The organism is Pseudomonas sp. NUPR-002 (assembly GCF_056322725.1).
Genome location: NZ_CM150476.1, coordinates 2,434,641 through 2,491,521 on the forward strand (window position 1 = coordinate 2,434,641; position 56,881 = coordinate 2,491,521).

At 62.0% G+C, this 56,881-nt stretch carries 50 protein-coding genes (2 of these 50 only partly in view); 36 read left to right on the top strand and 14 right to left on the bottom strand.

The window, feature by feature from the left end:
* Positions 1-334 carry the 5' portion of a cytochrome b gene (locus ACVWSC_RS11180; protein ID WP_442113687.1) on the bottom strand. Its footprint begins 194 nt before the window's first position, so the window shows 334 of its 528 coding nt (coding positions 1-334); its start codon is at positions 332-334; its stop codon lies off the left edge, out of view.
* Positions 331-1,377 (bottom strand): catalase family peroxidase, encoded by a 1,047-nt coding sequence (locus ACVWSC_RS11185; RefSeq protein ID WP_442113688.1) that lies wholly within the window; start codon positions 1,375-1,377, stop codon positions 331-333. Before ACVWSC_RS11185 ends, ACVWSC_RS11180 begins: the two co-directional genes overlap by 4 nt.
* A 131-nt stretch (positions 1,378-1,508) precedes the next feature.
* On the opposite strand from ACVWSC_RS11185, the gene ACVWSC_RS11190 reads away from it, so the two are divergent.
* The 5 genes from ACVWSC_RS11190 (at position 1,509) to ACVWSC_RS11210 (ending at position 4,765) form a co-directional block, all read left to right on the top strand.
* Positions 1,509-2,018, top strand: coding sequence for a sigma-70 family RNA polymerase sigma factor (locus ACVWSC_RS11190; RefSeq protein ID WP_442113689.1), 510 nt, complete (start codon positions 1,509-1,511; stop codon positions 2,016-2,018).
* On the top strand, positions 2,015-2,767 hold the full coding sequence (locus ACVWSC_RS11195) for an anti-sigma factor family protein (protein ID WP_442113690.1): 753 nt from the start codon (positions 2,015-2,017) through the stop codon (positions 2,765-2,767). The genes ACVWSC_RS11190 and ACVWSC_RS11195 overlap by 4 nt, the downstream gene beginning before the upstream one ends.
* A gap of 77 nt (positions 2,768-2,844) precedes the next feature.
* Positions 2,845-3,180 carry a DUF2790 domain-containing protein gene (locus ACVWSC_RS11200; protein WP_442113691.1) on the top strand — a complete coding sequence of 112 codons (336 nt, stop codon included), beginning with the start codon at positions 2,845-2,847 and terminating at the stop codon, positions 3,178-3,180.
* 143 nt (positions 3,181-3,323) lie between these two features.
* Positions 3,324-3,833: a sigma-70 family RNA polymerase sigma factor gene (locus ACVWSC_RS11205; protein WP_442113692.1), complete on the top strand. Its 510-nt coding sequence runs from the start codon at positions 3,324-3,326 to the stop codon at positions 3,831-3,833.
* Positions 3,830-4,765 carry a DUF4880 domain-containing protein gene (locus ACVWSC_RS11210; RefSeq protein WP_442113693.1) on the top strand — a complete coding sequence of 312 codons (936 nt, stop codon included), beginning with the start codon at positions 3,830-3,832 and terminating at the stop codon, positions 4,763-4,765. Before ACVWSC_RS11205 ends, ACVWSC_RS11210 begins: the two co-directional genes overlap by 4 nt.
* 83 nt (positions 4,766-4,848) lie before the next feature.
* Here ACVWSC_RS11210 and ACVWSC_RS11215 read toward each other — a convergent pair whose 3' ends face one another.
* The 3 genes from ACVWSC_RS11215 to ACVWSC_RS11225 form a co-directional block, all read right to left on the bottom strand.
* The gene (locus ACVWSC_RS11215) at positions 4,849-6,087 is read right to left on the bottom strand and encodes a DUF1835 domain-containing protein (protein ID WP_442113694.1); all 1,239 of its coding nucleotides are present in this window, start codon (positions 6,085-6,087) and stop codon (positions 4,849-4,851) included.
* Between the two features lie 232 nt (positions 6,088-6,319).
* Positions 6,320-6,652, bottom strand: coding sequence for a YegP family protein (locus ACVWSC_RS11220; protein ID WP_442113695.1), 333 nt, complete (start codon positions 6,650-6,652; stop codon positions 6,320-6,322).
* Between the two features lie 113 nt (positions 6,653-6,765).
* The gene (locus tag ACVWSC_RS11225; protein ID WP_442113696.1) at positions 6,766-7,095 is read right to left on the bottom strand and encodes a hypothetical protein; all 330 of its coding nucleotides are present in this window, start codon (positions 7,093-7,095) and stop codon (positions 6,766-6,768) included.
* 182 nt (positions 7,096-7,277) lie between these two features.
* On the opposite strand from ACVWSC_RS11225, the gene ACVWSC_RS11230 reads away from it, so the two are divergent.
* The 12 genes from ACVWSC_RS11230 (at position 7,278) to ACVWSC_RS11285 (ending at position 23,100) form a co-directional block, all read left to right on the top strand.
* Entirely contained in the window at positions 7,278-7,796 is a 519-nt protein-coding gene (locus ACVWSC_RS11230; RefSeq protein WP_442113697.1) for a sigma-70 family RNA polymerase sigma factor, read from the top strand.
* A gap of 4 nt (positions 7,797-7,800) precedes the next feature.
* Entirely contained in the window at positions 7,801-8,766 is a 966-nt protein-coding gene (locus tag ACVWSC_RS11235) for a FecR family protein (RefSeq protein ID WP_442113698.1), read from the top strand.
* A 79-nt stretch (positions 8,767-8,845) separates the two neighbouring features.
* Complete coding sequence (locus tag ACVWSC_RS11240; RefSeq protein ID WP_442113699.1) at positions 8,846-11,359, top strand: TonB-dependent siderophore receptor; 2,514 nt, start codon at positions 8,846-8,848, stop codon at positions 11,357-11,359.
* Positions 11,360-11,490: 131 nt separating this feature from the next.
* The gene (locus ACVWSC_RS11245; RefSeq protein WP_442113700.1) at positions 11,491-12,867 is read left to right on the top strand and encodes a pyridoxal-phosphate dependent enzyme; all 1,377 of its coding nucleotides are present in this window, start codon (positions 11,491-11,493) and stop codon (positions 12,865-12,867) included.
* Positions 12,864-14,027 (top strand): trans-sulfuration enzyme family protein, encoded by a 1,164-nt coding sequence (locus ACVWSC_RS11250; RefSeq protein ID WP_442113701.1) that lies wholly within the window; start codon positions 12,864-12,866, stop codon positions 14,025-14,027. Before ACVWSC_RS11245 ends, ACVWSC_RS11250 begins: the two co-directional genes overlap by 4 nt.
* Positions 14,028-14,223: 196 nt before the next feature.
* Positions 14,224-14,733, top strand: a complete 510-nt coding sequence (locus tag ACVWSC_RS11255; protein WP_442113702.1) for a GNAT family N-acetyltransferase — start codon at positions 14,224-14,226, stop codon at positions 14,731-14,733.
* A gap of 66 nt (positions 14,734-14,799) precedes the next feature.
* Positions 14,800-15,276 (top strand): YbaK/EbsC family protein, encoded by a 477-nt coding sequence (locus ACVWSC_RS11260; protein ID WP_442113703.1) that lies wholly within the window; start codon positions 14,800-14,802, stop codon positions 15,274-15,276.
* 221 nt (positions 15,277-15,497) lie between these two features.
* On the top strand, positions 15,498-15,938 hold the full coding sequence (locus ACVWSC_RS11265) for an Ohr family peroxiredoxin (RefSeq protein ID WP_442113704.1): 441 nt from the start codon (positions 15,498-15,500) through the stop codon (positions 15,936-15,938).
* 136 nt (positions 15,939-16,074) lie between these two features.
* Positions 16,075-16,536, top strand: coding sequence for a MarR family winged helix-turn-helix transcriptional regulator (locus tag ACVWSC_RS11270; protein WP_442113705.1), 462 nt, complete (start codon positions 16,075-16,077; stop codon positions 16,534-16,536).
* Between the two features lie 96 nt (positions 16,537-16,632).
* Positions 16,633-19,053: a TonB-dependent siderophore receptor gene (locus ACVWSC_RS11275; protein WP_442113706.1), complete on the top strand. Its 2,421-nt coding sequence runs from the start codon at positions 16,633-16,635 to the stop codon at positions 19,051-19,053.
* 824 nt (positions 19,054-19,877) lie between these two features.
* Positions 19,878-21,437 (top strand): DUF2272 domain-containing protein, encoded by a 1,560-nt coding sequence (locus tag ACVWSC_RS11280; RefSeq protein ID WP_442113707.1) that lies wholly within the window; start codon positions 19,878-19,880, stop codon positions 21,435-21,437.
* A gap of 100 nt (positions 21,438-21,537) precedes the next feature.
* Positions 21,538-23,100 (top strand): diguanylate cyclase, encoded by a 1,563-nt coding sequence (locus ACVWSC_RS11285; protein WP_442113708.1) that lies wholly within the window; start codon positions 21,538-21,540, stop codon positions 23,098-23,100.
* Positions 23,101-23,103: 3 nt separating this feature from the next.
* On the opposite strand, the gene ACVWSC_RS11290 is transcribed toward ACVWSC_RS11285, so the two are convergent.
* Positions 23,104-23,727 (bottom strand): hypothetical protein, encoded by a 624-nt coding sequence (locus tag ACVWSC_RS11290; RefSeq protein ID WP_442113709.1) that lies wholly within the window; start codon positions 23,725-23,727, stop codon positions 23,104-23,106.
* 200 nt (positions 23,728-23,927) lie between these two features.
* Positions 23,928-24,833 (bottom strand): LysR family transcriptional regulator, encoded by a 906-nt coding sequence (locus ACVWSC_RS11295; protein WP_442113710.1) that lies wholly within the window; start codon positions 24,831-24,833, stop codon positions 23,928-23,930.
* 297 nt (positions 24,834-25,130) lie between these two features.
* On the opposite strand from ACVWSC_RS11295, the gene speB reads away from it, so the two are divergent.
* The 15 genes from speB to ACVWSC_RS11370 all read left to right on the top strand — a co-directional run bounded on the left by speB (position 25,131) and on the right by ACVWSC_RS11370 (position 45,253).
* The gene (gene speB / locus ACVWSC_RS11300; RefSeq protein WP_442113711.1) at positions 25,131-26,102 is read left to right on the top strand and encodes an agmatinase; all 972 of its coding nucleotides are present in this window, start codon (positions 25,131-25,133) and stop codon (positions 26,100-26,102) included.
* Between the two features lie 15 nt (positions 26,103-26,117).
* Positions 26,118-27,626, top strand: coding sequence for an aldehyde dehydrogenase family protein (locus ACVWSC_RS11305; RefSeq protein ID WP_442113712.1), 1,509 nt, complete (start codon positions 26,118-26,120; stop codon positions 27,624-27,626).
* A gap of 96 nt (positions 27,627-27,722) precedes the next feature.
* On the top strand, positions 27,723-27,902 hold the full coding sequence (locus ACVWSC_RS11310; protein ID WP_442113713.1) for a hypothetical protein: 180 nt from the start codon (positions 27,723-27,725) through the stop codon (positions 27,900-27,902).
* Positions 27,899-29,368: a purine-cytosine permease family protein gene (locus ACVWSC_RS11315; protein WP_442113714.1), complete on the top strand. Its 1,470-nt coding sequence runs from the start codon at positions 27,899-27,901 to the stop codon at positions 29,366-29,368. Before ACVWSC_RS11310 ends, ACVWSC_RS11315 begins: the two co-directional genes overlap by 4 nt.
* Before the next feature lie 4 nt (positions 29,369-29,372).
* A complete protein-coding gene (gene betA, locus ACVWSC_RS11320) occupies positions 29,373-31,049 on the top strand; it encodes a choline dehydrogenase (protein WP_442113715.1) in 1,677 nt (558 codons plus the stop codon).
* 370 nt (positions 31,050-31,419) lie between these two features.
* A complete protein-coding gene (cycA, locus tag ACVWSC_RS11325; protein ID WP_442113716.1) occupies positions 31,420-32,844 on the top strand; it encodes a D-serine/D-alanine/glycine transporter in 1,425 nt (474 codons plus the stop codon).
* 81 nt (positions 32,845-32,925) lie between these two features.
* The gene (locus ACVWSC_RS11330) at positions 32,926-34,458 is read left to right on the top strand and encodes a sigma 54-interacting transcriptional regulator (RefSeq protein ID WP_442113717.1); all 1,533 of its coding nucleotides are present in this window, start codon (positions 32,926-32,928) and stop codon (positions 34,456-34,458) included.
* 257 nt (positions 34,459-34,715) lie between these two features.
* Positions 34,716-35,093, top strand: a complete 378-nt coding sequence (gene gcvH / locus ACVWSC_RS11335; protein ID WP_442113718.1) for a glycine cleavage system protein GcvH — start codon at positions 34,716-34,718, stop codon at positions 35,091-35,093.
* Between the two features lie 14 nt (positions 35,094-35,107).
* Positions 35,108-37,978 (top strand): aminomethyl-transferring glycine dehydrogenase, encoded by a 2,871-nt coding sequence (gcvP, locus tag ACVWSC_RS11340; protein WP_442113719.1) that lies wholly within the window; start codon positions 35,108-35,110, stop codon positions 37,976-37,978.
* A 112-nt stretch (positions 37,979-38,090) separates the two neighbouring features.
* Entirely contained in the window at positions 38,091-39,344 is a 1,254-nt protein-coding gene (gene glyA / locus ACVWSC_RS11345; protein ID WP_442113720.1) for a serine hydroxymethyltransferase, read from the top strand.
* Positions 39,345-39,371: 27 nt separating this feature from the next.
* Entirely contained in the window at positions 39,372-40,748 is a 1,377-nt protein-coding gene (locus tag ACVWSC_RS11350; protein WP_442113721.1) for an L-serine ammonia-lyase, read from the top strand.
* Between the two features lie 9 nt (positions 40,749-40,757).
* Positions 40,758-41,882 (top strand): glycine cleavage system aminomethyltransferase GcvT, encoded by a 1,125-nt coding sequence (gcvT, locus tag ACVWSC_RS11355; protein WP_442113722.1) that lies wholly within the window; start codon positions 40,758-40,760, stop codon positions 41,880-41,882.
* A 17-nt stretch (positions 41,883-41,899) separates the two neighbouring features.
* Positions 41,900-42,874, top strand: coding sequence for a lipoyl synthase (gene lipA, locus ACVWSC_RS11360; RefSeq protein WP_442113723.1), 975 nt, complete (start codon positions 41,900-41,902; stop codon positions 42,872-42,874).
* A 648-nt stretch (positions 42,875-43,522) separates the two neighbouring features.
* Positions 43,523-44,335, top strand: coding sequence for a class I SAM-dependent methyltransferase (locus ACVWSC_RS11365; protein WP_442113724.1), 813 nt, complete (start codon positions 43,523-43,525; stop codon positions 44,333-44,335).
* 123 nt (positions 44,336-44,458) lie between these two features.
* Positions 44,459-45,253 carry an alpha/beta fold hydrolase gene (locus tag ACVWSC_RS11370; protein WP_442113725.1) on the top strand — a complete coding sequence of 265 codons (795 nt, stop codon included), beginning with the start codon at positions 44,459-44,461 and terminating at the stop codon, positions 45,251-45,253.
* On the opposite strand, the gene ACVWSC_RS11375 is transcribed toward ACVWSC_RS11370, so the two are convergent.
* Entirely contained in the window at positions 45,225-45,875 is a 651-nt protein-coding gene (locus ACVWSC_RS11375) for a hypothetical protein (RefSeq protein WP_442113726.1), read from the bottom strand. The genes ACVWSC_RS11370 and ACVWSC_RS11375 overlap by 29 nt on opposite strands.
* A 46-nt stretch (positions 45,876-45,921) precedes the next feature.
* A complete protein-coding gene (locus ACVWSC_RS11380) occupies positions 45,922-46,593 on the bottom strand; it encodes a DUF3313 domain-containing protein (protein ID WP_442113727.1) in 672 nt (223 codons plus the stop codon).
* 197 nt (positions 46,594-46,790) lie between these two features.
* Between ACVWSC_RS11380 and ACVWSC_RS11385 the strand changes: the two genes are divergently transcribed.
* From ACVWSC_RS11385 to ACVWSC_RS11395, 3 genes are all read left to right on the top strand, one after another.
* Positions 46,791-47,321: a sigma-70 family RNA polymerase sigma factor gene (locus tag ACVWSC_RS11385; RefSeq protein WP_442113728.1), complete on the top strand. Its 531-nt coding sequence runs from the start codon at positions 46,791-46,793 to the stop codon at positions 47,319-47,321.
* Positions 47,322-47,323: 2 nt separating this feature from the next.
* The gene (locus ACVWSC_RS11390; protein WP_442113729.1) at positions 47,324-48,283 is read left to right on the top strand and encodes a FecR domain-containing protein; all 960 of its coding nucleotides are present in this window, start codon (positions 47,324-47,326) and stop codon (positions 48,281-48,283) included.
* Positions 48,284-48,392: 109 nt separating this feature from the next.
* Positions 48,393-50,870 (top strand): TonB-dependent siderophore receptor, encoded by a 2,478-nt coding sequence (locus tag ACVWSC_RS11395; RefSeq protein WP_442113730.1) that lies wholly within the window; start codon positions 48,393-48,395, stop codon positions 50,868-50,870.
* A gap of 13 nt (positions 50,871-50,883) precedes the next feature.
* Here the strand turns inward: ACVWSC_RS11395 and ACVWSC_RS11400 are convergent, their stop codons facing one another.
* Positions 50,884-52,062, bottom strand: a complete 1,179-nt coding sequence (locus ACVWSC_RS11400; RefSeq protein ID WP_476461729.1) for a GGDEF domain-containing protein — start codon at positions 52,060-52,062, stop codon at positions 50,884-50,886.
* Between the two features lie 71 nt (positions 52,063-52,133).
* Positions 52,134-52,796: a class I SAM-dependent methyltransferase gene (locus tag ACVWSC_RS11405; protein ID WP_442113732.1), complete on the bottom strand. Its 663-nt coding sequence runs from the start codon at positions 52,794-52,796 to the stop codon at positions 52,134-52,136.
* A 140-nt stretch (positions 52,797-52,936) separates the two neighbouring features.
* Between ACVWSC_RS11405 and ACVWSC_RS11410 the strand changes: the two genes are divergently transcribed.
* The gene (locus ACVWSC_RS11410) at positions 52,937-55,129 is read left to right on the top strand and encodes an OsmC domain/YcaO domain-containing protein (protein WP_442113733.1); all 2,193 of its coding nucleotides are present in this window, start codon (positions 52,937-52,939) and stop codon (positions 55,127-55,129) included.
* Positions 55,130-55,215: 86 nt separating this feature from the next.
* On the opposite strand, the gene ACVWSC_RS11415 is transcribed toward ACVWSC_RS11410, so the two are convergent.
* The 3 genes from ACVWSC_RS11415 to ACVWSC_RS11425 all read right to left on the bottom strand — a co-directional run.
* Positions 55,216-55,512, bottom strand: a complete 297-nt coding sequence (locus ACVWSC_RS11415; RefSeq protein WP_442113734.1) for a hypothetical protein — start codon at positions 55,510-55,512, stop codon at positions 55,216-55,218.
* Positions 55,513-55,544: 32 nt separating this feature from the next.
* A complete protein-coding gene (locus ACVWSC_RS11420; protein ID WP_442113735.1) occupies positions 55,545-56,375 on the bottom strand; it encodes an alpha/beta fold hydrolase in 831 nt (276 codons plus the stop codon).
* Between the two features lie 193 nt (positions 56,376-56,568).
* Positions 56,569-56,881, bottom strand: the 3' end of a protein-coding gene (locus tag ACVWSC_RS11425) for a LysR substrate-binding domain-containing protein (protein WP_442113736.1). Its footprint extends 614 nt past the window's final position; only the last 313 of its 927 coding nucleotides appear in the window; the start codon falls outside the window, past its right edge — the gene reads right to left on this strand; it ends in the stop codon at positions 56,569-56,571.

Consider the following 56,881-nt stretch of genomic DNA (forward strand, 5'->3'; position numbering starts at 1 on the left):
CACCGGCCGAGAGCATGGCCCAGCCAATCACCGGCATGGCCAGCATCAGGGCATACAACAGCAGGTGCGAGGCGCCAGCGGCCAGGCGTTGCACGGCCGGAAGATCGGCAGGCAGCGGTGGATGTGGCACCGTCAGGCGCACGCCGATGCGCACCAGCACCAATACCAGCAAGGCCAGGCCAATCGCCTTGTGCAGGCTGAGCAGCCAGGTGTGGCGGGGGGACAGGTCGGCGATCATGCTGACGCCAACGAACAGCATCGCCACGATCAGCACCGCCATCAACCAATGCAGCAGGCGCGCCAACGGATGGAAAGCAACAGGTACGGTGCTCATGGTCGTGCTCCCAACGAGGCCGCTTCGCGGCTGCGGCGATTGAAGGATTCCGAGTAGGCTGCCGAGCGGGCGGCAAGGATCGGATCGGCAGAAGGTTGGATGCCGGTAGGCAAGATCAGCGGGTCGAAGTTGAGGTCACGGCAGGCGCCTTGTTCGGGGCCGTCGACTGCGTCGATGACCAGCGTGCCGGCATCGACCGTACTCCGCGCCGCGGGCCACGGCTGGCTCGGGTCATCGACTGGATCGCCGGGCTCTGCGAGGGTCAGGCGCAAGGTCCAGCGCAAGGGCCCTTGTTGCAGGCGATGGTGCAGATCGTGCTGCAGGTAGTCACGGTCGTCGACCTGGCCCGGCAAGGCGGCGAACGGCGTTTGTGGCACCAGGCTCCAGCGTACATAGCGGGTATCGCCATTCTGATTGACTAGGGCAAAGGCATTGATGCTGTTGTAGCTGGAGTTGGCAAAGCTGTCGGGGGCTTTGTAGTCCTTGGCCCATTGGCGAAAGGCCGCGCTTTCCGGGTGCGCGGCGAAGAACGCCTGGACCCGCGCAGGGTCCGGCTTGCCGGTGGCTGGATCTGGGGTCATGGCCAGTACTTGCTGGTAGAACGCCTCGGGTGTTGCCACCGCCAGTACGGGCGGGGTGTTCATGCCGGTTCGCCAGACCTGGCCATCGTCGCTGCTCAACTGCAGCGCCAGGCTGCGGGTCGGCACACTGGTGTCGGCCGTGTAGGGGTTGCTGCCACCAATGGCGAAACGACCGATCACCGGAACGTTCTGTTGGCTGAACACCCGGGCGCTGGACAGACTGCGGGCTTCACCGCTGCTGAGAAAGTGGCCGCTCACGCACAAACCCTTGGCGTGGTTCTTACGGTAGCCGGGGTAATGCCCAGCCTGGGCTTCGAACGTATCGATGATGGTTTTCGGGGTCAGGCGCTGGGTGCCGATCCAGCCGGCGGCATAGGCAAAGCTGGCGGCCAGGGCGCCCAGGCCGAGGCCAATGGCAGCCAGGCGCAGGGTACGCGAACGACCGTGTAACGGAGTGCTCATGGCGGCGATCCGGGTCAGTGAATGAGCCGGTACGACGCTTGGCGAAAACTTTTATTCCGGCGTCATGGAATAAATTTTTCTCTGCAGCGTCTGCCTCGTACACTGATCGCTTACAGGCCAAGGCCCTGGCAATGAATGAACTTGATGATGAGCAATTGCGTGAGATGCTCGAACGCCTGCGCCGTTTCGCCCTGTGGCTGACCCGCGAGGCGAGCAGCGCTGATGACCTGGTTCAGGCCACGCTCGAACGCGCGCTCAGCCGCCGAGGCCAGCAACGTGAGCACGACAGCCTGCGGGCCTGGCTGTTCTCCATACTTTATCGTCTGTTTATCGATGCCAAACGCCGCGAGCGTCGGCATGCGCGCTGGCTGGCCTGGTTCGGGCGCGGCGAGGAGGCGGGCAATGCCACTGAAGATATCGTCGTGGCGCAGTCTGGTCTGGCGCAGTTTGCCCGTTTGCCTACCGAACAACGCGCGTTGCTATTGCTGGTCAGTGTCGAGGGCCTGAGCTACAAGGAGGCGGCCCAGGCCTTGGGGGTGCCGATAGGTACGGTGATGTCGCGCTTGTCGCGGGCTCGCGCGGCGTTGCGCGAACTGGCCGAGGGCAGCAGCACGGCCCCGGTGTTGCGGAGGTTGAAATGAGTCAGTTGATTCCGTCCGAAGACGAACTGCATGCCTATGTCGATGAGCGCCTGGCGCCCGAACGTCGCCGTGCAGTAGCGCTGTACCTGGCGGCCAACCCCGAGCAGGCCCAGCGGGTCGAAGGCTGGCGCCAGGATGCCCGGCAATTGCGTGCGGCCCTGTCGGGCTTTGCCGCGCAGGCGCCCAACCCACAGTTGGACCCGGCCCATGTGCGTCGGCAATTGCGTCAGCGCAGGCAACGGCGCTGGGCCAATGCCGCCGTGCTGTTGCTGACCCTGGGAATCGGCGGGCTCGGTGGCTGGCAAGTGCGTGAAGCCAGCCTGCTGGCCAATAACCTGCCGATGGCCGATGCCGTGCAAGCCCACCGGCTGTTTGCCGACGCCAACGCCCTGGACCTCAGCGCACGTGACCCGGCACGGCTGCAGGCCTGGCTGGGCGCGCATTTTCGTCATGTCGGCACGCTGCCAGACCTGTCCGCCTACGGATTTACACCGCTGGGCGCGCGCTTGCTGAGCAACGAGCAAGGCCCGGCGGCCTTGTTGGTGTTTGAAGACGCCCAAGGTCAGCGGGTCAGCCTGTTTTTGCGCTCGCCGGGTGAGCATTTTGCGCGCATGCCCAGTGGCGAACGCACGGATGGGCAGTTGCAGGCACGTTACTGGTCCCGTGGCGACTACAACTACGCCTTGATCAGCGCCGCTTCTGATCAGCGCAGCGCACAGTTGCGCAATGCCCTGGGCATTGCCTTGTAGCCGCTCGCCCGTGGCAGGCGTAAGCTCGAAACTGTTTGACCCGGCAGTTCGTTCCATCACCTGTGAGGTAAGGCGAAATGAAGCGCAAGCAAGGTTTGGTAGTGGCAGCGCTGGTGCTGCTGGCCGGCCAAAGCGCGCTGGCCTCGGCACCGGAAGTGAAGGATGCGCGTCTGGTTGCCCATGAGCAGGCAGTGCAGGCCTATGCGGCAAGAACTGGCAAGACCGTCCCGGCTGTTCAGGAGTATCGCTATGGCACATCGCTGGATGTTGCCCGGCTGATCGAACAGACCCCGTTGGCCCGCAGCTGCGACGCGGCGCCAATGCTAATGACCTATGAGGATTCGTCCGGGCAACTGGTAACCCTGCGTTATCAGCTCGAAGGGCAATGTCCGCGCTTTCAGGCCACGCGTTGATGTACCGACGGCAGCGGCGAGGGGGCGCCGCTGCACCCTCGTGACGATTAAACAGGGCAGATTTGCGCATACTGCTTGGCTTGCACAGGGGTATTAAATAGAATCAATCGCATTTGATTCTTTTCCCGTGCAGGTGCGTTGAGATGAATGAAGCGGTGGCCCTTTCCGAGCAGAGGCTTCACGGTCTTTACCGTGACCACCGCAGTTGGCTGGAAAACTGGCTGCACCGGCGCCTGGGCAATCGCTGGGATGCTGCCGACCTGAGCCAGGACACCTTTGTGCGGGTGCTGGCCAGCCCCCAGGTGCTTGACGAGCTGCGCGAGCCGCGGGCATATCTGCTCACCGTGGGCAAACGCTTGCTGGTCAATTTCTACAAACGACGCAGCCTTGAGCAGGCCTACCTTGAGGCGCTGGCCAACTTGCCCGAGGCTTTGGTGCCGTCCCCGGAGCAGCGCTGGCTGTTGCTGGAAACCCTGCAAGCACTGGATGAATTGCTCGATGGCCTGGCGCCGCAGGTGCGGCGGGCATTCCTCTGGTCACAACTTGAAGGCCTCGGCTACGCGCAGATTGGCGAGCGTTTGCAGGTCAGTGAACGCACGGTCAAACGCTACATGGCCCAGGCCTACGAGCACTGCTTGCTGGCCGAGCTATGAACCGCAGCGGACATCCCGAAGCGCGCCAGCTGGCCCGCGCTGCCGCCGCCTGGCTGGCCCTGCTTGACTCGGGCCGGGCCAGTGCCGCCGACCTGCAACGGCTTGAACAATGGCGCGCGGCCGATCCTCGCCACGAGCAGCTCTGGCAACGTGCCCAAGGCTTGCGCCAGCGCTTTGCCGAGGTGCCGCAGGCCGTGGCGTTGGCCAGCCTCGACCGACCGCACGGCAATCGCCGCACCTTGCTCAAGCGTGGGCTGGCCTTGGCGTTGCTGTTGCCTGGCAGCTGGATGCTCAGCCAACAGTTGCCGTTGGCGGTGTGGCGCGCCGATTTGCGCACCGTTGTGGGTGAGCGGCGAGGAGTACGCCTGGCTGACGGCAGCCTGCTGCAGTTGAACACGGCGACGGCAGTGGACCTGGATATGACTGTCCATCGCCTGAGCCTGATCGAGGGTGAAATAGCCCTTAGCGTTAACCGCGCCCAGGGCATCGATGTCGACTTTGGTCTGGGTCGGGTGAGCACCGGCCAGGCACACATTTGTGTACGTCGCGAGGCCGACAGCTGCCGGATATCGGTGCTGTATGGCACGGTGCAGGTGCAGCCTGCGCAAGGGATGGCGCTGATGCTGCACTATGGTGACCAATTGACGTTGTACGCCGATGGCAGTGGTGCCATGGGGCGTTTCGATCCGCACCTGCCTGATTGGCGTGACGGCGTGTTGACTGCCAATAACCAGCCGTTGGCGGAATTTCTGCGCGAAGTTGACCGCTATCGGCCGGGGATTCTGCGGTGGGAGCCAGCGTTGGAATCGCTCAAGGTTACCGGCACCTTCCAGCTGAACGACACCGATCGCATCCTCGACTTGTTGGCTGCGAGCCTGCCGATCAAAGTGCAGTCGCGCAGTCGGTACTGGGTCACTTTGCTGCCTGCTTGATTGGCGGTGGGAGCGGGCTTGCCCCGCGATAGCGATTTGTCTGTCATATCGCATCGCGGGGCAAGCCCGCTCCTACATTAGGGTTATGCGCGCCAGACGGGGTGCAGGGCTTGGTCCAGTGCCCAATGACCTTGTCCAGCCTGCAGGCGCACGCCACCCACCCAGCGCTCAGGGGCTTGCTGATCCAGCCAGTTGGCCTGACCTGCCAGCACCCGCTCACCCAGGGCGGTCAAGGTTAAGGGCCGTCGCGCCCATTCCAGTTCCGGCTGCGCTTCGCTGATCAACGGTGTCGGCGAGTCAATCAGCGGTCGCAGTACCGCGTGGAACATCAAGTCGCCGAGAAAGGGCAGCGGTTCACGTTTGCCCATCAATTCAGCAAATACCCGACCTAGGGGTACCTCACCGAACTCAGCGATGATCTGCAACGACAGCCGCTCAGTTAATGACAAGCCATCGTCCAGCCCCGGCAGCTCCTGCAGTTGACGCAACAACGCCGGCGCCAGCAGCGGCAGGCACAGATCCTGGCGGTGCGCCAAGCGTGCCCAGGCTTCAGGCGAGGGCGCACAGTAGGCTGCCCAGGCCTGCCGCGCCAGTTGCACCATCGCTTCAGTCACTGGCTGACGTTGCGGCCACAGCCAGGCAAGCAGATCCGGTGCCAGTTGGCCGATGCCAATAAAACGCTGCACGCCGGGCACCTGAGCGGTCTGGATCAACTCCAGCTGTTGCGGCCCGCGATCCAGACTCGACAACAGACGTATCAGAAACAGTTGGTCATAAGCGTCCGCTTCGCACCAGAGCACCGCCCGTGGGCAGTCTTCCAGCAAGGGCAGTTGGTTGTATTCGTCTGCCATCTTGCGCTGCACATCGGCGCGCTTGAGGCCGTAAGCCTGGCTGATGTAATCGACGCGCATGGCCTGGTATTGCGCAGGCGGTAAATCGCGCACCGGGCCCATGCACAACGGATCGGTGAACATGTGGAATGCACCGGTAAAGCCTGCCAGTTGCAGGCTGTGCTGGATGTCGCTGCCGCAACGCCAATGCTGGGTGCGTGCTTCGTCGTCGGCGATGAACTGCGGATGGCGGGCAGCAAAGTCGACCGCATCGATATGCGCCTTGAGCTTGGGCCAGCTTTTAAAGCCCAGGTCGCGAGCGATCAGCCGTTGCGCATCGGCCAGGCGTGGTTCAGTCGAGGTTGGTAGCAGTGCTTGTTGCTCAGGCGCGCTGCCTGAGCGCAGGCGCTGGAGTAATTCCTTGGCACGCTTGCGCTGTTGTTCAAGGTTGATGCGCCCATCATGGGAAGGGGAGGACAGTCGAGCAGGCATACGAACTCCTTGTGCGAGCCTTGTCCGCTGTCAGGCCGGGAGTCGTAGAGAGAAATCCTGGGAGTCGTGTCCTGGGCGCAGCCCTTTCCGCGGACGGGAGGCGTGGATAGCGCCGGCTGCGACTATAGCCTGCAGCGTGCGCACAAGGCAATCGGCCTGCTGCCGAGTCTTGAGTCAAGGCAGGCTCCCCCTCAGCGCACGCGGCGATGATTCGCAGGGAGCCTGGTATTGATCAGGTGTTGTCCTTGATCGTCTTGCTCGAACCGTTGGTTTTCACCGAGGCGATGCCCGCATCACGCGATTGCGCGGTAGCGTACATCTGGCTGCTGCCGATGACCTGGTGATTGGCAGCCTTGAGGTTGAAATGGAACTTGCCGTTGCTGGCTTCTTTTTTCTCATAGCGCTCATCCGCAGCGCTATTGGTCTGGACCGAAGCAATGCCGTTTTCGGCAGAGGCTTTGGTCTTGTACAACTCGCTGGTAAGAATGATCTCGCCATTGCCCGCTTTGAGGGTAAAGCGGTACTGACCGTCACTGCTGTTGCTCAACTCAAACCATCCTGCCATGGGAACTCCTGTCTTCGCAGATAAGCCTGGGTGCGCTGCTTGCGTGCTCGCTTGCAGTGACGAATCAGTATGGTGGGCTTTAGGCGCTTGTCCAATGCCCGATTGTCACACCCTCAGCGCTGTGCCAACGCATGCTGGACGCACTGCTCATAGTAGGTTTGCTTGATGGCGGCAGGCTTGAGACGTGAGCGGCTGTTGTAGGTTTGCTCGGTAATGCCCATGGCCGTCATGCGCATCCAGGGCTTGGGGAATTTGCGCACCTGCAGTTTTTTACGCGCCGAATACAAGGTCACACCATTGAGCTTGGATTGTTGTGCGCCGGCAGCGATATCCGATCCCCAACTGCACACATAGCGGTCATTCTTGGCCAAGGTCTTGGCCTGGGTACCCAGGGAGAAAACGGCGAAAAAAAACGCTGCAAGGGTCAGTCCATAAGCCCGCATAGTGTCAACCTAAGCTGTTGAAAGGAAAGCGAGTTTGCCAACATGCGGAAGGCTCGGGGGCCAGCAATTTGCCTTTTTTGCGCTGCGCTGTTCACCGCGCAGCAATAGCAGAGGTTGCGTAGGGAGGTAACGACTGGATACTATTCGGAACAATTCTCACTTACACCTTTTTGGCGGCGTTCATGTCTGCGGTCGAGCCAACTTTTCAGCGCGCCATTCACCAACTGTACAGCGAACACCACGGCTGGTTGTTCAGCTGGTTACGCCGCAAACTGCGCTGCCCGCAAAATGCCGCCGACACTGCCCACGACACCTTCCTGCGGATTCTCGGTTCGCGTGACTCAGTGGCGGCGATCCGTGAGCCGCGGGCGTTTCTCAGTACCACCGCACGCCGCTTGATCATCGATAAAGCACGGCGCCAGCATATTGAAGATGCGTACCTGCGCGAGTTGGCGCTGACGGTCGATGCGCTGGAGGGGTACCAGTCGCCTGAACAGATACTTGCCACCCTCGAAGCCCTGGAGCAGATCGCCTTTGTGCTTGAGGGGCTGCCTCCCAAGGTGCGCCAGGCCTTTGTCGACTATTACCTGGATGAACTGACCCAGGTGCAGATCGCACAGCGCCTTGAGGTCTCCGAACGCATGGTGCGCAAGTACCTGCTGCAGGCCCTGATGCACTGCAATCAGGCCCTGGACGTGTGAAGCGATGAACAGCGAGGACAGCGTCGAAGCCCAGGCTGCCGAATGGGTGCTGCGCATGAGTGAGGGCCCGTTGACGGCGCAGGAGCGTCAGGCCTTCGAGCACTGGCGTCAGCGCGACAGCCGTCATCAGGCCACCTTCGAACGAATCAGCAGTGTGGTCGCACAGTTGCACAGTTTGCGTACGCAACGGGCGCCGGCCCGGGCTGCGCTGCAGATGCCGGGCAAACGGCGGATCAGAAGCCGTCATCTGTTAGGTATCGGCGTGTTGCTGGCCAGTCTCGGCGTAGTGCAGAGCCTCAGCGGTTTTCGTGCCGACGACCTGTTTGCTGACCTGCATACCTCGCCGGGCGAGTGGCAGTCGCAGACGCTGGAAGATGGTTCGCGCATTACCCTGTTCGGCAACAGTGCGATCGACCTGCAGTTCGAGGGTGGTCAACGGCGTATTCAACTGCGCCGCGGCCAAGTGTTGGTGGATGTCGCGCACGACACCTCGCGGCCGTTTGTGGTCAGCACCGCCGAAGGCAGTTTCACCGCCTTGGGGACGCGTTTTGTCGTGAGCCGCGGGGAAGGGCAGAGTGAACTGAGCATGTTGCAGTCCACCGTCGCGGTGCGCAGTGCCGACCGCAGCCAGGCGTTGGAGGTACACGGCGGCGGGCGCGCCTGGGTGCGCGAAGATGCCGTGGGGCGCCTGCCCGACATCGATCCGGCCAGCCTCGAGCAGGCCTGGCAGCGCCATCAGCTGGTGGTCGAGGGCATGCCACTGCCGCAAGTGCTGCAGGCACTGGGGCGTCAACGCCAGGGTCATCTGCAGTTCGACGCCAGCCAGTTGGCTGATCTTAACGTCTCTGCGGTATTGCCGCTGGATGATACCGACCGGGCCTTGCAGCTATTGGCGCAGGCTTTGCCGATCCGTGTGCAGCAGTACACCGGCTGGTGGACACGCATCGAACGCACAACTACTGAAAAATAATCATTCCTATTGGTTCCGCATTGTCAGGCTGGCCCGTCAAGCAAAGGGCCAACATGATTAAAACAGGAGCCGTTTCCCCATGCGTCGATTTGCTGACCCGCAGGCCTTGAGCCCCATTGCCCTGTGCATCCACCTGGCCTGTGCCGGTGTTGCCATGGCCATGCCGCAACTGGCCACGGCCCAGTCCCAGCAGCACTACGATATTGCCCCAGGCTCACTGAGCAGCACCCTCAACCGCTTTGCACAGCAAGCCGGGGTGGCGCTGGTGTTCCAGGCCGAAGATCTGGTCGGACGCAGCAGCCAAGGCCTGACCGGTAGCTACACGGTGGACGAAGGCTTTGCCGCCTTGCTCGACGGCAGTGGTTATCGCATCAGCCACAGTGCCAGTGGCTATGTGTTGCAGCCGGTGGTTGATACCCAGGCCGGGCAAACCCTTGAGCTGGGCGTCACCACGGTGGCTGGCCAAGGCATGGGGGAGAGCACCGAGAACACCGGCAGCTATGCGCCCGGTTTGATCAGCGTCGGTTCGAAGTCGCCCACCAGCCTGCGCGAGACCCCTCAATCAGTGTCGGTGGTGACCCGCCAACTGATCGAAGACCAGCAACTGACCGACATCAACGAAGCAATGAGGGTCACGCCTGGGGTGATCACCCAGAGCACCACCTTCCGCATTCAGGATTTCATCTCTCGCGGTTTCTCGATCCAGAACCTGCAAATCGATGGCGCGGCCCCGCAGGCGCTGGGCACGGCGATGGGCTCGTTCTATTCCTCGAACATTTTCGACCTCGCCGAGTTCGACCACGTTGAAGTGTTGCGTGGCTCGGCAGCGTTGTTCGGCGGTTCGGGTGACCCGGGCGGCATCATCAACCTGGTGCGCAAACGGCCGATGGCCTACAACCAGCTCAAGCTGAGTCTCAGCGCTGGCAGTTGGGACAACTACCGTCAGGAGCTGGACATCACCGGCCCCATGGGCTGGGACGGGCGCCTGCGCGGACGGCTGGTGGTGGCCAACACCGACCGGCAGTACTTCGTCGACAAGCGCAGCACCGAAAAGCCCCTGGTGTACGGGGTGATGGAAGCCGACGTCAGCGACGATGACATGTTCACCTTCGGTGTGCGCTACAACAAATCCCATGAGAACGGCACGCAAAGCTCGGTACCGCGCTACAGCAACGGTGCCGACCTGGGACTGCCGCGCCACACCGGTCTGACCCAGAACTGGGCCTACGCCGACACCACGGCGCGCGAGTACTTTGCCAAGTACGACCACCGTTTCAACGACGACTGGAAGCTCAACCTGTCGTACACCAACATCTGGGACGTGTCGTGGTTCAAAACCGCCAGCACCCTTAATGCGGTAGACCCCAACACCAACACCGGGGTGGTCTGGTACGGCACCCAAAGCCGCCAGGAAAACGAACAGCACCTGTACGACGTCAACCTGGCGGGTAACTTCCAGGCCTTTGGCCTGGACCATCAACTGGTGCTCGGCGCCGACTACCAACGCATCGACAGCCGCTGGCTGGGCACCGCGCCGCACGACGGCGCCCGTGGTCCGGTGGATGTCTTCGATCCAGATTCCACGCCGTGGCAAGAGCCGGCCGACCACACCGACTACAGCCGCGACTACGACCCCAACGCCCAGCGCCAGTACGGTCTGTATTCCAGCTTGCGCCTGCAGTTGGCCGAGCCGTTGCACCTGATCCTCGGTGCGCGCGCGCAGCGCTATCACTTCACCCAGACCTACCAGACCCGCAACGGTACGCAATGGAGCACGGTCTCCGACGTCGATCAGCGCATCGGCACCAAAGTCACGCCGTTCGGCGGCATGGTCTATGACTTGAACGATCAGTGGTCGGCCTACGCCAGCTACTCGGAAATCTACAAGCCACAGTCCAACAAACTCTCTGGCCCGCAACCGGGCAGCCCGCTTGAGCCGATGACCGGCAAAACCTATGAAACCGGTCTCAAAGGCGAGCTGCTGGACGGCGCCCTGAACACCAACTTCGCGTTGTACTACACCACCCGTGAAGACGAAGCGGTACGCGACCCGGCTTACATCGACAGCAGCAACCTGTTCGCCGGCAGTTGCTGTTACCTGAGCAGTGGCAAGGTGGTCAGCAAGGGCATCGACATAGAGGCATCGGGCGAACTGCTGCCGGACTGGACGCTGATCGGTGGCTATACCTTCAACCTCAATCGCAACCGCAGTGCCGACGCGCCACTGAGCACGGTGATGCCCAAGCACCTGTTCAAGCTCTATACTACCTACCGTTTGCCGGGCGTGTTGCAAGACTTCAAGGTCGGTGGTGGCGTGCAGGTGCAGAGCGCGACGTATGTGTCGGGTACCACCACCCGCTTCAACGCCGATGGCAGTGTCGCGCAGCGTGATGTGCCGTTCGACTTCAGCCAGGGCGGTTACGCCACCTGGAGTGCGTTGGTCGACTACAAACTCGACGAACACTGGGACCTGACCCTCAACGGCAACAACCTGTTCGACAAGAAGTACTACCAGACGGTCGGCACTTCGACCTATGGCAACTACTACGGCGATCCGCGCAACTTCATGCTGACCCTGCGCGGTACTTACTGACCGGGGAGGGCGGTGACCGGTCAGCTGTGAGCGGTTGCGGTGTGGGCCAAGCGGGCCTAAGGTCCAAGCGAGGCGTTGTCTGGAGCGGATGCACTGGCGCTCCAGCACCCACCGCGGTTGCGAGGTGTCCCATGCCCAGTAATTCCCGCCCGGCTGTGCTCGAACTGATCGGCAACACCCCCCTGGTGCGTGTCAGTCGTTTCGATACCGGCCCTTGTACCTTGTTCCTCAAGCTCGAATCGCAGAACCCCGGCGGTTCGATCAAAGACCGCATCGGCCTGGCCATGATTGATGCCGCCGAACGCGATGGCCGCTTGCGTCCCGGCGGCACCATCGTCGAAGCCACTGCTGGCAACACTGGCCTGGGCCTGGCCCTGGTCGGTCGGGCCAAGGGTTATCGGGTGGTGCTGGTGGTGCCCGACAAAATGTCCACCGAGAAGGTCCTGCACCTCAAGGCCATGGGCGCCGAAGTGCATATCACCCGCTCGGATGTCGGCAAAGGTCACCCGGAGTATTACCAGGACGTGGCAGCACGCCTGACCACCGAAATTCCCCAGGCGTTCTTCGCCGATCAGTTCAACAACCCGGCCAACCCGCTGGCCCACGAGTGCAGCACTGCGCCGGAAATCTGGGCGCAGATGCAGCACGACGTCGACGCGATCGTGGTTGGCGTCGGCTCGGCCGGCACGCTGACCGGTTTGACCCGTTTCTTTCGCCGGGTACAACCGGACCTGGCCATGGTGCTGGCCGACCCGGTTGGCTCAGTAGTGGCCGAGTACAGCCGCAGTGGCGCCCTGGGCACGCCCGGGAGCTGGGCGGTGGAGGGCATCGGCGAAGACTTCATCCCGTCGATCGCCGACTTGTCCAGCGTACGCCAGGCCTATTCGGTCAGTGACGAAGACAGCTTCGAGCATGCCCGCCAGTTGCTGCGCGCCGAAGGTATCCTCGGCGGCTCCTCGACTGGCACGTTGTTGGCTGCCGCCCTGCGGTACTGCCGCGAGCAAACCGAGCCCAAACGCGTGGTCAGCTTTGTTTGCGACACCGGCACCCGCTATTTGTCGAAGGTCTACAACGATCAATGGATGACCGATCAGGGCCTATTGCAGTTCAAGCACTACGGCGACTTGCGTGACCTGATCGCCCGGCGCTTTGAAGATGGCCGAGTGATCAGCGTCGGCCCCGGCGATACGTTGCTCACCGCCTTCCAGCGCATGCGCCTGGCGGATGTCTCGCAATTGCCGGTGCTCGAAGACGGGCAACGGCTGGTCGGGGTGATCGATGAGTCGGACATCCTCGTCGGCATGCACGCCGACCCTACGCACTTCAGCCTGCCGGTGGCCAGCGCCATGACCGACAAGCTGCAAACCCTGCCACCCAGTGCCAGCCTGTCTACACTGCAAGCGGAACTCGACCGTGGACTGGTGGCGATCATTGCTGATGCCCAGGGCTTCTATGGCCTGATTACCCGTGTCGACATGCTCAACCACCTGCGCAGGTCTTTGCCATGAGCCAATCCGACGAACGCAGTTTCGCCACGCGCGTGATCCATGCCGGGCAAACCCCCGACCCTTCCACTGGGGCGTTGATGCCGCCGATCTATGCCAACTCCACCTATGCCCAGCAAAGCCCCGGGGTGCACAAAGGCCTGGATTATGGCCGCTCGCACAACCCCACGCGCTGGGCGCTGGAGCGGTGTGTTGCCGACCTTGAAGGCGGCACCCAGGCATTTGCCTTCGCTTCCGGGCTTGCCACCATCGCCAACGTCCTGGAACTGCTGGATGCCGGGGCGCACATCGTTTCTGGCAATGACCTGTACGGCGGCACCTTCCGCCTGTTCGAGCGGGTACGGCGGCGCAGCGCCGGGCATCGCTTCAGCTTTGTCGACCTGAGTGACCTGGAGGTGTTCGAAGCGGCATTGCAAGACGACACGCAAATGGTCTGGGTCGAAACCCCGAGCAATCCGTTGCTCAGCCTCACCGACCTGAGCGCGGTGGCCGAGATCTGCCGTCAGCGCGGCATTCTCTGTGTGGCCGACAACACCTTTGCCAGCCCTTGGGTACAGCGCCCGCTGGAGCTGGGCTTCGACATCGTCGTGCACTCGACCACCAAGTACCTCAATGGTCACTCCGATGTCATCGGCGGGATCGCCGTGGTGGGTAACCCCGAACTGGCCGAGCGCCTGGGCTTTTTGCAGAATGCGGTGGGTGCGATTGCCGGGCCGTTCGACGCCTTCCTGACCTTGCGCGGGGTGAAAACCCTGGCCTTGCGCATGGAGCGTCACTGCAGCAATGCGCTGGAACTGGCCCATTGGTTGGAGCGTCAGCCGCAAGTGGCGCGGGTGTATTACCCAGGGCTGGTCTCACATCCCCAGCACGGCCTGGCACGGCGGCAGATGCACGGCTTTGGCGGAATGATCTCGCTGGACCTCAACACTGACCTGGCCGGTGCCCGGCGTTTTCTGGAAAGCGTCGGTATATTCGCCCTGGCCGAAAGCCTTGGCGGGGTGGAAAGCCTGATCGAGCACCCGGCGATCATGACCCATGCCAGCATTCCTGCCGAAACCCGCGCGCAATTGGGGATTGGCGATGCGCTGGTGCGGTTGTCGGTTGGGGTGGAAGACGTCGAAGACCTGCGCGCCGACCTGGCCCAGGCCCTGGCCAGAATCTAATTCACCTGGTGGGAGATACTGTCTTGCACCACCTGTAGGAGCGGGCTTGCCCCGCGATGCGGTGAGTCAGGCAAACCGCAATCGCGGGGCAAGTCGGATCGCCGCCCCGCCGCCCCTACAGCTGGAATTGATCACCGGATTTGTAAACAATAGCGCCCGCGAAAAAAGCGCTACCCGTTTACTGATCGAGACTGCCATGCCTGCCACGCCCTTCACTGTCGAAGTGTTGCAAACCAGCCCGGAACAAGCCGAGTTGATCCGCAACCTGTACCAGTTCTATGCCTATGAATCTTCAGACTGGGAGCAAGAAGATGTCGAAGTGGATGGCCGCTTCTATATCCACGAGGAGCATCTGCTGCGTTACTGGCAGGAGCCAGAGTGGAGCGCCAACCTGATTCTGGTCGACGGCTTCATTGCCGGCTTCCTGCTGATCGAGGGAAGCGAGTTTGCCGATCTCAACGCTCTGGAACTGGCCGACCTGTTCATTCTCAAGCGCTACCGGCGCAAAGGCATTGGCCGCGCCGTGGCCAGTCAGGTGTTGCTCAGCGGCGAGCGCGACTGGCTGGTGCGCTTCTATGACCAGGACGAAACCGCCCAGGCTTTCTGGCGCGCGGTGTTGGACAACTTGCCCCGGCCGGTGCGCAACCTTGAACTGGATGATGAGCCCGAACTGGTCAGCTACCTGGTGACCCGCGCGCTGCATTGATTCTTGCCAAGCCTGACAGGCTCATGTTCCATTGGGGCGCCATTCGCTATCAGGAGCCAGTCGAGCATGAGCTTATCGTCAGTCCGGGCCTTCTTTGCCCAGCACGCCCCGCAGATTCCCGTGATGGAGTTGCAAACCAGCACCGCCACCGTGGCGTTGGCCGCTGAAGTGCTTGGTGTTGAGCCGGGGCAGATTGCCAAAACCCTGTCGCTACGGGTCGGTGACGAGGTGATCTTGCTGGTTGCCCGCGGCGATGCTCGGCTGGATAACCGCAAGTACAAGCAACACTTCGGCGTCAAAGCCCGCATGCTGGATGCCTCGCAGGTCGAAGAGCAGACCGGACACCCGGTCGGCGGCGTCTGTCCGTTTGGTCTGGCGCGGCCACTGCAGGTGTATTGCGATGTTTCGCTCAAGGATTTTCCGCTGGTGTTTCCGGCAGGCGGGGCGGCCAATGCTGCCGTGCGTATCGAGCCTGAACAGCTGGCTGCGTTGGTGAATGCGCAGTGGGTCGACGTGGTTGTCGGCGAGCAAACCTTGGCTTGATATCTCGGTAGGAGCGGGCTTGCCCCGCGATTGCGGTTTGCCTGTTTCACTGCTATCGCGGGGCAAGCCCGCTCCCACAGCAAGCCCGCTCCTACAGATGCGCCATTCGTCGCAACAGCCGGGGAGGGCTGTTGACGGCAATGGCCGCTTGTTTGATTATCAACCAATCGCATGCGATTTAATCGTTAGCGATAATAATCAACACTTCGAAGGAATACCCCATGAGCAAGATCGACAAAGTCCTGGTAACCGGCAAAACCCACACCACCCTCAGCGTTGCTGGCAGCACCGCACGTGGCCTGGATATCCAGCTGTCGTCGCCAGGCGCCAGCAAGCCAGCCCATGTCTTCAACGCTATCCAGCCACACCCGACTGCAGAGCAGTTGTTCTCAGGAGCCTGGTCGGCGTGCTACATCGCCGCGCTGGAGCTGGTTGCCAAGGAAATGAACGTGGCGCTGCCCGCCGGCCTTGCGGTTGAGATCGAAGTCGATCTTGGCCAGACCGGCAAAGACTACCTGCTGCAGGCGCGCTTGACCGCCCATCTGCCAGGTCTGGACCCGGAAGTCGCCGATGCCCTGGTGCATGCCGCCGACCAGGTATGCCCGTACTCCAAAGCCACACGCGGCAACATTGCCGTAACCTTGAAGGCCGTCACTGCGTGACTTGACTTCGCGGTACAGGGACGAGACGATCAGCTAGGTCGCACGCGATTTAATCGCGCAAACCTTAAAGCACCAACGGCCAGGTCAGCGCACCTGGCCGTTGCGCGTTGCGCTCCAACCAACCGAGGAATCGCCCATGAAGCCTACCGACCCGGCACGGCCTGCAGAGCTGAAGCTTTCCGAGTTTCTGTGTTTTGCCGTGTATTCGACTAACCTCGCGTTCGGCAAGGCCTACAAACCGAAGCTTGAGCGTCTGGGCTTGACCTACACCCAATACATCACCCTGGTTGCCTTGTGGGAGCAGGACGACCAGACCGTCGGCAGCCTGGGTGAAAAGTTGTTCCTGGAATCCAACACCCTGACCCCGATCCTGAAAAAGCTTGAAGGCATGGGTTATGTACAACGCCAGCGCGACCCCGAGGATGAGCGTCAGGTACGCATCCGCCTGACTGCGGGCGGCCGGCAGCTGGCTGACGAACGTTCGGACGTGGACCTGTTCGCCGCCACCGGCCTGACCGAGCAAGAGTTCTCGCAAATCCAGGGCGCGGTGGTGAAGCTGCGCGATAACCTGATCCGCTCGTTACAGGACCGCGAGTGAAGGGCAGCAGTGCCATGAAAATAATTGCCCGCAGGCTGTCCCCTTTTTTCCGCTCGATTGTCATCAAGGGCAAGTGAATCCATAAGAGTGCGCACCATGCCCGCAGTGACACGCCGCCCGATGCATCTTGCGTCTTCGTTTTCCTATTCCTCGTTGTGCCTGAGCCTGATGCTCGGCTTCGGCGCAATGGCGCCACAAGCGGCGCTGGCCGAGCGCGAACAACGCAGCTATAAAGTGCCCGCAAGCGATCTGGGTTCAGCGTTGATTCGCTTCGCAAGTCAGGCAGGGGTCAGTGTCTCGGTGGAGCCGGGGTTGGTGAGTGGGCGCCGCAGCGCCGGGCTGTCAGGCACGTACAGTGTCGATGAGGGCTTTGCCCGCTTGCTGCAGGGCAGCGGCCTGCAACTGCAGCCGGTGAGTACCGATGCCTATACCCTGGTACCAGTGCCACAGGGGTCAAATGCCCTGGAGATCGCACCAACCAGCATCCTCAGCCATACCAGCAGCGACCTGGACGGCGAGCGCTATGCCGGTGGCCAGGTGGCGCGTCGGGGGTCGCAGGGCTTGCTGGGCTCGCGGGATTTCATGGAAACCCCGTTCAGCATGACCACCTACACCAGCGAGGCGGTGCAGAACCAACAGGCGCGCACCCTCGGCGAGCTGATCGCCAGCGACCCCTCGGTTCGCGCGACCAACCCCGCTGGCGGGCGCTTCGAGCAGTTCACCATCCGTGGTTTCAGCCTGTTTAACAGCGATGTCGCCTACAACGGCTTGTACGGCGTGCTGCCAACCTATTCGATAGACATGGAAATGGCCGACCGCGTTGATGTGATCAAAGGGCCGAGCCAGTTGATCAACGGCATTTCGCCGCGAGGCAGTGTCGGTGGTGGTATCAACGTGGTGCCCAAACGTGCAGGTGACACGCCGATCACCGAGTTTACCGGTAGCTACGTGTCCGACAGCCAGGTCGGAGGCGCGGTGGATGTTGGCCGCCGCTTCGGTGATCAGCAGCAGTTCGGCGTGCGTTTCAACGGCGTCAAACAGTCGGGCGACACCGAATGGGACCATCAACAGGTCAGCCGTGAGCTGGCCGTAGTGGGTCTGGACTTTCGCGGCGAACGCGTGCGCCTGTCCGCCGATATTGGCCACAGCGAGCGCGACACTGACGCTCCCCAGGAGCGGGTGATCGTTGGCGCCAAAGCCAAGGTCCCGGACGCCGACGATGTGCGACGCAACTATGCCCAGGCCTGGAGTAAAGCGCGCACCAACGATACCTTCGGCACGCTCAATGCCGAATACGACCTCAGTGATTCGTTGCTGGCCTATGCGGCGGTCGGCGCGCGCAGCAGTAACCATGATTTTTTGCGTCACAACGTACCGGTGTCCAACGATGCGGGGGACTTCATCGTTCAGCCGCGCGATTTTACCCGTGATGAGAACGTCAAAACCGCCACAGCGGGCCTGCGCAACTGGTTCCACACCGGCGCGGTCAGCCACGAAGTGAACCTGGCGGCCAACTATTACTACATGGATTTCGAGAACGGCGGGGCGCGCTATGCCTCGGCGCCCAGCAACCTGTACAACCCGCGCCCCACGCCGACGCCAGGAACGCCAACACGCGAGGACGACAAGGCCTATACCGAGAACCGCTTCAGCAGTGTGGCACTGGCCGATACCCTCGGCTTTTTCGATGACCGTGTGCTGTTGACCCTCGGTGCCCGCTGGCAGCGGGTGCAGGTCGATGACTGGAGCAACGATGTCAAAGGCGCCACCGCCTACGATGAGGAGAAGGTTTCGCCCTCAGGCGGGATTCTGTTCAAGGCCACCGACAAGCTCTCCCTGTACGCCAACTACATGGAAGGTTTGAGCCAGGGCAAGATCGCGCCTTCGACCGCGATCAACGAAGACCAGATCTTCCCGCCGTTCATCAGCCGCCAGGTAGAGGTCGGAGCCAAATACGACCTGGGCCGCTTTGCCTTGACCGCTGCCGCGTTTCGCATCAAGCAACCGGCCTACGAGACCAACGCTACCACGCGGGTGTTTGGCCCCAGCGGCAAGCGCGAGAACAAAGGGGTTGAACTGACGGTATTCGGTGAACCCGTGGCAGGGTTTCGTCTGCTGGGTGGGCTGATGTACATCGACAGCGAGCTGAGCGGTACCGTGGGTGGCATTTTCGATGGCAATCGCGCCCCGGCAACGCCGGAGTACAACGTCAACCTCGGGGCCGAGTGGGATGTGCCGGAGATTGCCGGATTGACCTTGACCACCCGCGGTATCCACTCCAGCTCGCAGTACCTGGATCAGGCCAACAGCAAGCAGATTGACGGTTGGGAGCGCTTTGATGCCGGGGCGCGGTATGCCTTCAAGGTCGACGGCAAGGCCATTACCCTGCGCGCCAGTGTCGAGAACCTGCTCGACGAACGTTACTGGGCCTCGGCGGGTGCTTCCGACGACAGCGAAGCCGGGCTGACGCTGTCTACCCCGAGGACCTATCTGCTCTCGGCAAGCCTGGGCTTTTAAGGCTCTTCACGGGGCGTCGGGGAAAGGGCTAGGTTTGGCTTTGGCTTTGGCTTTGGCTTTGGCTTTGGCTTTGGGGGCTTATCCAATTCTTGTGGTGGCTGGGCTGGCCCTTTCCGCCCTTACGGCGGCCTCCTTTTTTCTTGGAAAAAGGAGGCAAAACCGCTGGCTCCTGCATTCGGCCCTACGCTTCGCTCCGGGTCCCCTCGGCTCCGGCGACTTCCAGGCCCGCGCGGCCTACGACTTGCTACGCAAGTCTACATCTCGCGCCTTCGGCTACGCCGAAGGGTGCTAACGCACCTGGCCCTCCAGTCACCTCCACTCGGCCTTCTGAAGTCGCTAAGTTACGGGCAGCGCCTGGGCTGGCGTTAGCTTCGCTAGTGTCGGTTGGGGTGGCTTGTCGTTTTGCTTTTGCTTTTGCTTTGCGTGCGCGTTAGTTCAGGCGCCGCGGTTTGCGACTTCAGGAGGCTGAGTGGAGGTATTGCGTAGTGAGGTGACGGGCAGGAGCCCGTCAAGCGCTTCGGGCCATGGATGGCCCGTTAGCGCGGTCCTCGCGGGAGCAATGCCGGAGGGAAGGAACCCGAAGCGCAGCGTAGGGCCGGATGCAGGAGCGAGCGGCTTTGCCTACTTTGCCCAAGAGCAAAGTAGGCCGCCGTAAGGGCGGAAGGGGCCAGTGGTGCCACCCCAGCAATTGGATAAGCCCACAGCCTCAAAGCCAAAGCCTTGACCCGCCACCGGGGTTGGCTATCGTTTTGTAAAGGTGCCGGGTCTCGCGACCCCACACCGCGTTCGGCCTATGGTTTGCCACAAGCCTCAGAGGTACCGGTATGTCTTACAAAGACGACTTCTCCAACGCTCAAGGGTGGTCGGCGGTCGATGTAAGCACCCGCCTCAATACAACGGCTGGTAAAACCTTTCTGGCATTCTTGCGCAGCCAGGGCGTCGATACCCTGATCCGATACTACGCCAGTTCCGTCAGGGCCAAGACCCTGACCGCTGCCGAAGCCAAAATGTTATGCAAAGAAGGCTTCGCGCTGTTGCCGGTGTATCAGGACAGCAGCCGCAAGATCGAACATTTCTCTACCCAGCAAGGCATCGACAACGCCAAAAGCGCCATGGAGTTTGCCAAGCTGGTCGGCCAACCCAAGGGCAAAGGCAGCACCATTCTGTTCGCCGTCGATGCCGACTACCGGGCCAGTGAAATCGATGGGCCGATACTCGATTATTTCCAGGCAGTTAAAAACCAGATAGGCGGGGCCTTCAACATTGGCGCCTATGGCAGCGGGGCGGTGCTGTCCAAGCTGTTGGCGGAGGGGTTGATCAGTGTGCCGTGGATCTCGATGTCACGGCTGTTTACCGGCACCGAAGGGTTTTTCTATACCGGGCGCTGGGCCATGCGTCAGGTGCCGCCTGATCTGACCCACGAGGCCTCGGGCATTGGCTACGACCGCAATATCATCAAAGTATCCCGGCAAGCGCTGGGGGCCTTTGTGGTGGACGAGCTGGGCCATGGTTCACCGGCCTGGGACGAAGATTTGGACGCCACTTTGGGTGGCAATCCGCAGGCGGTGGTCGACGAGCAGCCGGTACTGGCCGGCGAGCGCTTTGTCACCACCGAAGGGGTACGCCTGCGCGAGGCACCCAACAGCACCATCCTGCGTGACCTGACCATCGGTGAGAAGGTCGCTGATCTGGGGCCTTCGACCGAGGCCGGGTGGCGCAAGGTCAGGATCGGCATGGAGGAGGGCGTGATATTCGGCAAGTACCTGCGCGAGCCAGTACGCCCCGAGATCGAAGCATTGCTGCGCGCTGCGCTAAACGAATGGCTGCGTTTCGACAAGGGCCAGGCCGATGAGCGCGCCGCCCCGTATTACACCTATGTGCGGGAAATGTGGGCAGCGATTGGCGAGCCTTACGACGGCCGCAGCCGCTACGCCAATGGCGAGGAAGTGCCATGGTCTGCGGCCTTTATTTCCTGGGTGGTGCGCAAGGCCGGGCCTGCCTACGCCAACTTCGCGTTCGCCTCGGGCCACTCGGTGTTCGTCAACAACGCGATCAAGGCGCGCATTACCGAGCGTCTGGACAAACCGTTCTGGGGCTATCGCATCAACGAACAGAAGCCGGAGTTGGGCGACATCATCCAGCGCAACCGCAGCTCGGGCAACTTTACCTACAGCTATGCAGAAAACCACGCCAGCTACATCAGCCACTCCGACATTGTCGTGGAAGTGACCCCGGACGTGGTGCGGGTATTGGGCGGCAATGTCAGTGACACGGTGATGATGAGTGGCGATCTGCAGGAGTACCAGGTGGATGCCGATGGCTTCATAGCGCCGGGCCAACGGGTGATTGCCCTGCTCAAGAACCGGGCTGGCCTGATTCGTTGATCTGTGTGGGTAAGGGGTGCCAGGCGCTCGGCGCTCACGGAAAGCTGCGCGCAAAAGCAGCTACGCTGCTACGCAGGGAAGCAATCAAGTGGCAGGGGTTATGAGTGAAACGCGTCTGGTATCCATTGGCCTGCGTGGCCTGATTCTCGTTCTGGTGCTGATGGCCGTACTGGCAACCTTGTGCAACAGCTTGTGGGTGGCTTACGGGGTGCAACGCGATGCCCTGGTGCATTCGGCACTTCAGGCCAACCAGGCCTATGCCTCGAAGGTGGCCTCCGGAATTGACCAGTTCCTCAAATCGGCACACAACCGTTTGCGCTATAGCAGCCAGCGTCTTGGCCGCCATTTTGCTGATCCGCAGGTGCTTGCGGAAGAAGCCGAGCGCCTGCAGGCAGAAGACAACGCCTTCAACGCAGTGCTTATCGTGGCTGCCGACGGCAAAGCCGTGCAAATCTACCCGCCCCAGGAGCAGATCATCGGTAGCACGTTGGGCAAGGATGAAGTGGTCCAGGCGTTGCGTGAACAGCGCCCGATGGTCAGCCATGCTTACGTGAGTGCAGCGGGCAATCTGATCGTGTTTATCTCGCAGCCGGTATTCAACCCTGACGGTGAATATCTCGGTCTGATTGGTGCATCGATCTACCTGCGTCAGCGGGGCATCTTGCACACGCTGATCAGCAACCACTTTCTTCAAGACGCTGGTTTCGCGTTTGTCACCGATGAAAACCGTCGTCTGTTGTACCACTCCGACCGCATCAGAATCGGCGAGGTGTTGGGCCAGAGCGCAACCGTCGATGCCGCCATACGTGGCGAGCACGGGCCGATGGAGGCCATCAACTACAAGGGCATTCCCATGCTCGCCGGTTACGCCCAGGTGCCGGATGTCAACTGGGCGGTGGTTGCGCAACAGCCGCGAGCGCAGGCGCTGGCCCCGCTCGGGCAATTGCTGCGCGACATGCTGGTTAACATCATTCCTGCCGGTGTGCTGGGGCTGGTGGCGATCTGGCTGGCGACCCTGCTGATCTCTCGACCCTTGCGGCAACTGGCAGTCAACGCCGAACAGTTGGCGGCACCACAGACACCGGAGCGGTTGCAGGGCATCAAGGCATGGTACGCCGAAGCTGCTGCCATTCGCCGGGCGCTGCTCACCGGGGTGCAGTTAACGCAACAGAAGCTCGGCCACCTGAGCCACCAGGCACAGAGTGACCCGCTGACGGGTCTGGCCAACCGTCGCGCCATGAATGATGCGTTGCAAGCGCTTACGCAGGCGCAACTGGATTATGCGGTGCTGGCACTGGACATCGATTTCTTCAAGCGGGTCAACGACACCTTCGGCCATGATGTCGGCGATCAGACCCTCAAGCAGGTGGCCACGGTCATTGCCCGCAACTCACGGGACAACGACCTGGCCTGTCGTGCAGGCGGTGAGGAGTTCACGCTGATCTTGCCGGAAACCGACCTGCAGGCTGCCAGTGATATCGCCGAACGCATTCGCCAGAGCATTGCAACCACCCAGATTGTGCCGTCCGGCTCGCTGACCATTTCTATCGGGGTGGCCTGCCGTAGTGACGACACGCCCACTCCGGAGGCGATCCTCAAGCGCGCCGACGAGCGCCTCTATCTGGCTAAGCAAACCGGCCGTAACCGCGTGGTGGCCGGCTGAAGGTCAGCCGGTCAGACGCTCCACTGTCCGGCTGCGCCGGGCATCGAGGCTGCTCAGGGGATTGCCCAGGCGCGTCGGTGACTCACCGGTGAGCTGGCTCAGCAGGGCGATGAGCTCCTCACCGTACACCGTGCCCTGCTCATGCAGCAGCTGCGCCACGGCGCTCAACTCGGCCCAGTAGCGACGTACCAGACAACCCGCACGCGCGATGGCCAGGGGTTCGGCATCCAGTACCTTACGGGCCGGCAGCAGGGTGATCAACTCCATCGCGCGCTGACGGTCACCGGCACCACTGCGGGTAATGCAGCGTTCCGAGGGACTATGCCGGTAGATCGCCTCGGCCACCGGACCGGCCAGGCAATGGATCAGGTCGCGTTCAATCGCTTCGACCATCGACGGCAGGTACTCGGCAATACCAGGGGGTTCGAAGGCTGGCAGCGGCACCAGGTACTCAGCTTCGACCAGGCCCTTGACCTGCAACAGATTGCCGCGCAGGTCGGCCATTGGTCCGAGCAGCGCTTCGGCACGGGTGCGCACGGTGACACGCTTGATGCGCTGGCCATTCCACCAGAACGCCAGAACATGGCCGGCTTCATGGAAGGCGGTGCAGCGCGGGCGCGTGTTCATGATCCAGGCCTCATTCGTGCTGGAAGCTTTTACACGATCTGCCTGCGGCCTGTACTTCGTACAAGAGATTTTTACTATCAGGGTGCAAGAGCGCCGCTATTACCGATCAGTGCACAGGTTTAGTGGGAGATACTGTGGGAGCGGGCTTGCCCCGCGATGCGGTGTGCCAGACAGACCGCTATCGCGGGGCAAGCCCGCTCCTACAGTGGGTGGTGCATACAGGCGGCGAGGTCTTCGAGGAAGGCGTCGAGGATCGGTGGCGATACACCGCGCCGGGTAATGACATCGAACGGTGAGGTCAAGTCCAGGGTGTTGGCGCCCAGACGGCACATTTCACCGGTTTTCACCCATTGCTCGGCAAAATGCACCGGCAGAAAACCGACGTAAGCCCCGGAAATGATCAGGATCGCCGCTGCCTCGATGTTCTCCACGGTGGCCGCTGCTTTGCTCACGCCCAGCTGTTGCAGGTCGTACTGGTCCATATAGCCGCGCACCACGATGCGACTGCTGCGCACTTGCTCAAGCAGGCGCCCGTTCGCCGCCGTGCTGGCGTACAACGGGTGGCGGCGGCCACAGTACAGGCCCAGCGCTTCCTCATACAGCGGCAGGTACGACAGCCCCGGTACGTGCAGGGGAAAGTGGCCGATAGCCAGGTGCAGGCGCCCGTCGAGCACGCGCTCTTCCAGTTCCGCCGGGGCGCCAATGTAGATGTGCAAGTGCGCGTCGTGGCCTCGGGAAACAAAGCGCTGGGTGGTACGCGGCAGCGGTGAGGCGGGGTCGGTCAGGGTCGAGTCGATGATGCCCAGGTTGAGCTTGCCGCTGATGTGCTGTTTGAGTACATCGGCGTCCATGCAAAAGCTTTCCACGGCGCTGAGCAGGCGTAAGGTCGCTTCGTGGATGGCGATGCCTTGCTCCGTAAGACGAAAGCCACTGCGCCCGCGTTGGCAAAGCTTGACCCCGAGGCGGGTTTCCAGGTGGGTCATTTGCTCGCTGATGGTCGATTGACCGGCGTTGAGTGCCGCCTGCGCCGCAGAAAAACCGCCGCACTTGACGATGGTGGTAAACACCCGGAGCAGTTTCAGATCGACATCGTGGAGCTGGATCACCCTCACCTCCTGTCCGTACCTCACATCGCGGGGGCTGATATGAATTGTCGGACAATGTTTTTTTCGCAAGCTAACCATGAGCGTGTGGCGTCCGCAATCCTTGGCGATTGAAAAACACCGGCCATGCCGCCGGCCTTCGCCAATTCACGCGCACGCATACGGATACTTCGGCTGCGCCGATGTATGCATCTGCACTTGCGCATTTTTCCCCTGCCGGACTGCGACCATAGTGGCTGCAACGGTGGTCGAGCAGTCGCCCCGTCTCCTGACCAGAACAATAATTGGAGAAACTCGAACATGGCTAAGCACGGTTATGAATCCGGCCGCTTGAACCTGCCCTTCGTGGGCCATTGCACCTTCGCCAAGTCGCCGATTTGCACCGACTGGAATGCGATCGATGCCGACGTGGCGATTCTCGGTGCCCCCAACGACATGGGTACCCAATGGCGCTCCGGCGCACGTTTTGGGCCACGTGGCATCCGTGAGGCATCGACGCTGTTCTCCTTCGGTCATGCCGGTGCTTACGACTTCGAAGATGACGTCACCTACCTGACTGAAGATCAGCTGCGCATGGTTGACGTTGGCGATGCCGACATTGTCCACACCGACCAGGCCAGCAGTAACGCCAACATCGAGTTTGCCGTGCGCCAGATCCTCGCCGCAGGCGCCATGCCGGTGGTACTGGGCGGTGACCACTCGATCCACGCCCCGGTGATCAAGGCCTTCGAAGGCCGCGGCCCGATCCATATCGTGCATTTCGACGCGCACCTGGACTTCGTCGACGAACGCCATGGCGTGCGTTACGGCCACGGCAGCCCGCTGCGTCGCGCCTCGGAACTCGACCACATCGTTGGCATGACCCAGATGGGTATCCGCAACGTGTCGTCCTCCAACCGCGACGACTACGATGCCGCCCGCGAAGCTGGCTCGCAGATTCTCTCGGTGCGCGACGTACGTCGTCTGGGCTGTGAAGGGGTGCTGGCGAAGATCCCGGAAGGCCGCGACTACTACATCACTATCGACATTGACGGCTTCGACCCGTCGATTGCCCCCGGTACCGGTACCCCGAGCCATGGCGGCTTCCAGTACTACGAAGTGCTGGAAATCATCCAGGCCCTGGCCAAACGCAGTCAGGGCCGGATCGTCGGCATGGACCTGGTGGAAGTGGCGCCAGCCTACGACCCGGCCGGTGTCACCTCGATCCTCGCTGCGCAACTGCTGATGAACAGCATTGGTTTCATCTTCCATGCGCGCGCCCGCGCTCGTTGATCCGGAGTACCTACCGTGGACGATAAGGTAAAAGCCTATCTGCAGGCGTATGGCGTGTGCGAAGCCACCCAGCGCTTTCTCTCCAAAGCGCAGCGCATGTTCATCGGCGGCGCCTGGCTGGAGGCCAGTGATGGCGCCAGCGCCGAGGTCATCGAGCCTTCCACCGAGCGCGTGCTGACGCGTATTCCGATGGGCACCGCAGATGATCTGGACCGCGCCGTGCGTGCCGCACGGGCGCAGTTCGACGGCGGCCCGTGGAGCCAGCTGAAACCGTTGGAGCGTGAACGCCTGATTCACCGCCTGGCCGACCTGGTCGAGGCCAACGCTGAAGAATTGGCAGAAATCGAATCGATCGACATGGGCAAGTCGGTTGCCCAGGCGCGTGCGGTCGATATTCAGGGCACCGTCGATACCCTGCGTTACTTCGCCGGCTGGGCCACCAAGATCCATGGCCGTACGGTCGAGCCTTCGCTGCCAGGCAATTACCTGGCCTACACCCGCAAGGAAGCGGTGGGTGTGGTCGGGGCGATTGTGCCGTGGAACTTCCCGCTGCAAACCATGGCCTGGAAGCTCGGGGCGGCGTTAGCTACCGGCTGTACGGTAGTGGTCAAACCGGCGGAACTGACGTCGCTGTCAGCCCTGCGTTTTGCCGAACTGGTGCAAGCGTCTGGTATTCCTGATGGCGTGCTGAACATCGTCACCGGACGCGGCAGCGTGGTCGGCACGGCGATGTCCAGCCACCCGGGCATCGACAAGCTGAGCTTCACCGGCTCCACGCCAGTGGGCTGCTCGGTGGGCAAGGCGGCCATGGATCAGATGAAACGCCTGACCCTCGAGCTGGGCGGCAAGTCGCCGGTGATCGTCTTCGCCGATGCCGACATCGAGGCGGCGGCGATTGCCGTGGCCAATGGCGTGTTCTTCAACTCCGGGCAGGTATGCGATGCCGGTACCCGCGCCTACGTCGAGCGCAGCGTCTACCCGCAGTTTCTCGAAGCGTTGGCGCGCTACACGGCAACCCTGAAGGTCGCTCCGGGCCTGGATCCGGACTGCTTCATCAGCCCGATGGTGTCGCGTCAGCAACAGCAGCGGGTGCTGGAATACATCGCGCAGGGCAAGGCTGAAGGCGCACACGTGTACTACGGCGGCGAGCCTGTCGAAGGCCCTGGCTTCTTCGTGCAGCCGACGATCTTTGCCGATTGCGATAACAGCATGCGCATCGTCCGCGAAGAGATCTTCGGCCCGGTGCTGGTGACGCAAGCGTTCGACACCCAGGAGCAGGCTGAAGCGCTGGCCAATGACTCGGCGTTCGGCCTGGCCGCGGCGATCTACTCCAACGACCTGGGCAAGGTCCATGGGCTGATCCCACGCCTGCGCGCCGGCACCGTGTACGTCAATGCCCACAGCACCCTCGACCCGTCCATGCCGTTTGGTGGCTACAAACAGTCCGGCTACGGCAAAGACTTGGGCGCCGAGCAACTGGAGTTTCTGCTGGAGACCAAGGCGGTCTGGATCACCTTGCCCTGAGGTACAGGGCCCACCCGCGGCGCTGACGGTTGGCGAGCGACGCGGGTGGCTGGATGCATCGTATTTCAATAACAAGAACCTATCGAGGTGATGCCCATGAACAGCCAAGTGGATGCAGAGCGTGCGCAAGATCTGGAACGGCGCCTGTGCGCCTATGAACAACTGGAGCGGCGAGGGGACTGGCAAGGTGCGTTGACGCTGGTCGATTGTGTGGCGCTGCTGTTGCTGACGGCGGTGATGGTCGGTGGCGCCTTGCTGCTCGGAGGCCAGCCATGAAGCCGAGCAGAGAACAAGAGTTTCGCCTGAGCGCCGAGCGCGGCGACACCCCGTTGTTGCCCAGTGAGCGGGTCTGGGGTTTCTGGGGCTACGCCTATGCCAACTCGGCGTTGGCCGTGGCCACCTGGGTGTTTTTGATCGGCGGCGCCACGGCGCTGTTCGTCGGGCCGTTGCAAGGCATCAGCGCCATTGTCATCGGCAACATCATCGGCGTGATTCTTGCGGCGTCTTCCACTTGCCTGCCCTGTGGCAAGTACGGCGTCGAGCAGTTCACCTTCTTGCGCAGCATGTTCGGCCACAACGGCAGCCGCCTGGTCTACATCCTCTCGGTGGTGGTGCTGACCATGGGCTGGCTGGCGGTGCTCGGGCTGATGTGCGGGCGGGCGCTGGACAACCTGGAAACCCTGGTGCAGCACAGCCAGCCTGACGGCGATGGCTGGCTGGTGACGGCGGGTGCCTTGCTGGCGATTGTGCTGGCAGCGCTGGTGGCCATGCGTGGCCCGGACATGATCCGGCGCCTGAGTGCATTGATCGCACCCAGCCTGATTCTGGTGATGCTGGCGCTGATGTACTTCATCTCCCAGCGTTACAGCTTCGCCCAGTTGCTGGCCATGCCGGCCCTGCAACCACCGTTCGCCGATCAGCGCATCAACTTCATGATCGCGGTAGAGATCAACATCGCTGCGGGCTTCTCCTGGTGGCCCTACATCGGCAACCTGTCGCGCCTGTGCAGCAACCAGCGCACTGCGTTCTGGCCCAACCTGGTGGGGATCTTCGGCGCCGCTTCGCTGGGTGAGACGGTCAGCCTGTTTGCCGCTTCGACCCTGGGCAGCAGCGACCCTACCGCCTGGATGCGCCTGGCTGGCGGCATGACCTTTGGCGTGATCGCCCTGAGCTTCCTGGCGCTGGCCAACCTGACCGGGATGGTCAACATCCTCTACACCGCCGTGATCGGCCTGCGGCAGATGGCCGGCGAGCGCCTGCGCAGTGTGCGCTGGGGTGTGCTGATCGGGCTGTTCTGCGTGATTCCGATCGTCATCGTGCTGTGCTTTCCCGGCATTTACGATGGCTTTTTCATCTTCCTGGTGTGGACCTCGGCACTCAACAGCGCCCTGGCGGGGATCGGTATCGCCGATTACTTCTTCCTGCGCCACCAACGCCTGAACCTGCGCCACCTGTATGCCGCGCCTGAAACCTCGCCCGTGCGCTTCTACAAGGGCTTCAACCCGATTGCCCTGGTGGCATTGGCAGCGGGCTTCGCCATCTACGTGCTGGTGTTCAACCCGCAGACCCTGGCCAACACCACCTTCTTCACCTTCGTCAGCGCTTCGCTGCCGTCTTGCCTGCTGGCGGGGCTGGTGCATTACGGGCTGACCCGACTGCTGGCAACGCGCCCGGGCTGGGGCAGCTACCCCAAGGGCAATGACCGCAACATCGGGGCTGTAGGCCTCGGCGCAAAGGACTAGAACAATGAACAACAAACGTTACGACTACATCATTATCGGCGCCGGCTCTGCGGGCTGTGTACTGGCCAATCGGCTGACTGAAGACGCGGGCACCTCGGTGCTGGTGCTGGAGTTCGGTGGCAGCGACCGCAGCGTGCTGATCCAGATGCCCAGTGCCTTTTCATTGCCGATGAACACCAAGAAGTACAACTGGCGCTACGAAACCGATGCCGAGCCACACCTCGACGGCCGACGCCTGCACTGCCCGCGCGGCAAAGTGCTGGGCGGTTCGTCGTCGATCAATGGCCTGGTGTACATCCGTGGCCATGCCTGTGACTTCGATGAATGGCAAAGCCTGGGCGCGAAGAACTGGGACTACCGGCATTGCCTGCCGTATTTCAAACGCGCCGAAGGCTACAAGTTCGGTGGCGATGACTATCGCGGCGGCGCCGGCCCGCTGGCCACCAACAACGGCAACAACATGCAGAACCCGTTGTACGGCGCCTGGGTAGAGGCGGGGGCCGAAGCCGGCTACATCAAGACCGACGACTGCAACGGCTACATGCAGGAAGGGTTCGGCGCCATGCACATGACGGTCAAGGATGGCGTGCGCTGGTCCACCGCCAATGCTTACCTGCGCCCAGCCATGAGCCGTCCCAACCTGACGGTCATCACCCATGCCATGACCCGGCGCATTCTGCTCGATGGCAAGCGCGCCGTGGGCGTGGAATACGATGAAGGCGGCCAGCCCCACAAGGTGTATTGCAACCGTGAAGTGCTGGTGTCCTCCGGCCCGATTGGCTCGCCGCACCTGTTGCAGCGCTCGGGCATCGGCCCGGAGGCCGTGCTCAAACAAGCCGGTATCGAAGTGCGCCATCACCTGCCGGGTGTCGGCGAGAACCTGCAGGACCACTCGGAGATCTACATCCAGTACGCCTGCAAGGAACCGGTCACCCTCAACGGCAAGATGAGCTTGCTGGGCAAAGCAATGATCGGCTTGCGCTGGTTGTTGTTCAAAGACGGCCTGGGTGCCAGCAACCATTTCGAAGCCGGTGGTTTCATTCGCTCGGCCAAGGGCCTGCGCTGGCCGGACATTCAGTTCCACTTCCTGCCAGCAGCCATGCGTTATGACGGCGACAAACCGTTCAAAGGCCATGGCTTCATGGTGCTGACCGGGCCGAACAAACCCAAGAGCCGTGGCCATGTGCGCGCACTGTCGGCCGACCCGTATCAGCATCCGCAGATTCGCTTCAACTACCTGGAGAGCGAAGAGGACCGCGAAGGCTTCCGGCGTTGCGTGCGCCTGACCCGGGAGATCATCGCGCAACCGGCCATGGACCGATTCCGCGGTGAAGAGCTGGCACCGGGGCCGCAGGTGCAGACCGACGCAGAAATCGACGCCTTTGTGCGCGCCAACATGGAAAGCACCATGCACCCTTGCGGTTCTTGCCGCATGGGCGAAGACGACATGGCGGTGGTCGATTCGGCATTGCGGGTACGTGGCCTGCAGGGTTTGCGGGTGATCGACTCGTCGGTCTTCCCCACCGAGCCTAACGGCAACCTCAATGCACCGACCATCATGCTCGCCGAGCGTGCGGCAGACCTGGTGCGCGGACGTGAGCCGCTGGCGCCTGCCGACGTGCCGGTGGGCATGGTTGGTGACTGGCAAGAGCAGCAACGCAGTCGCGCACCGATGCGTTGAAACTGTAGGAGCGGGCTTGCCCCGCGATGCGATATGGCTGAACGATCGCTATCGCGGGGCAAGCCCGCTCCTACAGGATGTGCGGACTGATTGCGCTCCATCGTAACGAAATCGTTCCATGGCGGCGAAAGGCAGCACTGCCGATGCCTGCGCGCAGTTTTTCCCCTTGAATAGCCGCTAACAGTGGAGTGACTTCATTACACCTCAACACCTACAAATCAGCGTAAAGCAGCGGTTTTAGCGCTATTGCCTGACTGGCATAGTCCTTGCTCTTTTCCTTGCGTTCGGCCGGATTAGCAAGTTGTTTGTTCGGTTTAGATGTTTGAACTTGTGATGTTATAAAAACAATTAAACTAGCAAGGTAAAAGATATGAAAAGTTTGCCTCAAGGCCACTGTCCGCCAGACGGTGACGCGCATGAACTGCAACGCAATCTGAGCAACCGTCATATTCAGTTGATTGCCATCGGTGGTGCTATCGGTACCGGACTGTTCATGGGTTCCGGTAAAACCATCAGTCTCGCTGGACCCTCGATTATATTCGTCTACATGATCATCGGCTTTATGCTGTTCTTTGTCATGCGGGCCATGGGCGAATTACTGCTTTCCAACCTCAAGTACAAATCCTTTATCGATTTCTCTACCGACTTGCTCGGACCCTGGGCCGGTTTTTTTACCGGCTGGACTTACTGGTTCTGCTGGATTGTCACCGGCATTGCCGACGTTATTGCCATCTCCGCTTACGCCCAGTTCTGGTTCCCGGACATTCCCCTGTGGATGCCAGCCATCAGTTGTGTCGGCCTGCTGCTGGCGCTCAACCTGGTGACGGTGAAGATGTTCGGCGAACTGGAGTTCTGGTTCGCGATGATCAAGATCATCGCCATCTGCGCGTTGGTCTGCACTGGGCTGTACATGGTGGTCGCGGCCTATCAGTCGCCCAGTGGCAACGTCGCCTCGCTGGCCAACCTGTGGAATGACGGCGGCATGTTCCCCCACGGCGCCATGGGCTTTTTTGCCGGCTTCCAGATTGCCGTGTTTGCCTTCGTTGGTATCGAGTTGGTAGGCACCACCGCCGCTGAAACCAAGAACCCGGAGCGCAACCTGCCACGGGCGATCAACTCCATTCCGCTGCGCATCATTGTTTTTTATGTATTGGCACTGATCGCCATCATGGCCGTGACGCCGTGGCGCGAAGTCGTGGCCAACAAGAGCCCGTTTGTTGAACTGTTCGTGTTGGCAGGCTTGCCGGCTGCAGCAGGGATTATCAACTTCGTGGTACTCACTTCGGCGGCATCATCGGCTAACAGTGGGGTGTTTTCCACCAGCCGCATGCTCTACGGCCTGGCGGTGGATGGCGATGCCCCTGGCAAGTTCGGTGCGCTGTCCAAGCGTGCGGTGCCGTCCAATGGTTTGATCTTTTCCTGCATTTGCCTGCTGGCGGGGGCGCTGGTGATTTACCTGGTGCCGAACATGATCGAGGCCTTCACCTTGATCACCACGGTGTCGGCGATCCTGTTCATGTTTGTCTGGTCGATGATCCTGCTGTCGTACCTGGCCTACCGCAAAAAGCGCGACACCTTGCACCGCGCCTCGAAATACAAGATGCCTGGCGGTATCGCCATGGCTTGGGTCTGCCTGGTGTTCTTTGCCTTCATCCTAGCGCTGCTGGCGCTGGAAGACGACACCCGCAAGGCGTTGTTCCTGGTCCCGCTGTGGTTTGTGGTGCTGGGCTTGTCGTACCGCTCTATTCGCCAGAAACGGCTGGAGAATGTGCAGTTGTCACTGAAAACCGATTGATCACCCCGTTGATGATTTAACCCAAGGGGGACGGTGCTGCGCGCCGTCCCCCTGTCGTCTTTTGACAAGGAGAGAGCGGCGATGCGAATCCACGTCACCTTCATAGACCGCGTTGGTATCACCCAGGAAATTCTCGCGTTGCTGGGGGCGCGTAACCTCAACCTCGACGCGGTGGAGATGATCCCGCCCAACGTCTATATCGACGCCCCGGCGCTGTCACAACGGGTGCTCGACGAACTGCACGACGCCTTGTTGCGCGTGGAGGGTGTGCAGGCCGTGGAGCTGGTCGATTTCCTCCCCGGCCAGCGTCGGCGTTTGCAGCTTGAAGCCCTGCTGGCGGCGATGAGCGATCCGGTGCTGGCCGTCGACCCCAACGGCCATGTGCTGTTGGCCAACCCCACGCTGGTCAATCTGGTCGGGCGCGAGCCAGCCGGTGAGCCGCTGTCCAGGCTGTTCAGCGAACCTGACCTGGCGCAGAACCTGATCACCAAGGGCTTTCGCCTGCCGATGTGTGAAGTGAGCTTTCAGGGCCAGGCCCTGTTGCTGGAGGCCACCCCGATCAGTGGCGGTGCCGATGCCTTGGTCGGTGGCCTGCTGACGTTGTATCCGCCCAGCCGTATAGGCGAGCGCCTGGCCTCGCTGCTGCATGAGCATGCCGAGGGCGGTGATGCACTGCTCGGTGAGTCGGCGGCGCTCAAGGAACTCAAGGCGCGCCTGCACAAGGTCGCAAGCCTTGAGGCGCCGCTGCTGATCCAGGGCGAAACCGGCACCGGCAAGGAGCTGGTGGCGCGTGCCTGCCATGCCCTCAGCGCCCGCCGCGATGCGTCGTTCCTGGCGCTGAACTGTGCAGCCTTGCCGGAAAGCCTGGCCGAGAGTGAACTGTTCGGCTACTCGGCAGGCGCCTTCACCGGCGCCCAGCGCGGCGGCAAACCCGGGCTGCTGGAACTGGCTGACGGTGGCACGGTGTTTCTTGACGAAGTGGGTGAGATGTCGCCGTACCTGCAGGCCAAGCTGCTGCGCTTTCTCAACGACGGCAGCTTCCGCCGTGTCGGCGGGGAGGGTGAAGTCCGGGTCAATGTCCGGGTGCTGTGTGCGACCCACCGCAACCTGGAAAACATGGTGCTCGACGGCAGTTTTCGTGAGGACCTGTATTACCGCCTCAACGTCTTGAACGTGATGGTTCCGCCGTTGCGTGAGCGCGGTCAGGACATCCTCCTGCTGGCCGAGCATTTTCTGCGTCAGGCCTGCACGCAGATACAGCGCTCACCGTGTCGCCTGGCGTTGGCCACCCATCCGTTGCTGCTGGGCAATCGCTGGTCGGGCAACGTGCGGCAATTGCAGAACGTGATCTTCCGGGCCGCGGCGATCAGTGAGGGCGAGGTGATCGATTGCGATGACCTGGAACTGGCCGGCACCGCCCTGAGCGGTCGCCAGGCCGACGCCGAAGAAGTGACCAGCCTTGAGGCGGCGGTGCAGGGCTTCGAAAAATCGCTGCTGGAGAAGTTCTACGCCAACTATCCTTCGACCCGGCAATTGGCACTGCGTCTGCAAACCTCGCACACCGCCATCGGCCAGCGTCTGCGCAAGTACGGCATTGCCAATCGACCGGCGTAATTGCCTGGTGCGATAACGCTCCACTGGAGTGATTGTGCTCCAGTAGGGCGTGAGCCGCGCAGTCATTGAGTGTGCCTGCAAGCTGCTGTGTTTAACCCTGGAGTGCGGAGCGTTTTCGCTCCAGGGAAGGCCCACGGGAAAAGCCGAAAAAACCACTCAAAGCATTGAAATATAAGCGTTTTATTAAGTTGGCACCGCTCTTGCTCTTGTTCTGTTAGTCCCGCGTCAGGGCCCACCTAATAACAAGAGGAAGATCCATGAGCATTCTGCGTTTTACCCCCGAACACGAATGGCTGCGTTTGGAAGAGAGCGGTGAACTGACCGTAGGCATCACCAGCTTTGCTCAGGAAGCGCTCGGTGATGTGGTGTTCGTGCAACTGCCCGAGCTGGGCCAGTACGGTGAAGGGCACGAGGTGGCTGTGCTGGAGTCGGTGAAGGCCGCCAGCAACATCAGCATGCCGCTGGCCGGCGAAGTGGTGGCGGTCAACCAAGCGCTGGCCGACGACCCCGAACTGGTCAACGCCTCGCCCATGCAGGCAGGTTGGTTCTTCCGCATTCAGGTCGCCAACCCGGCTGACCTCGATACCTTGATGGACCAGGAAGGCTACGACCGCTTCCTGGCCGACAACGCCTGAGCCAGGGTACCGACATGACCACAGCAACCACTGCGCTGGGCACCGACAACGAGTTCATTGCCCGCCACATCGGCCCGCGTGAGGGCGATATCGACGCCATGCTGGCGTTGATCGGCCATGACACACTCGACAGCCTGATCGACAGCGTCATCCCCGACAGCATCAAGGGCACCAGCGTGCTTGAGCTGTCCAAAGGGCAGGGTGAGCAACAAGCGTTGGCCGCGATCAAAGCCATTGCGGCGAAGAACCAGCTGTTTCGCAACCACATCGGCCAAGGCTATTACCCTTGCCATACGCCGACACCGATCCTGCGCAACCTGCTGGAAAACCCGGCCTGGTACACCGCTTACACGCCGTACCAGCCGGAGATTTCCCAGGGTCGCCTGGAGGCGCTGCTGAATTTCCAGACCTTGATCAGCGACCTGACCGGGATGGAAATCGCCAACGCTTCGTTGCTCGATGAAGCCACCGCTGCCGCCGAAGCCATGACCTTCTGCAAGCGCCTGGCCAAGAGCAAGGCCCCGGCGTTTTTCGCCTCCCGGCACTGCCATCCACAAACCCTCGATGTGCTGCGTACCCGTGCCGAGCCGCTGGGTATTGAAGTAGTTGTCGGTGATGAAGCGGAACTGGAACAACAGGGCCTGGACGGCTATTTCGGCCTGTTGCTGCAGTATCCGGCCAGCACCGGCGCGATCGTTGATCACCGCGCCCTGGTCGAGCGTGCCCATGCCGCCGGCGCGCTGGTGGCGGTAGCCGCTGACCTGCTGGCGCTGACGCTGTTGAGCGCACCGGGAGAGTTCGGCGCCGACGTAGTGCTCGGCAGCGCGCAACGTTTTGGCGTGCCGCTGGGCTTTGGTGGCCCGCATGCCGCCTTCTTTGCCACCCGTGACAGCTTCAAGCGCGATATGCCCGGGCGTCTGGTCGGGGTATCGATTGACCGCTTCGGCAAGCCGGCCTTGCGCCTGGCCATGCAGACCCGCGAGCAACACATCCGCCGCGAGAAGGCCACCAGTAACATCTGCACCGCGCAGGTGCTGCTGGCCAACATCGCCAGTATGTACGCGGTGTACCACGGTCCGCAGGGGTTGGCGCAGATTGCCCGTCGCGTGCATCGCCTGACCGCGATTCTGGTGCAGGGCCTGCAGCAGCTCGGCCACACGGTTGAGCAGCAACACTTCTTCGACACCGTCAGCGTTGTTTGCGCCCAGCCTGTGGCTGATGTGCTGGCAGCCGCCAACAGCGCACGCCTGAACCTGCGGGTGCTCGATCAGCAGCGTGTCGGCCTGTCACTGGACGAAACCTGCGAGCAGGCCAGTGTCGAGGCGCTGTGGCAGGTGTTCGCCGCACCTGGTCAGGCACTCCCGGACTTTACCGCGCTGGCCGCCAGCAGCGGCGACTACCTGCCGTCGCCGCTGTTGCGTCAGAGCGCGTTCCTGCAACACGAGGTGTTCAACCGCTACCACTCGGAAACCGAGTTGATGCGTTACCTGCGCCGCCTGGCCGACAAAGACCTGGCCCTGGACCGCACCATGATCGCGCTGGGCTCCTGCACCATGAAGCTCAACGCCGCCAGCGAGATGATCCCGATCACCTGGCCAGAGTTCGGCGCCTTGCATCCGTTCGCGCCCGCCGAGCAGTCGCAGGGTTACCAGCAACTGACCGACGAGCTGGAGGCCATGCTCTGCGCCGCCACCGGCTACGACGCCATGTCGCTGCAGCCCAACGCCGGTTCCCAGGGCGAGTACGCCGGGCTGCTGGCCATCCGTGCCTACCACGCCAGCCGTGGCGAGGCGGGGCGTGATGTTTGCCTGATTCCGTCTTCGGCGCATGGCACCAACCCGGCCACGGCGCAGATGGCTGGCATGCGTGTGGTGGTGGTCAATTGTGACGAGCGCGGCAACGTCGATGTCGCCGACCTTCAGGGCAAGGCCGAACAGCACAAGGATCAGCTGGCGGCACTGATGATCACCTACCCCTCGACCCACGGTGTGTTCGAGGACCGCATTACCGAAATCTGCGACATCATCCATGCCAACGGCGGCCAGGTGTACCTGGACGGCGCCAACATGAACGCCATGGTCGGCCTCTGCGCACCGGGCAAGTTCGGTGGCGACGTGTCGCACCTGAACCTGCACAAAACCTTCTGCATTCCCCACGGTGGTGGCGGCCCGGGTGTTGGCCCGATCGGCGTCAAGGCGCACCTGGCGCCGTTCCTCCCCGGGCACGCGCACATGCAGCGCCAGGAAGGCGCGGTCAGTGCGGCGCCGTACGGCAGTGCCAGCATTCTGCCGATCACCTGGATGTACATCCGCATGATGGGGGGCGAAGGGCTCAAGCGTGCCTCGCAGTTGGCGATCCTCAGTGCCAACTACATTGCCCGTCGCCTGGAGGAGCACTACCCGGTGCTGTACACCGGCGAGAACGGCCTGGTCGCCCACGAGTGCATTCTCGACCTGCGTCCGCTCAAAGACAGCAGCGGCATCAGCGTCGAGGACGTCGCCAAGCGCCTGATCGACTTCGGCTTCCATGCGCCGACCATGTCGTTCCCGGTGGCTGGCACCTTGATGGTCGAGCCGACTGAGAGTGAAGCGAAGGAAGAGCTGGACCGCTTCTGCGACGCGATGATCAGCATCCGCGAAGAAATCCGCGCGGTGGAAAACGGCACCCTCGACAAACTCGACAACCCACTGAAAAACGCACCGCATACCGCCAGCGAGCTGGTGGGCGAGTGGAACCATAGCTACAGCCGTGAGTTGGCGGTGTATCCGCAGGCGGCGTTGCGCGAGAGCAAGTACTGGCCGCCGGTGGGGCGCGTAGACAACGTCTACGGCGACCGCAACCTGGCCTGTGCCTGCCCGCCGATGTCGATTTACCAAGACGCTTGACGCTAGTCGGTAGGAGCGGGCTTGCCCCGCGATAGCAATCTGTCTGCCCATCGCAATCGCGGGGCAAGCCCGCTCCTACAGGGTTAAACACTAACAATAAGGATTTGCGCGCATGTTTCATAAAAGCCTGACCCTCTCCGATTTCGACCCTGAGCTGTCGGTTGCCATCCGCCGCGAGGCACAGCGCCAGGAAGACCACATCGAGCTGATCGCCTCGGAAAACTACACCAGCCCGCAGGTGATGCAGGCACAGGGCACCGAACTGACCAACAAGTACGCCGAGGGCTACCCCGGCAAGCGCTACTACGGCGGCTGCGAGCATGTCGATGTGGTTGAACAACTAGCCATCGACCGCGCCAAGGCGCTGTTCGGTGCCGGTTACGCCAACGTCCAGCCGCACTCCGGCTCACAGGCCAACGCCGCGGTCTACCTGGCACTGCTGCAGGCAGGCGATACCCTGCTGGGCATGAGCCTGGCGCACGGCGGTCACCTCACCCACGGTGCCAAGGTCAGTTCTTCTGGCAAGCTGTACAACGCGGTGCAGTACGGCATCGACGCCAACGGCCTGATCGACTACGACGAGGTCGAGCGCCTGGCCGTCGAGCACCAGCCAAAGATGATCGTGGCGGGCTTTTCGGCCTATTCGAAAACCCTGGATTTCCCGCGCTTCCGTGCCATCGCCGACAAGGTCGGGGCTTACCTGTTCGTTGACATGGCCCACGTTGCTGGCCTGGTGGCGGCAGGCTTGTACCCGAACCCACTGCCTTACGCGGATGTGGTCACCACCACCACGCACAAGACTCTGCGCGGCCCACGCGGCGGCCTGATTCTGGCCAAAGCCGACCCGGACCTGGAGAAGAAGCTCAACTCGGCAGTGTTCCCAGGCGGGCAGGGCGGGCCGCTGATGCATGTCATCGCCGCCAAGGCGGTGTGCTTCAAGGAAGCCTTGCAGCCGGAGTTCAAGGACTACCAGTACCAGGTGATCAAGAACGCCCAGGCCATGGCCGAGATCTTCCGCCAGCGCGGTTATGACGTGGTCTCCGGCGGTACCGACAACCACCTGTTCCTGGTCAGCCTGATCCGCCAGGGCATTACCGGCAAAGACGCCGATGCCGCCCTGGGCCGTGCGCACATCACCGTCAACAAGAACGCGGTGCCGAACGATCCGCAATCGCCGTTCGTGACCTCGGGCCTGCGCATCGGCACCCCGGCGGTGACCACCCGTGGCATGCAGGTGCCGGAATGCCGTGCATTGGCGACCTGGATCTGCGACATCCTCGACCACCTGGGCGATGCCGATGTCGAGGCGCAGGTAGCCAAGCAAGTCGCAGAGCTGTGCGCGCTGTTCCCGGTCTACCCGGCCTGACCTTGAGTTCGATCTGCGGAGGCACCTATGTCGCTAAGCGTTTTTGATCTGTTCAAGGTGGGCATCGGCCCCTCCAGCTCGCACACGGTCGGGCCGATGCGGGCAGCGGCACGCTTTGTCGAAGGGCTCAGGGCCGAGGGTGTGCTGGAGCGGGTGGACAGCGTGCGCGCCGAGCTGTACGGCTCGCTCGGCGCCACTGGCAAGGGCCATGGCAGTGACAAAGCCGTGCTGCTGGGGCTCGAAGGCGAGCATCCGGACACGGTCGATACCTCGGCGGTGGCCGAGCGTCTGGCGGCCATCCGCCAGAGCGGGACCTTGCGCCTGCTCGGCGAGCAGCCGATCCGCTTCGTCGAGAAAGACCACCTGGCGATGATCCGCAAACCCTTGCCCTATCATCCCAACGGCATGATTCTGCGCGCCTTCGATGCCTATGGCTTGCAGTTGCGCAGCCGTGAGTACTACTCGGTGGGCGGTGGCTTTGTGGTCGACGAGGAGGCGATCGGTGCTGACCGCATCGTTGAAGACCGCACGCCGTTGCGCTTCCCGTTTCTGAGCGGCCGCGAACTGCTGGCGCAATGTACTCAGCATGGCCTGTCGATCAGCCAGTTGATGGCCGAGAACGAAACCGCCTGGCGCAGCCCGGAACAGACGCGCGAGGGTTTACTGCATATCTGGCAGGTGATGCAGGGCTGTGTTCAGGCCGGGTGTCGCACTGAGGGCATCATGCCCGGCGGCCTCAAGGTCAAGCGCCGTGCCGCAGCGTTGCATCGTCAGCTTAGCGCCAACCCGGAAGCCAACCTGCGCGACAGCCTGTCGGTGCTCGACTGGGTCAACCTCTATGCCCTGGCGGTGAACGAGGAAAATGCCAGTGGCGGGCGAGTGGTCACCGCGCCCACCAACGGTGCGGCCGGCATCATCCCGGCGGTGCTGCACTACTACACGCGTTTTGTACCGGGTGCCAATGATGACGGGGTGGTGCGCTTTCTGCTCACCGCTGCGGCGATCGGCATTCTGTACAAAGAAAACGCCTCGATCTCCGGCGCTGAAGTGGGCTGCCAAGGGGAAGTCGGCGTGGCCTGTTCAATGGCCGCCGGTGCCTTGTGTGAAGTGCTCGGCGGCAGCGTGCAGCAAGTGGAAAACGCCGCCGAAATCGGCATGGAGCACAACCTCGGGCTGACCTGCGACCCGATTGGCGGCCTGGTTCAAGTGCCGTGTATCGAGCGCAACGCCATGGGCTCGATCAAAGCCATCAACGCCGCCCGCATGGCACTGCGCGGCGATGGGCAGCACTTTGTCTCCCTCGACAAAGTGATCCGCACCATGCGCCAGACCGGCGCCGACATGAAAAGCAAATACAAAGAGACGGCCCGCGGCGGGCTGGCCGTCAACATCATCGAATGCTAGGAGTTACCCATGTCCACAGAACAACTACAACAAACGCCACTGCATGGTTTACATCTGGAACTGGGCGCGCGCATGGTGCCGTTCGCCGGTTACGCAATGCCGGTCCAATACCCGCTGGGCGTGCTCAAGGAACACCTGCACACCCGTGAACAGGCCGGGCTGTTCGACGTCTCGCACATGGGCCAGATTCGCCTGCGCGGTGCCGGTGCTGCCAAAGCCCTGGAAAGCCTGGTACCGGTCGATATCCTCGACTTGCCGGTGGGCATGCAGCGCTATGCGCTGTTCACCAACGACGACGGCGGCATTCTCGATGACCTGATGGTTGCCAATCTGGGTAACGATGAACTGTTTCTGGTGGTCAACGCCGGCTGCAAGGATCAGGACCTCACCCACCTCAAACAGCATCTGGAAGGGCTGTGCGAAGTCGAATCACTGTTCGACAGCCGCGCCTTGCTCGCCCTGCAAGGGCCTTCCGCCGCCAAGGTACTGGCGCGCCTGGCACCGCAAGTGCAGGCCATGACCTTCATGCAGTTTGCCTCGGTGCGCTTGCTCGGCGTCGACTGCTACGTCAGCCGCTCCGGCTACACCGGTGAGGACGGTTACGAAATCTCGGTGCCGGTGCAGGCTGCGCAAATGCTGGCGCGTTCGCTGCTGGCCGAGCCGGAGGTCGAAGCCATCGGCCTGGGCGCGCGTGACTCGTTGCGTTTGGAAGCCGGCTTGTGCCTGTACGGGCATGACATGGAACAGGGCACTACACCGATCGAAGCGAGCCTGGCCTGGGCGATTTCCAAAGTCCGCCGCGCCGACGGTGAGCGTGCCGGTGGTTTCCCCGGTGCCGAGCGCATTCTGGGGCAGCAGCGCGACGGTGTCGCCAGCAAGCGCGTCGGCCTGTTGCCCAAGGAGCGTATTCCGGTACGTGAGGGGACAGTGATTGTCGATGCCCAGGGGCAGGAGATTGGCCGGGTCACCAGCGGCGGTTTTGGCCCCAGCCTGGGCGGGCCACTGGCGATGGGCTACGTGCACAACGCATTCGCGGCGCTGGACACTGAAGTCTTCGCCCTGGTGCGTGGCAAACAGGTACCGATGCAGGTAGCCCGTACACCGTTCGTTGCCCAACGTTACTACCGCGGCTGAAGGCCAGGAGCATGAGCATGAACCCAAGCCTGCCTGTCGCCACTCGCCCTCAGCCTTTGCAGGCCGGGGTAAAACTGCGCGGTGCCGAGAAGGTCGCGCGCATCCCGGTGAAGATCCTGCCCACCGAAGACATCCCGCGCAAACCCGACTGGATCCGGGTCGAAATCCCGACCTCGCCCGAGGTCGCCCGAGTCAAGGCGTTACTGCGTAAACACAAGCTGCACAGTGTCTGCGAAGAAGCGGCTTGTCCGAACCTGGGCGAGTGTTTTTCCGGTGGCACGGCGACGTTCATGATCATGGGTGATATTTGCACGCGCCGTTGCCCGTTCTGCGATGTCGGGCACGGTCGGCCGAAACCGCTGGACCGTGATGAACCGAAGAACCTGGCGATTGCCATCGCCGAGTTGCGCCTCAAGTACGTGGTGATTACCTCGGTTGACCGTGACGACTTGCGTGACGGCGGCGCCCAGCATTTTGTCGACTGCTTGCGCGAGATCCGCCAACGCTCGCCCGGCACCCAACTGGAAACCCTGGTGCCGGATTACCGTGGGCGCATGGAGGTGGCGCTGGCGATCACCGAGCAAGCACCACCGGATGTGTTCAACCACAACCTGGAAACCGTGCCGCGCCTGTACAAGGCGGCGCGGCCCGGTTCGGACTTTGAGTGGTCGCTGGACTTGCTGGAGAACTTCAAGCGCCGCGTGCCGGGGGTGCCGACCAAGTCCGGGCTGATGCTGGGCCTGGGCGAAACCGATGATGAAGTGCTCGAGGTGATGCAGCGCATGCGCGAGCACCAGGTCGACATGCTGACCCTGGGGCAGTACCTGCAACCTTCGCGCAGCCACCTGCCGGTGCAGCGCTTTGTGCATCCGGATACCTTTGCCTGGTTTGCCGAGCAGGCGTTGGCGATGGGCTTCAAGAACGTTGCGTCCGGGCCGCTGGTGCGCTCGTCTTACCATGCCGATCAGCAGGCGGGGCAAGTGGCGCTGTAAGGGGGAGGGCGGTTTATTGGTTCTTCACGGGTTGTCGGGGAAGGATTGGGATTGGTTTGAGGCAGTGGGCTTATCCATTTGCTGTGGTGGATGGACTGGATCCTGCATCCGGCCCTTCCGGTGGGAGCGGGCTTGCCCCGCGATTTGCTGTATTGCGCCAGATCGCGGGGCAAGCCCGCTCCCACCGTGACAAGCCCTCCAGTCACTTCCACTCGGCCTCCTGAAGTCGCTAAGTTACGGTTGTGGGGGCTTGTCGCTTTGCTTTTGCTTTGTGTGCGCGTTAGCGCGGTCCTCGCGGGAGCAATGCCGGAGGGAAGGCACCCGGAGCGAAGCGTAGGGCCGGATGCAGGAGCGAGCGGTTTTGCCTACTTTGCCCAAGAGCAAAGTAGGCCGCCGTAAGGGCGGAAGGGGCCAGTGGTGCCCCCACAGCAATTGGATAAGCTCCCAGCCCTCAAAGCCAAAGCCAAAGCCAAAGCCAAAGCCAAAGCCAATCCTGCCCCGAAAATCCGTAAAGAACCCGTTTATTCGCCGTGGTTATAGGCACGTAGCCAACGTGTCTAGCGCCTCGTAGGCTAGTGCTTGCCAGCGGGCAAAACGGGGCGTTAGCTAGTCGCAGGCGCGACCGCGCATAACAAGCAGGTGCAGACCATGAGCACACCCCTGGATTTGAATGCCTTGAAAGCACGCCAGCAGGCGGCGTGGGCCAGCGGCGACTACGCGGTGATCGGCACGACCTTGCAACTGGTCGGCGAACGCCTGGCTGAAGCCTGCGACTTGCGCTGGGACGAACGGGTGCTGGACGTCGCCGCCGGTAACGGCAACGCCACCCTGGCGGCGGCCCGGCGTGGTTGTCAGGTGGTCTCCACCGATTACGTTGGCGAACTGCTCAAACGCGGTGAAGAACGTGCCAAGGCAGAGCACCTGAGCGTGGTGTTTCAAACCGCCGATGTCGAAGCGCTGCCGTTCTCCGATGGTGCCTTCGACGCAGTCATTTCAACCTTTGGCGTGATGTTTGCCCCCGACCATGCGCAGTCGGCGCGGGAGCTTGGTCGGGTGTGTCGCTCCGGTGGCCGCATCGGTCTGGCCAACTGGACGCCACAAGGCTTCATCGGGCAAATGTTCAAAACCCTGGGCAAGCATGTGCCGCCACCGGCGGGTGCGCTACCGCCTTCGCGCTGGGGTGATGAAGAACAACTGCAGCAGTTGTTCGCGGACAGCGCTGCGCGGATCGACGTCAACCGCCAGCACTTCAACTTTCGCTACCGTTCTGCGGCGCATTTTATCGAGGTGTTCAGGACCTGGTATGGCCCGGTGCATAAAGCCTTTGCCTCGCTGGGCGGTGACGAAGCCGCAGCCCTGGAGCGCGACCTGACCCAGTTGCTCAACGACAACAATGTCGCCGGCCCCTCATCACTGGTGGTGCCCAGCGAATATCTGGAAGTCGTCATCACCCGCCGGTAGGAGCGGGCTTGCCCCGCGATCGCGGTGTGTCTGTCATATCGCATCGCGGGGCAAGCCCGCTCCCACAGTGTCAGCTCCCACTTGCTATGATGCGGCCTCTGGGACCACCAACCGAGGTTGTGCATGTCATTGTCAGTCAACACCGAAGTGCTCTGGATCGATACGCCGCAGGGCCGCCTGGCGTGTAGCCGCTGGTTCCCCGCCGATAACCCAGGCAAGCCGCCTATCGTGTTGTTCCACGACTCACTGGGCTGTGTTGCACTGTGGCGGGATTTCCCCCAGCAGCTGTGCCAGGCCAGCGGTCGTGAGGTGATTGCCTATGACCGGCTAGGCTTTGGTCAGTCCGATGCCTTCCCTGGCGCGCTGCCTTCGACGTTTATCAACGATGAAGCGGTCAATGCTTTCGCCCACCTCAAGCGCGTCCTGCAGATCGACAGCTTTGTCGCCTTGGGCCATAGCGTCGGCGGGGCGATGGCTGCCGCCTGCGCCTCGCGCTACCGGCAGGACTGCCTGGCGCTGATTACCATCGCCGCCCAGGCGTTTGTCGAGGAGCGCACGCTGCAAGGGATCCGCGATGCCAAGGTTCAGTTCCAGAACCCCGAGCACATGGCACGCCTGAGCAAATACCACGGTGACAAAGCCCCCTGGGTACTCAACGCCTGGACCGAGACCTGGCTGGCACCCACCTTCGCCGACTGGACCCTGGAGCGCTTGGTCGGTGCCATTGACTGCCCGACGCTGGTACTGCACGGCGAGCATGACGAGTACGGCTCAACGCTGCATCCGCAGCGCATTGCCCAACTCGCCAATGGTCCGAGCGAATGCCTGATTCTCGACGGCTGCTATCACGTGCCGCATCGTGAGGCACCTGAAGCCGTGTTGGCGCCTGTCAGTCGTTTCCTGGGCGCTGAGCGCTGAGGGTGTCCTGCGCCTGTGCGGCGGGGTTTCGTTCTTGTTCAAGGCTGGCCGAAGCCAGCTCAAGTGCACCCCGTCCGCCGCGGCGCAGGCAGGCCAGCAACGACAACCAGGGAATGTCGGTGATGCGCACCTGCGAACTCGGCATGGCGCGCACCTCGCCGGCCGTGCCACCGGCCGGGCCACCATCGGGCAGGTACACCAGTAGCCAGTCGCCGTGGCTTTCCAGCACCAGGGCGAAGCGAAAACCTTCACCTTCGCTGATCATGCCGACCTTGGCGCCTTCGATGTCGTCCAGACCGGCGAAGCGGGCGGTGGCATCCTTGAGCAACTGGTAGCCGGGCAGGTTGCCAAGTAGCCGGTCTTCCAGGGTTCGCAGCACCTGGGTGGCGATCCGCGTCTTGGCCAGTAGGCCGGCGAGAAAGCAGAACAGCCCAAGCAACAGCACGGCGGCGAAGGTCACTGAGGTCGCGCCGAAAACGCTGAAGCCGTCGAACAGCGGCACGACCTTTTGCACCGGTCCCTTGAGCAGGTGGATGGCCTTTTCAACCAGCACGAAAATCAGCACCAGCGGCAGTATGAGCAGCAAACCACCTGCGATTGTGGTTTTGATGAAGCTGAACATGACGCCTCCTGCGCAGAGTGCTCTGCTGGTCAGTGGGACAACGCTTTCACTGGGTTTTCAGTTGCTGGTATGACTTGGCCATGTCAGAGGCCCAGACATTGAGCACGGCCCTGAAGTCTTTGGGTTGCATGGCCTGCGAGGAATTGTCGAGGTCGGCCCCGGCACCTTTGCGCACCACTTCGGCCACGACCTTGTTGTTGGTGCTGTCGATGAATACCGCTTCGGTCGACAGGCTGGTGTCCTGGTCACGAATGCCGGTTGCGGCACTGACGCCAGCGGCGACCAGGGCGATCGGAATCACTTCGTAAGGGCGCAGGCTTTTCGTTGAGGCGCTGACGGCGGTGATCGCCGGCCGTACCACCAGCGTCTGCGGCCCGGGACCGTCGGCCAGTGGCAGCTCTTTGGCAAAGGCCGTTTTCAATGCCTGGTCGTAATACTGGGTAATGCCGTTCAGGGTATTGGCGGGGAGTTTTTCAGTGGGTTGCGGCTTTGGGTAAAGCTGGCTGGGCTCGATGTAGACACTCTTGAACTGATTGACGTTGACCCCGGGCTCAATCCAGCGCATGACCTCAGCGCCTGAGGGCGACGTTGCTTCTTTGAGGAGGCTGTAGTCTTTCAGAAAACCGGAGTATTGCTCCGGTTCAACGTAGTTACTGGCACACCCCGAGAGCGCCAGGGTAACCACACAGAGTGTTGCGCCAAGCGATTTGACCTGCATAGGTATTCTCCAGTGTTGACCGCTGTAACGAGAAGGTGCGCTGCCGATGATCGGTGCTAGCTGACATAAAGGTAGTAGGTCTTATTCAATAGTCGAGTACGGGTAACTAGCTCAAGGCCATCATCGCTGTGATTGCCATCAGGGCAGCGCTGCCACTAGAATGCTAATACTTCCTATTTGCATGAGTAGCCTTCGCAATGCCAAGCCGCGAGCCGTCCCTGCAGGTCCGGGTGGGCGACCTATACAGTGAGCAGCACCACTGGCTGAAGGGTTGGTTAAGGAACCGGGTGGCCTGTAACCATCTGGCGGCAGACCTGGTGCAGGATGTCTTCGTCAGAATCCTCGGCAGCTCCGATGCGGTACAAAAGCTGGAAGCGGTGCGCGAACCCCGGGGGTATCTGGCGACCATCGCCCGACGGCTGATGATCGATCACTTTCGCCGCGCTCGCCTGGAGCGGGCCTGGTTGCAGGTCCTGAGCGAGCAGCCGGAGGCAGTGGACATTTCTGCCGAAGAGCGCATCGTCCTGCTCGATACCCTGTACGAACTCGATGCGATGCTCGCCAGCCTCGGCGACAAGGTGCGCCAGGCGTTCCTGCTCTCGCAACTGGACGGCATGACTTACAAAGCGATTGCCCAGACCCTGGACATCTCGGTGGTCACCGTCAATCGCTACATTGGCAAAGCCATGCAGCATTGCATCCTCTATTCGCTGCAGCACGGTATCTGAGCATGGCCGCGCTTTCCCCGGAGCAACTGGCGTGCATCGAGCAAGCCGCGCAGTGGTACAGCCGCCTCAACGATGAAGCAGTGACCGCCGCCGAGCGCGACGCCTGGCAACGCTGGTTGCACGCCGCGCCCCTCAATGCCTGGGCCTGGGAGAGGGCTGAGCAGTTGATGCAGCAGTGGCGGCAACTGCCGGGGCCCATGGCATCGCAGACCCTGGCGGTGGCCCGGCACGCCCGAACGCACAACAGGCGCAGCGTGCTCAAGGGCATCACCTTGTTGCTTGGCGCTGGCAGCTTGAGCGTCGGCGGCTATCAGCAGGTAGTGAACGGGCCGTGGTTCGCGGACTTTCACAGCGCGATTGGCGAGCGCTTGCCGGTGCGTTTGGCGGACGGCACGCAATTGTTGCTCAACACCGACAGCGCGGTGGATGTGCGTTATGACGGCAGCCACTGTGCGATCACCCTGCGCCAAGGCGAGATCATGGTCAGCAGTGCCAGCCCGGCGCCTGGCGCTTGGCTCAGTGTGCAGACGCGCCACGGCCTGATCAGCACCGCCGCCAGCCGCTTCACGGTGCGTGATATGGGCGCCGCCTCCAGGGTCATGACCCTGGCGCAACAGGTGCGTGTCAGCCCTGCACAAGGGGTTGAGCAGGAACTGGGACAAGGCCTGAGTTGTGTGTTCGATGAACGCAGCGTGCAGGCGACGGTTGCCCTGGACTATGCCGCCAGCGCCTGGACACGTGGCTTGCTGATCGCCAACGACCAGCCGCTGGGTGAGTTCCTGGCCCAGCTGGGGCGTTACAACCGCGGTTGGCTACGCTGCGATCCTGCAGTGGCCGGCTTGCGTATCAGCGGCACCTTCGAACTGGACAATTTCGAGCAAATCCTGCGTGCCCTGGCCAGCAGCCTGCCGGTGCGGGTCGAGCAACGGACACGCTTCTGGATCACCGTCAGCCCTGCCTGACGCCCCCGGCAAAAATAATTTCGTGCGAATGATATTAATTGCCTCTCTCGTTCGACTTTAAGGAAGTGGCCTGACGGTCGGGTCTGGATATTATGAGAGAGCACTTTTCATGCACTGTTCGCGTTCGTTTACAGCACGTTGGTCAACGCCCTTGCGCAATAACCTTGGCCGCGCCCTGATCTGTTCGGCGGTGTTGCTGCCGGTGTTGGCGGCACCGGCGCAGGGGCGGGCTGCTGACCTGCATCGCTATCAACTGGAGCACGGTGACCTGGGGTCGGTGCTGACCCGCTTTGCCGGTGAAGCGGGGATCGTGCTGTCGTTCGATGCCAACCTGACCCGTGGCCTGCGCAGTGCCGGGCTCAACGGCAGCTACGATGCCGACAGCGGCCTGCGCCAGTTGCTGGCCGGGACCGGCTTACAGGCGTTGCGTGAAAGCGATGGGCGATACACGCTGATTGCCGTTGGTAATACCGAAGGTGCGCTGGAGCTGGATGCCACCAAAGTCAGTGGCCAGTCGTTGGGCATGACCACCGAAGGTACTGGCTCTTACACCGCCGGAGCGGTGTCGATTGGCAAAATGCCGCAGTCGATCAAAGACACCCCGCAAAGCGTCAGCGTCATCACCCGCCAGCGCATGGAAGATCAGCACCTGACTACCATGAACGATGTGCTGACCCAGACCACCGGCGTTACCGCCTACCAGGGCAGCATGACCAACTCGCGCTACCTGGCGCGCGGCTTTGAAATCACCAATTTCCGCCTCGATGGCGGGGCACCGGTGGGGGTCAGTGCCTTCGCCTGGAAAGACCTCGACATGGCCATCTATGACCACGTCGAAATCCTGCGCGGTGCCGACGGCCTGTATTCGGGCAATGGCGAGCCTGGCGGCAGCGTCAACCTGGTGCGCAAGCGCCCGACTGCCTTTAACCAGTTCCTGGTGACCCAGTCGATCGGCAGCTGGGACAACTACCGCACCGAGCTGGACGTCAGCGGCCCGTTGGGTTTCGACGGCAAGCTGCGTGGCCGGAGCGTCATCGTCTATCAGGATCGCAATTCCTATATCGACAAGTTCGACGCTGATCGCCAACTGTTCCACGGCGTACTGGAGGCCGACCTGACCGACAGCACCACCGTCACGGTCGGCTACACCCATGACCGGCTCAATTCCTCCGACCAGGCCTATGGCCTGCCGCGCTACAGCAACGGCGACGACCTGGACCTGCCGCGCAGCACCTTCCTGGCGGGCAATCACGACTACAAGAACCGCCGTGGTGACAACGTCTATGCGCGGATCGAGGAGCGCCTCAACGACGACTGGACTGCGACCCTGGATGCCATCTACGCCAAGAACCAGCAGGATCGCGACTACTACAACTTCTACGGGTCCATCGACCCACTGACCGGCACCGGCTCGACGGCCGTCTGGGCGCGCCAGGATGAAGTCTACCGGGACCGCTCGATCGACTTCTCGCTCAAGGGGGGCTTTGACCTGCTCGGTGGTCGCCACGATGCGGTGCTGGGTTACACCTGGCAGAACTCCAAGCAAGACATCGTCAGTTATGCCTCGGGTAGCCGGGTGTCAGCGGGTGACATCTTTGTCTTCGATCCCAATGATTTCCCGTCGCGCAAAGACAACGAATTCCACAACGGCACCTTGCCAACCTACATCAAGCAGAACGGCTTCTACGGCTCGCTGCGCCTGCAGCTTGCTGACCCACTGCACCTGATTCTCGGCGGGCGTTACAACGACTACTACTACCGGTTCGACAACACCCGCTACAACGCCAGCGGCGCGCAAACCTCCAGCAGTTCGACGGTCTACAGCGACGACAACGTGTTCACTCCGTTCGCCGCGCTGACCTATCGCCTGACCGATGAATGGACTGCCTATACCAGCATTGCCGAGATCTACAAGTCTCAGGCCAGCAGTCTCAAAGGGCCTAACCCGGGCTCCTCGCCGCTGGACCCGATTGAAGGGCGCGCCTATGAACTCGGCATCAAGGGAGCGTTGTTCGACGGTCGTTTGAATACCACCACCGCGCTGTACTACACCCGTCGCGAAGGTGAAGCCGTGCGCGATACCCGCTACCCTCCGTCGATGGCGGGGCAGGGCGCATCGTGCTGCTGGCTGGATGACGGCAAGGTCACCAGTAAAGGCGTTGAGTTCGAAGCCAGCGGGCAGATTACCGAGCGCCTGGAAGGCACCTTCGGCTACACCTACAACCACAACGTCGCCAGTAACACCGGCTCGACCACCACCACGACCCTGAGCCTGACACCCAAGCACTTGGGCAAGGCCTTCCTGACCTACCGCATGCCCGGTGCTCTGGAGAACCTGCGCGTCGGTGCCGGTGTCACGGCGCAGAGCGCCAGCTATGTGTCGGAGGGCAATATCGACTTTTCCCAGCCGGGTTATGCGGTCTACAACGCCTTTGCCGAGTATCGCCTGAACCAGCACTGGAGCCTGGCCCTGAACGGCAACAACCTGGCTGACAAGAAGTACTACTCGACGATCGGCACCGCCGAGTACGCCAACTTCTACGGTGATCCACGCAACATGGTCCTTTCGTTGCGCGGCACGTATTGAGGCGAGGGCAGCACTATCCGGCGTGCTGTGGCGGCGCGGCGCCGAGGGTGCGGTCAACCAGGCGGATGTTGTTGCGTCCGCCTCGTTTGGAGGCATACAGCGCTGCATCGCCTTGCTCGATTAGTGCCGCCAGGCTGGCCGGCGGTTGATCGAACAAGGTGGCACCAATGCTCAGTGACACCGCTTCGGGGGTGGCGAAGGTCTGCGCGGCGGCCGATTGGAACTGCTCACGCAGCGCGCTACCCAGGGCGATTGCGCGTGCGTGGGAGGTACTGCTGAGCAAAATGACGAATTCGTCACCGCCCAGCCTGGCCGCCAGCGCGCCTTCGGGCAGCTGCGCACGAATCATTTCGCTCAGGGTCATCAACAGGCGGTCGCCGGCCAGGTGGCCGTGCAGGTCGTTGACGCCTTTGAAGTTGTCGATATCGATCAGCAGCAAGGCCCCTGGGCGTGCACTGGACACGTCTTTGAACAACTGCGGCGCCCGCACTTCCAGGGCGCGGCGGTTGTACAGGGCGGTCAGCGGGTCTCGTGCGGCCAGGCGGGCGATACGCTCCTCACGGCGGTGCCGCTCGCTGCCGGTCATCGACAGGGCGATCAGCATGATTGCCATGGCACCTTCAACCAGGGAAATCTGGATGATCTCGCCTTGCAGCGCCGCCAGGTCGATCAACGTGCCTGGCACCACCGCCGTCACGGCTTTGGCCAGGTAGAACAAGCCATGGGCCAACAGCACATAGCGCAGTTGCACCGCGCCAACGCTAAGCGATTTGCCGTGCGGCGCGAGTAACCAACTGGCCCGGAGTGAAAGCACCGCCACCAACAGCGAGTTGGCCAGCAGCATGGCCTTCGACCACCACGGCGCGTTGGGCAGCAACAGCAACACCAGCCAGGCGATGAACACCAGGTACCAGGCGGGTTTCAAACGCACCTCGGTGAAGCGTGCAACGCCCAGCAGAAACAGCCAATGCGCAATCACCAACAAGCCGTTGGCGAACCAGATGCCTATCAGTAAAAAGCCATTCATGCGCAGCAGGGCGAGGGTCGAGCCGACGCTGATGGTCGCAAAGCCTGCGCTCCAGAACAGCAGCGAGGGTTCACGAATACTGCGCCACTCGATCGCCAGGTAAAGCGCGGCGGCAGCAGCCAGGGCCACAGAGATTGCCAACATCGTTGGAGGGTCGAGCACCATAGGCTGTTTGACTCGCGAAATAGGCGCTTGATTGTAATCGCTTGAGGCGATTTTTTCCGCGTTCTGCGTGGCTATTGAGCGACCAATAGCAGCGATTGCGGCACAGCGCTTTGCGGGTGTTGGGGCTCTTGCAGCGAAGTCAGGGTAAACCCGGCCATGTCCAGGGCATTGAGCCAGCTCGACAAGGTGCGAAAGTACCACGGCATCGGCTGCCATTGGCCGTTGAGCCCGCTGAAATGCTCTTCGCGCCAGCCGTCTTGATAGTTGCCGTCCGCCACCGCCCACGGGTGCAAGGTTTGAATCACCAGTGCGCCGCCAGGGGCGAGCAAAGCGTGCAGGGCGCTGAGCAGCGGGATGATGTCTTGATGCAGCAGGGCGAAATTGGCGCAGATCAAATCGTAGTCACGGCCGATGTCCACGCTTGCGGCCACCAGTTGCTCATAACTGGCCAGATGTACCGGCGCGGCACCTGCAGCCCGCGCCGCGTCAACCAGGGTGGCCTCACCGTCGACCCCGACCGCGTCAATGCCGCGGGCCGCCAGCGCCCGCAGCAACCAGCCTTCGCCGCAGCCGAGGTCGAGCACGCGTGTCGGCTGGCGGCCGAGCACCGCCAGCAGGATGGCCTGGTCGGTGACCTGCAGGCGACTGTCGATCGCGCCCTGGCGCACCGCGTCGATCCAGGACTGCGCATTGTGCTGCCAGCTCTGTACAAGGGAGGTTTCCGGGTTGGGCATGTGGCCATCCGAAGTTGGAGGGTGAGCTTGAAGGATAGGACAATCGCAGCAGCGGCTGTCACGCGAAAGCACAAGACTTCCTGGCGAAAAGCCGGATAATGGCGGCCAAATTGTTTTGCTGCTTATGATGGTATTCCCGCATGGAAATCAAGGTTAATTTTCTCGACAACCTCCGACTTGAAGCCAAGTTCGATGACTTCACGGTGGTCGCCGATCAACCTATCCGCTACAAGGGCGACGGTTCGGCCCCTGGGCCGTTCGATTATTTCCTGGCGTCTTCGGCGCTGTGCGCGGCGTACTTCGTCAAGCTGTATTGCCAAACGCGTGACATCCCCACCGAAAATATTCGTTTGGCGCAGAACAACATTGTTGATCCAGAAGACCGCTACAAGCAGATCTTCAAGATTCAAGTGGAGTTGCCAGCCGACATCAGCGCCAAGGATCGCCAGGGCATTCTGCGCTCCATCGAGCGCTGCACGGTGAAAAAGGTGGTGCAGACCGGGCCAGAGTTTGTCATCGAAGAAGTCGACAACCTGGACGCCAACGCCCAGGCCCTGCTGATGCTCGATTCGGCCTCGGACAAAAGCACTTACATTGCTGGCAAGGACCTGCCACTGGAGCAGACCATCGCCAATATGTCGGCGATCATGGCCGACTTGGGCATGAAAATCGAAGTCGCTTCGTGGCGCAATATCGTCCCCAACGTCTGGTCGCTGCACATCCGCGACGCGCAATCGCCGATGTGCTTCACCAACGGCAAGGGTTCTACCAAGGAAAGCGCCCTGGCTTCGGCGCTGGGTGAGTTCATCGAGCGACTGAACTGCAACTTCTTCTACAACGACCAGTTCTGGGGTGAAGACATTGCCAACGCGCCGTTCGTCCATTACCCCGAAGAGCGCTGGTTCAAGCCTGGCCGCAAAGATGAACTGCCGGCAGAAATCCTCGACGCCTATTGCCTGAAGATCTACAACGCCGACGGCGAACTGCGCGGTTCGCACCTGTACGACACCAACTCGGGCAATGAAGCGCGCGGCATCTGTTCGCTGCCGTACGTGCGCCAGTCCGATGGCGAGGTGGTGTATTTCCCCTCCAACCTGATCGAAAACCTCTACCTCAGCAACGGCATGAGCGCCGGCAACACCCTGGCCGAGGCGCAGGTGCAATGTTTGTCGGAAATCTTCGAACGCGCGGTCAAACGCGAAATTCTCGAGGGCGAGTTTGCCCTGCCGGATGTACCGCAAGAAGTTCTGGCGAAGTACCCCAGCATCCTCGCGGGTATTCAGGGCCTGGAAGCGCAGGGTTTCCCGGTGCTGGTCAAGGATGCCTCGTTGGGCGGTGAATTCCCGGTAATGTGCGTGACCTTGATGAACCCGCGTACCGGTGGGGTCTTTGCCTCGTTCGGTGCGCACCCAAGCTTTGAAGTGGCGCTGGAACGCAGCCTGACCGAGTTGCTCCAGGGGCGCAGCTTCGAAGGCCTGAACGATTTGCCGCAACCGACCTTTGCCGGCTACGCGGTGACCGAGCCGAACAACTTCGTCGAGCACTTCATCGACTCCAGCGGTGTGGTGTCGTGGCGCTTCTTCAGTGCCAGCGCCGATTTCGAGTTTGTCGAGTGGGACTTCTCCGGCCACGGCGAAGACTCCAATGTCCAGGAAGCCGCAACCTTGTTCGGTATTCTCGAGAGCATGGGCAAAGAAGCCTACATGGCGGTGTACGAGCACCTCGGCGCCACCGCTTGCCGGATTCTGGTGCCGGGTTATTCGGAAATCTATCCGATCGAAGACCTGATCTGGGACAACACCAACAAAGCGCTGTTCTTCCGCGAAGACATTCTCAACCTGCACCGCCTGAACGACAGCGAACTGCGTGCCTTGGTCGAGCGCCTGGAAGAGAGCGAACTGGATGACTACACCGACATCAAGACGCTGATCGGCATCGAATTCGATGACAACACCGCCTGGGGCCAGCTAACGATCCTGGAACTCAAACTGCTGATCTACCTGGCCCTCAAGCAATACGAAGACGCCAAAGACCGGGTGGAAACCTTCCTGCAGTTCAATGACAACACCGTTGAGCGTGGCTTGTTCTACCAGGCCTTGAACGTGGTGCTGGAGGTGGAGATCGACGACGACATGGTCATCGAAGACTACGAAGTCAACTTCCGCCGCATGTTCGGCAACGAGCGCATGGATGCGGCGCTGGGCTCGGTAGACGGCAGCGTACGTTTCTATGGCCTGACGCCGACCAGCATGAAGCTCGAAGGTCTGGACCGCCACCTACGCCTGATCGACAGCTACAAAAAACTGCACCAGGCACGGGCCACCAAACGGTAGGAGCGGGCTTGCCCCGCGAAGCGATGTAATAGACAAACCGCAATCCAAGGGCAAACCCAGTCACCACACCGCGACACCCACAACCGTCACTTACACTCAGCGAGCACCACCTTGCAGGTATTGGGGGTGCCGCCGGAGCGGCCGGCGTAGCGTATGCAGTTGTTCAAGGACTTCTGCCGCGCCATCTGCAGCGTGGCGCCCCAGGCCAGGCCACCTTCGCCTGCCGTCGGCAGGGCTTTGGCGAAACAGCTGGAACCTGCGCGTGAGCTTGAGTAATAGGTCGGCTTCGGTTTGCTTGAGCACCCCGCAGCCACGGCCAGGCAGAGGGCAAGCAGGCAAGGCACTAGCCGTGTTGAGCCTGTGAACGCTGGTTTGCCGATCATCCTGCATCCCCTCTGCAAAGCCGTGTTGCCGATCAGCTACGGATGAAGGCGAGCAGGTCGGCGTTGATGGTGTCTGCGTGGGTGGTGGGCATGCCGTGGGGGAACCCTTTGTAGGTTTTCAAGGTGCCGTTGCTGAGCAGTTTAGCCGAGAGCACGCCTGAGTTTTCGTAGGGCACGATCTGGTCGTCATCGCCATGCATCACCAGCACGGGCAGGGTAATGGCCTTCAGGTCGGCGGTGAAGTCGGTTTGCGAGAAAGCGACAATACCGTCGTAGTGCGCCTTGGCGCAGCCCATCATGCCCTGGCGCCACCAATTCCAGATCACCCCTTGTGAAGGCGCTGCGCCTGGGCGGTTGTAGCCGTAGAACGGCCCGGCCGGAATGTCGTGGTAGAACTGCGCGCGGTTGGCCGCCAGTTGCGCCTGCAGGTCGTCGAACACCGCCTTGGGCAGGCCGCCGGGGTTGCTATCGGTTTTTACCATCAGCGGCGGCACGGCGCCGAGGATCGCCGCTTTGCTGGCGCGTTCCTGGCCGTGACGGGCGAGGTAGTGCACCACTTCACCGCCACCGGTGGAGTGGCCGACATGCACCGCGCCTTGCACACCAAGGTGCTTGACCACCGCGGCCACGTCGTCGGCGTAATGGTCCATGTCGTGGCCATCCCAGACCTGGCTGGACCGTCCGTGGCCGCGCCGGTCGTGGGCGATCACCCGATAGCCCTGGGCGAGGAAAAACAGCATCTGTGCGTCCCAGTCATCGGCGCTCAGTGGCCAGCCATGGTGAAAGAAAATCACCGGGGCATCACGCGGGCCCCAGTCTTTGTAGAAGATTTCAACGCCGTCTTTGCTGGTAACGAATGCCATGCTCAGTGCTCCTCAGTGACGTGGGAACTGCGTGAACCTGCTGCGTATTTTCAATGCCCGGTGGAAGGCAATCTTTGAGCATAGGTCAACTGGTGGCCTGACGACGCACCTGTTCGAACACTGGCTTGTGGGAGCGGGCTTGCCCCGCGATAGCGATCTCCCTGTTACATCGCATCGCGGGGCAAGCCCGCTCCTACAGACGCAGCAACCGATCGGTCTGTTCTTGCTGATCACGACCGCGCTCGATCAGCCAGCGCTGAAAGCTGCGGCACTGGCTGCGGTGGAAGCTGTTGTGGTTCCAGGTCATGTAATACGAAGCCGGCATCGGTAAAGCGCGCGCGCAGGGGATCACCAGGCGGCCGTTAGCGATGTCGCGGCTGATCATCGAATACTGCGCCAGAACGATGCCTTGCCCTTCGATCGCCGCCTCAATAGCCATCGAGGACAGCGAATAGATCCGATAATTACCGATGCTCTCCTGAGTTTCGCCAGCCTCGGCAAACCAT

What these genes read in the sequence shown, in the direction of transcription:
- cycA (WP_442113716.1), top strand. Translation starts at nt 31,420, where the DNA reads ATGAAAAGTTTGCCTCAAGGCCACTGTCCGCCAGACGGTGACGCGCAT.
- ACVWSC_RS11235 (WP_442113698.1), top strand. Translation starts at nt 7,801, where the DNA reads ATGAACAGCGAGGACAGCGTCGAAGCCCAGGCTGCCGAATGGGTGCTG.
- ACVWSC_RS11195 (WP_442113690.1), top strand. Translation starts at nt 2,015, where the DNA reads ATGAGTCAGTTGATTCCGTCCGAAGACGAACTGCATGCCTATGTCGAT.
- ACVWSC_RS11380 (WP_442113727.1), bottom strand. Translation starts at nt 46,593, where the DNA reads ATGCAGGTCAAATCGCTTGGCGCAACACTCTGTGTGGTTACCCTGGCG.
- lipA (WP_442113723.1), top strand. Translation starts at nt 41,900, where the DNA reads ATGAACCCAAGCCTGCCTGTCGCCACTCGCCCTCAGCCTTTGCAGGCC.
- ACVWSC_RS11420 (WP_442113735.1), bottom strand. Translation starts at nt 56,375, where the DNA reads ATGGCATTCGTTACCAGCAAAGACGGCGTTGAAATCTTCTACAAAGAC.
- ACVWSC_RS11390 (WP_442113729.1), top strand. Translation starts at nt 47,324, where the DNA reads ATGGCCGCGCTTTCCCCGGAGCAACTGGCGTGCATCGAGCAAGCCGCG.
- ACVWSC_RS11265 (WP_442113704.1), top strand. Translation starts at nt 15,498, where the DNA reads ATGAGCAAGATCGACAAAGTCCTGGTAACCGGCAAAACCCACACCACC.
- ACVWSC_RS11330 (WP_442113717.1), top strand. Translation starts at nt 32,926, where the DNA reads ATGCGAATCCACGTCACCTTCATAGACCGCGTTGGTATCACCCAGGAA.
- ACVWSC_RS11395 (WP_442113730.1), top strand. Translation starts at nt 48,393, where the DNA reads ATGCACTGTTCGCGTTCGTTTACAGCACGTTGGTCAACGCCCTTGCGC.
- ACVWSC_RS11210 (WP_442113693.1), top strand. Translation starts at nt 3,830, where the DNA reads ATGAACCGCAGCGGACATCCCGAAGCGCGCCAGCTGGCCCGCGCTGCC.
- ACVWSC_RS11370 (WP_442113725.1), top strand. Translation starts at nt 44,459, where the DNA reads ATGTCATTGTCAGTCAACACCGAAGTGCTCTGGATCGATACGCCGCAG.
- ACVWSC_RS11315 (WP_442113714.1), top strand. Translation starts at nt 27,899, where the DNA reads ATGAAGCCGAGCAGAGAACAAGAGTTTCGCCTGAGCGCCGAGCGCGGC.
- ACVWSC_RS11400 (WP_476461729.1), bottom strand. Translation starts at nt 52,062, where the DNA reads ATGGTGCTCGACCCTCCAACGATGTTGGCAATCTCTGTGGCCCTGGCT.
- ACVWSC_RS11190 (WP_442113689.1), top strand. Translation starts at nt 1,509, where the DNA reads ATGAATGAACTTGATGATGAGCAATTGCGTGAGATGCTCGAACGCCTG.
- ACVWSC_RS11185 (WP_442113688.1), bottom strand. Translation starts at nt 1,377, where the DNA reads ATGAGCACTCCGTTACACGGTCGTTCGCGTACCCTGCGCCTGGCTGCC.
- ACVWSC_RS11280 (WP_442113707.1), top strand. Translation starts at nt 19,878, where the DNA reads ATGTCTTACAAAGACGACTTCTCCAACGCTCAAGGGTGGTCGGCGGTC.
- ACVWSC_RS11245 (WP_442113700.1), top strand. Translation starts at nt 11,491, where the DNA reads ATGCCCAGTAATTCCCGCCCGGCTGTGCTCGAACTGATCGGCAACACC.
- ACVWSC_RS11385 (WP_442113728.1), top strand. Translation starts at nt 46,791, where the DNA reads ATGCCAAGCCGCGAGCCGTCCCTGCAGGTCCGGGTGGGCGACCTATAC.
- ACVWSC_RS11260 (WP_442113703.1), top strand. Translation starts at nt 14,800, where the DNA reads ATGAGCTTATCGTCAGTCCGGGCCTTCTTTGCCCAGCACGCCCCGCAG.
- ACVWSC_RS11230 (WP_442113697.1), top strand. Translation starts at nt 7,278, where the DNA reads ATGTCTGCGGTCGAGCCAACTTTTCAGCGCGCCATTCACCAACTGTAC.
- ACVWSC_RS11220 (WP_442113695.1), bottom strand. Translation starts at nt 6,652, where the DNA reads ATGGCAGGATGGTTTGAGTTGAGCAACAGCAGTGACGGTCAGTACCGC.
- gcvH (WP_442113718.1), top strand. Translation starts at nt 34,716, where the DNA reads ATGAGCATTCTGCGTTTTACCCCCGAACACGAATGGCTGCGTTTGGAA.
- speB (WP_442113711.1), top strand. Translation starts at nt 25,131, where the DNA reads ATGGCTAAGCACGGTTATGAATCCGGCCGCTTGAACCTGCCCTTCGTG.
- ACVWSC_RS11250 (WP_442113701.1), top strand. Translation starts at nt 12,864, where the DNA reads ATGAGCCAATCCGACGAACGCAGTTTCGCCACGCGCGTGATCCATGCC.
- ACVWSC_RS11275 (WP_442113706.1), top strand. Translation starts at nt 16,633, where the DNA reads ATGCCCGCAGTGACACGCCGCCCGATGCATCTTGCGTCTTCGTTTTCC.
- ACVWSC_RS11350 (WP_442113721.1), top strand. Translation starts at nt 39,372, where the DNA reads ATGTCGCTAAGCGTTTTTGATCTGTTCAAGGTGGGCATCGGCCCCTCC.
- ACVWSC_RS11215 (WP_442113694.1), bottom strand. Translation starts at nt 6,087, where the DNA reads ATGCCTGCTCGACTGTCCTCCCCTTCCCATGATGGGCGCATCAACCTT.
- ACVWSC_RS11290 (WP_442113709.1), bottom strand. Translation starts at nt 23,727, where the DNA reads ATGAACACGCGCCCGCGCTGCACCGCCTTCCATGAAGCCGGCCATGTT.
- gcvP (WP_442113719.1), top strand. Translation starts at nt 35,108, where the DNA reads ATGACCACAGCAACCACTGCGCTGGGCACCGACAACGAGTTCATTGCC.
- ACVWSC_RS11255 (WP_442113702.1), top strand. Translation starts at nt 14,224, where the DNA reads ATGCCTGCCACGCCCTTCACTGTCGAAGTGTTGCAAACCAGCCCGGAA.
- ACVWSC_RS11375 (WP_442113726.1), bottom strand. Translation starts at nt 45,875, where the DNA reads ATGTTCAGCTTCATCAAAACCACAATCGCAGGTGGTTTGCTGCTCATA.
- gcvT (WP_442113722.1), top strand. Translation starts at nt 40,758, where the DNA reads ATGTCCACAGAACAACTACAACAAACGCCACTGCATGGTTTACATCTG.
- ACVWSC_RS11225 (WP_442113696.1), bottom strand. Translation starts at nt 7,095, where the DNA reads ATGCGGGCTTATGGACTGACCCTTGCAGCGTTTTTTTTCGCCGTTTTC.
- ACVWSC_RS11240 (WP_442113699.1), top strand. Translation starts at nt 8,846, where the DNA reads ATGCGTCGATTTGCTGACCCGCAGGCCTTGAGCCCCATTGCCCTGTGC.
- ACVWSC_RS11415 (WP_442113734.1), bottom strand. Translation starts at nt 55,512, where the DNA reads ATGATCGGCAAACCAGCGTTCACAGGCTCAACACGGCTAGTGCCTTGC.
- ACVWSC_RS11285 (WP_442113708.1), top strand. Translation starts at nt 21,538, where the DNA reads ATGAGTGAAACGCGTCTGGTATCCATTGGCCTGCGTGGCCTGATTCTC.
- ACVWSC_RS11200 (WP_442113691.1), top strand. Translation starts at nt 2,845, where the DNA reads ATGAAGCGCAAGCAAGGTTTGGTAGTGGCAGCGCTGGTGCTGCTGGCC.
- betA (WP_442113715.1), top strand. Translation starts at nt 29,373, where the DNA reads ATGAACAACAAACGTTACGACTACATCATTATCGGCGCCGGCTCTGCG.
- ACVWSC_RS11365 (WP_442113724.1), top strand. Translation starts at nt 43,523, where the DNA reads ATGAGCACACCCCTGGATTTGAATGCCTTGAAAGCACGCCAGCAGGCG.
- glyA (WP_442113720.1), top strand. Translation starts at nt 38,091, where the DNA reads ATGTTTCATAAAAGCCTGACCCTCTCCGATTTCGACCCTGAGCTGTCG.
- ACVWSC_RS11410 (WP_442113733.1), top strand. Translation starts at nt 52,937, where the DNA reads ATGGAAATCAAGGTTAATTTTCTCGACAACCTCCGACTTGAAGCCAAG.
- ACVWSC_RS11310 (WP_442113713.1), top strand. Translation starts at nt 27,723, where the DNA reads ATGAACAGCCAAGTGGATGCAGAGCGTGCGCAAGATCTGGAACGGCGC.
- ACVWSC_RS11405 (WP_442113732.1), bottom strand. Translation starts at nt 52,796, where the DNA reads ATGCCCAACCCGGAAACCTCCCTTGTACAGAGCTGGCAGCACAATGCG.
- ACVWSC_RS11270 (WP_442113705.1), top strand. Translation starts at nt 16,075, where the DNA reads ATGAAGCCTACCGACCCGGCACGGCCTGCAGAGCTGAAGCTTTCCGAG.
- ACVWSC_RS11205 (WP_442113692.1), top strand. Translation starts at nt 3,324, where the DNA reads ATGAATGAAGCGGTGGCCCTTTCCGAGCAGAGGCTTCACGGTCTTTAC.